This window comes from Acinetobacter calcoaceticus (assembly GCF_016508255.1).
Lineage (GTDB): Bacteria > Pseudomonadota > Gammaproteobacteria > Pseudomonadales > Moraxellaceae > Acinetobacter > Acinetobacter calcoaceticus_E.
The window spans coordinates 1-57,671 of the sequence record NZ_JADVKT010000003.1 but is presented as its reverse complement, the minus strand read 5'-3'; the positions used below and the strand labels follow the sequence as shown (position 1 = coordinate 57,671).

The window sequence follows — 57,671 nt, the reverse complement described above, 5'->3', positions numbered from 1 at the left end:
CTTATTTCGAATTATTGCCCCGTTTTTGGTGCAGTTGGTGAAGTTTCAGGCAATGTAGCTGGTGTTGGTGCAGTGGTTTGTACAGTTTTTAAACTATAAGCCTCTGTAGTTTGCTTTTTCGCAAAAACAGCCAAGGTTAAACTAGTCACAAAAAACAATGCTGTCAAAACAGCAGTAAGACGAGTAAGGAAATTAGCTGAACCCGATGCACCAAATACAGTTGCTGCTCCGCCGCCACCGAAAGAGGCACCAGCATCCGCACCTTTACCATGTTGCACTAGAATCAAGCCAATCATCAGTACCGCTAAAATAATATGTACGATCAGTACAAAAGAGTGCATACCCTATCCTCGTTATTTACTTTGTGCAAAGGCTTGTACGATTTGATAAAAAGATGCTGCATTTAACGAAGCACCTCCTACCAACGCGCCATTTATATCTGGACATGCTGCCAACTCGACTGCATTTTCAGCTTTTACACTACCGCCATATAAAATCGCAATGTCTGGACCCGCTGAGGTAATCTGACTTAAACCTTCACGGATTTTAGCATGCATTGTCTGCGCATCTTGTGGTGAAGCAGTTTTACCTGTACCAATTGCCCAGATTGGCTCATAAGCAATTACAATTTGCTTTTGCCATTGCTCTGCAGTAACTACAGGAGCTATATCACAGATTTGTTGCAATACAACCTGTTCTGCTAAATCTTGTTCACGCTGTTCGAGACTTTCACCCACACAATAAATGACAGTTAAGCCTGCATTTAAAGAATTTTGGAGTTTTGCCTTCAAAATTTCAACGTTATCACCTAATAAGTCACGGCGCTCAGAATGACCCACCAATACAAAATTAATTTGGCTATCTTTTAATAATTCTGCACTGACTTCACCAGTATAAGCACCTGTACCTGCTACACGCGATACATCTTGTGCAACTGTATATACTGTTTTTGCAGCATCTTGCAATTGTGCTTGTACCATTGCAAGTGCAATAGAAACTGGAGCAACCCCGACATGGCAGCTTTCATCTGCAATTTGGTTTTGTTGCAATAGTTGTTTAAATTCTTCTATAAGTTGTTTGGCATTGGCACGCATTGGGTTCATTTTCCAGTTGCCAACCACCCAAGGCGTAATCGTCGAACCCGACATACGGCTCACCTTTCATCAAAAATGCAGCACATTCTACACGCATTTCTGCAAATTTCAGATACTTTTCTTTAACGGGATGACTCATATCTTTTCTACTATTTGAAAACAGTAATAAAACTTTATTGAGCCAAAAGCTCCACCTTTTAAAAATTAATGAATAAAAACTTCGACTGGTTCAAGCTTTGATGAGCGGATCAAGACGAGAGCATCATTTTCTCAGGTAGTAATTTCAGATAACAAAAGTATAATTTTTTATATACCAATTATAAACATATGAGCATAGGTAGGCAGATGTCAGTCATACATACATCTCCAAAATTTTCGGGGTTTTTTCGACGATTAATCGAAGAAAAACATGTGTCGGCAGCGACCATGCAAACAGCATTAGATGCAGCAAAAAGAGCTAAACGGGATACAGTTGCGTACCTGATTGAAGAGGTTCATCTCTCCCCTTCTTTATTGGCTGAAACAATTTCTATTGAATTTGCTGAACCATATTTTGATCTGGATGTTTACGATACCAGCCAAATTCCTAAAGATTTGGTCGACCAGAAACTGATCTTAAAGCATCGGGTCTTGCCTCTCGTACAAAGAGGACAGATTTTACATGTTGCAACCAGTAACCCCAGTAACATTGAAGCCATTGATGCTATTCGCTTCAATAGTAAGCTTTTGGTTGAAGCAGTTATTGTCGAGCACCATAAACTTGAGAAAATTCTGGCGCAGCAATTTACTGAAGAAAGCAGTTTCGAGTTTAGTGATGAAGAGTTTGATCTTGATGTAGATCTTGATACTTCAACCGCTCCTGAAGAGGATGAAGAGACTCCTCAGGGTGATGAAGCACCTATTGTTAAATATATTAATAAGTTATTAATAGATGCGATTCGTATGGGGGCTTCAGACTTACATTTTGAACCTTATGAGAAATCGTATCGGGTTCGTTATCGGGTTGACGGCGTTTTGCGTCAGATTGCAAATCCGCCTTTGCAACTGGCTAATCGTTTGGCTTCACGCTTAAAAGTGATGTCTCAAATGGACATCTCCGAAAAGCGTGTCCCTCAAGATGGTCGTATCAAGCTCAAACTATCGAAATCTAAAGCAATTGATTTTCGTGTGAACTCTCTTCCAACCTTATTTGGTGAAAAACTAGTTCTACGTATTCTCGATCCTTCTAGTGCCATGCTGGGCATTGATGCTCTAGGATATGAAGAAGAGCAAAAAGCACTCTTTATGGAAGCATTAGATAAGCCACAAGGTATGCTTTTAATTACGGGCCCTACGGGTTCTGGTAAAACAGTATCTTTGTATACGGGACTCAACATTTTAAATACTGAAAGTTCCAATATTTCTACCGCCGAAGATCCAGTCGAAATTAACCTTGAAGGCATTAACCAGGTTAACGTGAACCCGAAAGTAGGTCTTACTTTTTCGGCTGCGCTTAAATCATTTTTACGTCAGGACCCTGACATTATTATGGTCGGCGAGATTCGTGATTTAGAAACAGCTGAAATTGCGATTAAGGCGGCTCAGACGGGTCATATGGTGATGTCTACACTACACACCAACAGCGCTCCTGAAACACTGACTCGTCTACGCAATATGGGAGTTCCATCTTTCAATATTGCGACATCTGTCAATTTAGTGATTGCTCAGCGTTTGGCACGTCGATTATGTCCTCAATGTAAAATACCTACTGACATTCCTAAACAAAGCCTATTAGAAATGGGTTTTACCGAACAAGATCTAACACACCACGATTTTCAAGTTTTTCAACCTGTTGGTTGTCCTGAATGTCGTGAGGGATACAAAGGTCGAGTTGGTATTTATGAAGTAATGAAAGTCACACCTGAGATTTCCAAGATTATTATGGAAGATGGCAACGCTTTAGAAATCGCTGCTGCTTCTGAAAAATTGGGGTTTAGTAATCTGCGTCGCTCAGGCTTAAAGAAAGTCATGCAAGGTGTTACTTCTTTACAAGAAGTCAACCGTGTGACCAGTGAATAAAAGACAATTTAAAATAAGGATAATGTCATGACTGTCAAAAAGGCACAATTGATGCCGACTTTTGCTTATGAAGGGGTTGACCGTAAGGGCGTAAAAATTAAGGGAGAACTTCCGGCTAAAAATATGGCTTTAGCCAAAGTCACCCTACGCAAACAAGGTGTAACTGTCCGTAATATTCGGGAAAAGCGTAAAAATATTCTTGAGGGTTTATTCAAGAAAAAAGTATCAACACTCGATATCACGATTTTTACTCGACAACTTGCAACCATGATGAAAGCAGGTGTACCACTGGTACAAGGCTTTGAAATTGTGGCTGAAGGTTTAGAAAACCCAGCTATGCGCGAGGTAGTACTTGGTATTAAAGGTGAAGTTGAAGGTGGTAGTACTTTTGCCTCAGCATTAAGAAAGTATCCTCAACACTTCGACAACTTGTTTTGTTCTCTCGTAGAGTCCGGCGAACAATCTGGTGCACTTGAAACCATGCTGGACCGTGTAGCAATTTACAAAGAAAAAAGTGAATTACTTAAGCAAAAAATCAAAAAGGCCATGAAATACCCTGCAACGGTTATTGTGGTCGCTGTAATCGTTACCATTATTTTGATGGTTAAAGTAGTTCCCGTTTTCCAAGACCTATTTTCTTCTTTTGGCGCAGATTTACCTGCATTCACGCAAATGGTCGTGAATATGTCGAAATGGATGCAGGAATACTGGTTCATTATGATTATTGTGATTGGGGCAATTATTGCCGCATTTCTAGAAGCTAAAAAACGTAGTAAAAAATTCCGTGATGGTTTAGACAAACTCACCCTGAAACTACCTATCTTTGGTGATTTGGTTTATAAGGCGATTATTGCCCGTTACAGCCGTACTTTAGCAACCACGTTTGCAGCAGGTGTTCCACTCATCGATGCGCTCGAATCAACTGCCGGTGCAACCAATAATGTCATCTATGAACAAGCTGTCATGAAAATTCGTGAAGATGTTGCAACAGGCCAACAACTTCAGTTTGCAATGCGTGTATCTAATCGTTTTCCATCTATGGCTATACAAATGGTCGCAATTGGTGAAGAATCTGGTGCTCTAGACAGCATGCTGGATAAAGTTGCCACGTACTATGAAAATGAAGTTGATAATGCCGTTGATGGCTTAACTTCAATGATGGAACCTTTAATTATGGCAATTTTAGGGGTACTTGTAGGCGGTCTGGTTATTGCTATGTATCTTCCAATTTTCCAAATGGGCTCAGTCGTATAATGCAAGAAATGATTGCTTATTTTATTCAAAACTTAACTGCACTTTATATTGTAGTTGCATTATTGAGCCTGTGTATTGGTAGCTTTCTGAATGTGGTGATTTATCGCACCCCAAAAATGATGGAACAAGATTGGCAGCAAGAATGTCAAATGCTACTAAATCCTGAACAACCCATTATTGACCATGAAAAGCTGACATTAAGTAAGCCTGCTTCCTCATGCCCTCAGTGTCATCAACCCATCCGCTGGTATCAGAATATCCCTGTCATCAGTTGGCTGGCTTTAAAAGGTAAATGTGGGCATTGTGAGCATGCAATTAGCATGCGCTACCCAGCCATCGAACTACTAACAATGACGTGTTCACTGGTTGTGGTCATGGTGTTTGGCCCAACCCTACAAATGCTTTTTGGACTAGTCCTGACTTGGGTCCTGATTGCTTTGACATTTATAGACTTTGATACTCAGCTACTACCCGACCGTTTTACCCTACCTTTGGCTGCGCTTGGTTTAGGCATTAATACCTTTAGCATCTACACCACACCCACTTCAGCCATTTGGGGTTACTTAATCGGTTTTTTATGCCTGTGGATTGTGTATTACTTGTTTAAAGTGATTACAGGTAAAGAAGGCATGGGGTATGGCGACTTTAAGTTGCTTGCTGCGTTAGGTGCATGGATGGGGCCATTGATGCTGCCATTAATTGTGTTATTGTCATCTTTACTGGGTGCAATTATAGGCATCATTTTACTAAAATTACGCAATGACAATCAGCCCTTTGCCTTTGGGCCGTATATTGCCATTGCAGGCTGGGTTGCCTTTTTATGGGGTGACCAGATTATGAAAATCTATTTGGGAGGTTAAGATGGCTTTTATTCTGGGAGTCACAGGTGGAATTGGCAGTGGAAAATCTGCTGCAACACAATGGTTTGAATCCCAAGGAATACAAGTCGTCGATGCCGACATTGTTGCTCGCGAAGTGGTTGAAAAAGGCCAACCTGCCCTTCAAAAAATCCAACAAACTTTTGGAGACTGGGTACTTCAATCCGATGGGAATCTAGACCGCCGCGCCCTACGCGAGTATATTTTTCAAAATCCACAAGCGCGCCAGTCACTTGAGCAAATTACGCATCCTGCAATTCGCCAATCAATTATTCAACAATTACAAAATCCGCGTAGCGCCTATGTGATTTTAGTTTCGCCATTGCTCTTTGAAACCAACCAGCATGAATTGGTAAATCACACATTATTAGTTGATGCGAGTGAACAAACTCAAATTCAGCGTGCAAGCCAACGCGATGGACAAAACCAAGAACAAATCCAAAAAATTATTGCAGCGCAAATGCCACGTGAGCGAAAACGAGAACTTGCAAATGACGTTGTGTTTAATGACGGATTACTCGAACATTTACACCAACAATTAGAGCCTTTACATCAAAGCTATTTGAAACGTGCAAACTAATCTGGTTTATTTTGCTGTTTAATTTTTTGTGCCAAGCTATCTGGTCGAAACCAACGCCAAGGTTGTAAGGCACCGACTCCCATTCCGACTAAGCCCACAACAATCGATGGGCTTAATGACTCGCCAAGTAAAGGCACTGCTAAAATAGCAGCGATAAATGGCGCCAAAGTCACAATACTTCCTGTTTTAAAAGCACCTAAACGCTGAATCGCTGCAACATAAGTCAAAGTTGCAATAATAACGACAAACACACCATGAAAAATGCCTTGTATGGCTAAATGAACAGGACTGACTTCCATGAAATACTTAGGTAAGAATAAAACATAGATGGGCAAATAAATAATCGCAGACCAAATCGCAACACTTGCCATTGAGTGCCATGCAGACAGTTTCCACTGTTTAAGTAACACAGTGAAAATGCCCCACCAAATCGCACTAATAAAAAGGAGTAGATCACCTATTCCAAAAGCAGAGGCATTACCTTGCAGCATTAAAGCGCTCATAAGGGCCAAAGCGCCGATCATGATTGCAAGACTAATCCATGTATGTTTATCAAATGGCTGCCGAAATAAAATGTATGCTGCAAATGCAGTACAAATTGGGATACAGCCATTTAAGAAAATTGCAGCATGCGCAGCGGGAGCATAGAGAAAAGCAGTGTAGACGGTGAGACAATAAATAACCCCACCAATCAAAGCCAAAATAACCGCATGCTTACTCCACAAAAAAGCGAGATCTTTTTTATAGATCAGAATAGGCATTAAAATTAGAAAGGCTATAGCGAAGCGCAATGCGGCAATATCCCAAGCACTGATGTGCCACTGTGCATTTAAACGGGCAAAAAGCGTAAACCCGCCCCAAATGCACATGGTCACCAATACAAAGAAATAACCTTGCTTACGGGGAGACATATCAAGATGACTTAAAAACTAGAAAGGCAGCTAAATTATACCTCAGAACGCTGGCGGCAAGCTTCGTAAAGCGCCATCCCAGTCGCCACACTAACATTTAGACTCTGTAGATTTCCTGACATAGGAATATAAACTTTATGATCGCACTGTGCCTGTGTAATAGGACGCAGACCGGTATCTTCAGCTCCCATCACAATTACAACTGGGCCAGAAAAATCGCATTTTTGAAGTGGTAATGCGCTTTCATCAAGCATGGTACCAATCACGCGGACATGTGTTGTTTCTTTAAGATGAGCCAATGTACGCGCTAAATTTGTGACCTGAATAAATTTAACTTTCTCGGCTCCACCCGCTGCAACTTTACGAGCAGTTGGCGTTAAACTTGCCGCACGATCACGAGGCACGATGACTGCTTGTACCCCCATTGCAGCGGCAGTACGGATACAAGCCCCTAAGTTATGTGGGTCTGTGACCTGATCCAATGCCAATAATAAAGCATCTGGAGTTTCACTTAAGATTTGATCAAGATCTTGCTCATTTAACACAGGATGCGGACGCACTGCTGCAACTACACCTTGATGAAATGGTAGACCTGCAAGTTTTTCAAGACTATCGCGGCTTGCTTTTTGTACACTAATTCCAAAAGGCTCGGCCAATTGCAAAATCTTTTGCAAACGGTGATCATCCCGTCCTTTTAAAGTAAACAGGGTTAGCACACGCTCTGGCTCAAGCTCTAACAATGACTCCACTGAATGAACGCCATAATAATATTCCTGTTTTGCCATGCATGACCTCTAACAATGTTTAAGCAAAAAAATAAAAATCCTGCAAAGCAAACTTCGCAGGATTTCTTTGGGCATAGTGTACCCGATTTGAACAGGAATTTCTTAGCCTTCTAAATGGCACACGTAATCGAGCACTTCATCCGTTTCGATTTTGAAAACACTATTCCCAGGTACATAAAATGATTGGCCTGCACGAAACAACTCACTTTCATTACCGTCCGCAATTTTTACACGACATTCACCTGAAATAATTTCCATACGCTCAGGAACGTGCGTTTCAAAAGTTAAAGGTTGTTCTGTCGGCAAAATAACACCTAGTGTTTTTTTCGTTCCATCTTCAAATTGCACGGTATGGCTGATACATGCTCCACCAAAATAAACGTTTGATTTTTTGATGACCGTTACATGATCAAATTGGTTTGTACTCATGCACATTCTCCAGATAATGCCGCATTTATATAAATTATGTTGAATGTAGTTTAATTGTGCCTAAATAACTAATCAATCAGTTTTCATACGGATAGACTTGTAATTTCCACCGCTCGGCCTGATTTTTTTTGGCAAAAGCATGAGGTAAGTTAATCTCAATATTTCGACTATTCGACACAATTACATCATATCTGCAAACTTCGACCTGATTTTCATCTAGGTGTACCCAATACACTCGTTGTGCTGTTAGATGAGTAACTACTCTAGCAACTATTGGTAAACCGTCATTCATTCCTACATGAAAATTTTCAGTATCATTTTGCATTAACCCCAAATCGTAAGCTGGAAAATCGATAGCATCTGAATTAAATTATTGGCTATCATGTATAAGCACACTCTGTTTTAAAGTCGGCCAAATACAATAACGTAAATAATGCTGATCAATTACCCAATTATCCAGCTATCGTTCGGTGGCAACATAATCTCTGATATGTGCTTCAATATTATGAAAAATCCCTGTATTTTCGCCCCACATTCAAGCCAGAATTAGCTCAATATAAGAATAATTATCTTGCATTAAGTGAAACCATTTATCACTTGTGAAGCATTCCTCTACAGCCGCCTTTTCACGATACGACACACTCAAGTCAGCATCACGTATAAGAAAATGCTTAACGGTTGAATCATCCCTAGAGGTGATTTCGGTAAGCTTAATGTTTTTTTCATTGTAAATATCTGCAATCTTACTGTTCTATAATTTCAGTTAGAATAATAGATCACTTGTAGCAAATTCAAAACTTCTCTATCTTTAACCCATAATTTGGCGCGTTGGATGCGTTTTTATGCTCACACATTTAACTTTAATTAATTTTGCATTAGCTGATCATTTAGCTATTGATATAGAACAGGGATTTAATGTTCTAACAGGCGAAACAGGTGCCGGAAAATCATTATTACTGGATGCACTTTCTGCCTGTCTAGGAGAGCGTACCGATACGAATTATGTCCGTTATGGTTCGGACAAAGCAGATATCACCGCCGTTTTTACCTATCAAAAGAATAGCCCCGAAGCAAAATGGCTACAAGAACACGAGCTAGATGATGATTCTGGGGAAATTCATTTACGTCGTGTTATTTTTGCAACTGGTCGTAGTAAAGCATGGGTCAATGGCCGTCCGAGCAGTTTATCTGAACTCAAAGAATTGGGCCGTTTGCTTGTTCAATTGTATAGCCAGCACAGTCAGCAGCAACTTCTTGAACCACCTTATCCAAAGCATTGGTTAGATCGTTATAACAATTTTTATGTTGAAGCGAATGATGTACGTGAAGCCTATAGCATGTGGCAGCGCACAATTCGTTTGCATCAAGCAGCCTTAGATGCTCAGGCAACACGTCTGCAACGCATTGGCACTTTAGAGCATCAAATTGAAGAACTCGAAGAGGTCATTCAAACCGACTATAAAGAAATTGAGCAAGAGTTCGATCGCCTCAGTCATCATGAACATATCATGCAAGACTGTAGCTATAGCTTAAATGTTTTAGATGAAGCAGAGCAGAATATTACTCAAGAAATATCTTCGGTTATTCGCAGATTAGAGTCTCATGCGGGGCGTAGCGAACACCTTTCTGAGATTTATAATTCTTTACTGAATGCTCAAAGTGAAATGGACGATGCAACGGCAAACTTGCGTCAATTCATTGATCGTCAGAGCTTTGACCCTGAACGAATGGAAGAACTCAATTCTAAACTTGAAGTTTTTCATCGTCTGGCACGTAAATATCGGACTCAACCTGAAACACTTAAAGAAGAATATGAAGCTTGGCAACGTGAGCTTGAACAATTGCATCAACTTGAAGACCCAGAAACTCTGGCGGAGCAAGTTGAAAAATCGCATGAAGAATTTTTAGAGAAAGCCCAACATTTAGACAATATTCGTCGCGAAGCTGCCGCGCCACTTGCCAAACAATTGACTGAACAAGTGAAACCTTTAGCGCTACCAGAGGCACACTTCGAGTTTAAGTTCGAACCATTAGAACAACCAGGTGCAGAGGGTTTAAGCTTTATCCAACTTTTATTTACTGCCAATAAAGGTATCCCTCCGCAACCATTGGCACGAGTAGCTTCGGGTGGTGAGCTTTCACGTATTGCACTCGTTATGCAAGTCATGAATGCTGAAAAAACTGAATCCGAAGTTTTAGTGTTTGATGAAATTGATGTCGGGATTAGTGGTGGCACCGCAGAAGTTGTGGGACGTTTACTTGCCGACTTAGCCCAACATGTTCAACTCTTGTGTATTACTCACCAAGCACAAGTTGCTGCACAATCTGATCAGCATTTATTAGTGAAAAAACAACAGACTGACCCAGCCAGCAGTACAATTGTGGAACTTGATGAAAATCAAATCATTTTTGAGTTGGCACGCATGTCAGGTGGTGTTGAAATTAATGAAACAACCTTGCAGCACGCCAGACAATTACGCCAACTTAAATTTCAGGCTTCTTCGAATTAATAAAGAAAATGAGAGAAAAAGATTGGCGAAATCCGATTAACTCTTGTATGTTGATAAAAAGAACCTATATAGATAAAAGGGTCGAGAGGCCCTCTAGTGACATTTTTTGAGGGAGAACCGCTTAGGTGACCAAACAATATCTGACTCACCGTTGTCTGATTGCCCCGCCAGAAATGGCAGATGACTTTTTTGCAAACACTGTAATTTATCTTGCCCGTCATGATGAAGAAGGTGCTCAAGGCATTATTATTAATCGTCCTTCCGGTATTCAAATTAAAGAATTACTCAATGATCTCGACATTGAAGCAGACAATGTAAATCCACATGCGGTTTTACAAGGTGGCCCTTTACGTCCTGAAGCTGGATTTGTTCTTCATACTGGACAACCAACATGGCATTCATCTATTGCTGTAGGTGAAAATGTTTGTATTACAACCAGTAAAGATATTCTCGATGCGATTGCCCATAACGAAGGTGTAGGCCGATACCAGATTGCATTAGGGTATGCGAGCTGGAGCAAAAATCAGTTAGAAGACGAAATTACACGTGGTGACTGGCTCATTTGTGACGCCGATATGGATCTGATTTTCAATCTGCCTTATGACGATCGTTGGGATGCAGCTTACAAAAAAATTGGTGTAGATCGCGCGTGGCTAGCATCTGAAATCGGACACGCTTAATGACCGAAACACAATCAAAATCGATTATGGCTTTTGACTTTGGCACTCAAAAAATGGGAATGGCGATTGGCCAGTCTTCAATTGAAAGTGCCAACCCTCTCCCTTTATTTGTCATGAAAGATGGTATCCCGAACTGGGATCAGCTCTTAAAAATTGTGAAAGAATGGCAACCCGATTTGTTTTTGGTTGGCCTGCCATTAAATATGGACGATAGCGAGTCAGAACTCTCTACACGTGCCCGCAAATTTGCGAGACGTTTACGCCATCAAACCAACATAGAAACGTTGATGGTAGATGAGCGCTTAACTACACGTGAAGCGAGAGAAGAACTTGGTTTTTACCAAGAACAAGGTCGAGCAAAGAAGCTCTCGGCAGATAGTTTTGCCGCTGCACTACTCATTCAGAGTTGGTATCGAAATCCAGTTGGATTAACACCATAAAACAAAAAAGCATGTAATTAAAACTACATGCTTTTTTTTAATCAAATCACTTCGAATTTATTTTTCAACGATATGTACAGTCGCAGTTCGTCCAGACACAAAAGCCAGCTGATTTTTTGGTGCTTCGTCTAATACAATTTTTACAGGCACACGCTGTGCTAAACGAACCCAGCTAAAGGTTGGATTTACATTGGCAAGAAGCTTAGAACTACTTGAACGCTCACGATCTTCAATACCCGATGCAATACCTTGTACATGGCCTTTAATTTTCTGACTATCACCCATTAACTGTACACTGGCCTGATCGCCAATATGAATGCGGTCTAATTTTGTTTCTTCAAAATATCCCACCACATAGAGCTGCTTACGGTCAAGTAATGCTGCAACAGCCTGCCCAACCTGAACATAGTTACCTGGACGCATATCAAAGTTAGATAAAGTACCATCAGCAGGAGCAATGACAGCGGCACGATGCATATTAAGCTCGGCCAAATGCAAATTACTTGTTGCAACCTCAATGAGAGCCTGTTGTTGCTTAACAGTTGCTTCAGCCTGCTGAATTGCTGCTTGGAGTTGCTCATGCTCTGCATGGGATTGATCACGTGTCGCAAACACTTGGTCTTGTTCTTGTTTAGAGATAGCGCCATCCATTAAGTTCGAGTAACGACCGGCATTTTTCTCAGCCAATTTGATATTACTGGCCGATTTAATCAAGTTCGCTTTGGCTTGTGCCAAACCAGCCTGCGCTTGAGCAAAGGCTGCATTTGCTTTTGCTAAATCCGATTTTGCCTGCTCTACATCCAAGGCACGGCGAGAAACATCAATTTTAAAGAGCACCTGACCTTTTTTCACAGTCTGGTTATCTTGAACCAATACTTCCGTGACAAGGCCAGCGACATCCGAAGATACTTGAATAACGTCACCACGCACTCGACCATCACGTGTCCACGGCGCTGCATTATAGTAGTTCCACAAATGCACAATGGTATAGACCGCCACCATTAATGCGACAATCAAAATTACTGGACGGATGACTTTTTTCAAATCCACCTGATTCATTTCACTCACCTAACTCAATCTTTAATTTCGCAATCATCTCTACGCACCGACCTCAACAAAAATTTGATGTATTACCAAGAGTAGTAAAAGGTAAAAACACAAATTGAAAATACTAGGTAATGCAATCCAACCTTGTGCAATCCACTTGTTGGTCAACCGACTTAACCCACGAAAACATATATATGCCAAGAGGGCTTGGATGAGCAAAGAAGGCACATAAATCCCATAAACATTAAACTCACCCATTTGCTGTGGCTCCTTTAAGGATGCTGTTTTCATTCATTTGGTCTGACGAAACATGACACATGCTATAAGCAATATTGTTCAGTGAAATGAGTAATCTTTGTCGCATCGTCATATCTTCAACATTTGAAGCAAGTTGTTTTAATTCAAATAACGCTTGGTGGATTCGTTCGACTAAAGCCGTCGTATCGTTTCCATCATTTTCTTTAGCTCTAAATAGCTCATCCAGATTTTGTTGCAGATTTCCGATGTGATGGGTCAATTCTGAATTTTGAGGGAACTGATTCGCCAGTTCTTGTAATCTACTTAAATCGACAATACTGCTCGACTCAATCAATGCCTGATGAATTGAGGTTTTAATCTCACTAGATTGCACGACTTTACTGTTAAGAATTCCGATTCGATCCAGCATGCTGCGTAAGTGAACTTTAAAATCAAGACCATAAGGCAAATAGATCGCCTGTCTCATTGCACGATAATGCAAAGCCAGAATACGACTTGCACTCGTGTCCGGAGACATTGCCCGAACCACGTCAATGACCACCAAAGACACTAAGACACCCAGAATCATGGCAAAAGAACCATCAAGATAAGACACAGCATCCATGCTATAAGCATTATGTAGATTTAGGCCCATCATGGTATTAATACCCAAAACCATACCCACTGGCATAAGCATCTGGTTGGCCATCATAGAAACCGCGAACAGGAACATCGGTAATAGAACCAGTCCAAGTTCCCAGAATGTGGTGACATGAGGGAAAATACCAAATGCATAAACGAAAACTAAAACTGCTGAAGCGATACTTCCCCAGATAAAAATACGTAAAACTGGAACTGGGTTATCTAAGGCCGTTAAAATACAGGCGGTTACTGCGCCCATTTGCGCCATCATAAATCCAGCTTTCCAGCCCGAAACAATCCAGACCCCAGTCACAATAAATGTAATAAGGACTGCACTAATACCGCCTCGTATCGCCACACCATGGTCACGGTGTAAACTTGGATATTTGGTGGTCATTGGCGTAATGTTGTCAGGGATTTCTTTATTGCCTTGCTGAATTCTTTGCCACAAGACTTTAACCGCTAAAACATTGCTAATGAAATGGCGTACATCCATTTTCATAGCTGCGACCAAAACTTGCTGATGTGTCGAAGCCGAGTCCATCAAACTTAAGAAATCACTTTCAAACTCATCTGGTAACTGCAAAATATTTTCATCAACAATCAGATCTTTTTGCTCTAAAAAATGTACAACATGCGCTGAAAGCTGTTGTAGTTTTTCTGAATGAGTTTCAATGAATCGAAGTTCTTGAAGTTGTTTTATACGCTCAGATAAAGCGACCAGATTAGCAACCACCATTGAGATTTGATGAAGCATTTCCTGCAATGGTTTGGTCATACCATGCAGCTCACCCTTTTCATAACTTAAATGTACTGCCAAAGCATGAATATCTGTGGTGTCTCGAGTAATGGTCGCTAAAAGTTGAGTATTGTTTTTTTGCGAATCAGCAGTTAATAAATTAGCAAACAGACTCTCTGTATCTTTAAGCGTTTTGATGACACGCTGCTTAATCGCAGAACCAATGTGCATTGGAAGAATGGTGGCAGAAACCACAGCACTTGAAATTACCCCAATCGAAATCTCTATGACTCGGGCTAAAGCAATATCAAAAATATTATATTGATCAATATAAGTAATCGAGTTGAAGACAATCATGGCTGTCGAATAACCCGCCAGCATAAAAGCATAACTGCGTGGAGTCCGATCGAGTAAAGACACATAAAGTGCAAAACCCACCCACAGCGATAGCACCACAGTAAATAACCACGGTGTATTAATCAGGTGAGGCGTTAAGGTTAAGGCAATCACTGCCCCACCAATCGTCCCAACCACACGGTAGACACACTTAGAGGAGACCATTCCTGAATATGGATTGGCAATAATCAAGACCGTACCAATCGACCACATCGGGTTAATCAGATCTAATTCAAATGAAACAAATAATGCCAGCATTCCGGCAATAAATGTTTTAATTGCAAAGATCAGATCAAGCCTACTCGGGCGAAACGCCAGTATTTGCTTTAATAACATGAACTCATCTCAAATACAGATTTGAACTGATGAGCATGCCCCTCAATGTTAAATTATCTTTCTAAAGACAACACAACTTTGCCATTTGTCGAATAAACAAATGATATGAGGAACATCCTTCAATACAATGATTTTTCCACATCCCGCATGAGTGGCCGAGATGATTTCAGATTGGGCGCTATTTAAACGGCCAAACTTCGGAAAGAAGAGATATCAAGAAAGTCAGCCAGAATAGACCAATTTCTCGATTAGATATTTTGTTTGGCAATTTTTTCAAAATAAAGCGATTTAGTCAACTAAAATATCTCTATTTGATAATTTGATGTATTTTTTAATAATCATATATGATGTATAAGCCAAGAGAAGTTTTCTCTTTGTCAGAGTAAAATAGTCAAATTAGACATTTATTTTAGAATTGAGACAAATCTTCTTTTTTTCTGTTATAAGAACTCAAATGTGACCCATTATTAAAGGATACAAACAAGACACTATGGCAATTTCAAGTTTTGGCAAAATTTTAACCGTACTGGACCTATTTTCAGTTTCGCGTCCAGTGATTAATGTCGATATTATTTGCGAAGAACTTGGCTTGTCCAAACCAACGAGTTACCGTTACCTAAAAGAATTGGTCTCTACTGATCTATTAAAACGTATTAATGGCACGTCTGGCGATTATACCTTAGGCTCAAAAATTGCAGTTCTTGACTATATATCAAGAACAACAGACCCTCTGGTTCAAATCAGCACGCCATTTATGCGAAATATTGTAGAACGTACCGAACTGTGCTGCTTGCTCACCTATTTAAATGATGACTATTGCATTGACATTCATCATGAAATATTCAAAGACACCGAATTACTGTCATATGGCCGAGGCTGCCCAAGACCTATTTACGTTGGGTCATCTCCAAAAACAATGGTTTCGCATTTAAGTAAACAACGAATGCAGGACTACTATCATCGTTATCAGCAAGAATTAAAACAATCTGGTTTTGCTGAAGATGAACCAAGCTTTATTCAACGTATGCGTAAAATTAAAAAACAAGGGTTCTATTTCTCACAAGGTGAGATTGATCCGAATGTTTCTGGCCTTGCTGTTCCAGTTCGTTTTTCGAATAAAGAAGTGCCTTTAGCTTTAACTTTAGTTGCTTCTAAAAATCGCTTTGATTTTTTAAATATTCAAAAGCTTATCGAAATTTTGCAAGAAAATGCAGGGCTTATTGAGCAACGTTTTATGGAACTATCTGAAAAAGGTGAAATCTAAAACTCCACCTTATGATAATTTAACCTTTTCTTACACTTTTATGCATTGAATATTTCATGATATTCTCATATTATGATTTTAGCTCCTATTGGTGATTCTTTTCATCAGCAGCTCATCAATAGAAGCATCCCCCTCAGAGGAATAAGCTCATGTTGCCATCATGGGCTTTTTTCTTACCCAATTTTTAATAAAACTCAGGAAAACTGAAACTGCCTGAAAGTAAGATTAATACGCGGCTGTAAAATCTTTGTTGAGCGATTTAAACGATGTTGCCAATATTGTTGCGTCTCGCCACGCATCACGATGAGTTGGCCTGGTTGTAGCCACAATTCAACTTTCTCTTTACTTTGAATGTGCCTAAAAGAAAATTTACGGGTAGCTCCAAAACTTAAAGATGCAATCGTTGTCGTTTTAGCTAAAGAAACATCCGAATCACTATGCCAAGCCATGCCTTGTGTTCCATCTTCATAAAGGTTTGCCAAACATGAGTTAAATTTTTCTGAAAGCCGCTGTTCTACCAATTGTTTTAGTTTGGCGAGTGCTTTGTCCCACGGCAAAGAATCACGTGCGACACCTGAATATTTATATTGATAGTAATCATCTCCATACCATGCAACTTTTCGAGCTGTAATAAAGTGCTTGCCATATAGCTTAGCCTCATCATGTTTCCAGGCGAGGTGCTGGTAAAGATAGTGAAAATATTGTTCAGCTTCTTCAGGGCTTAAAATACAACCATAGTCCTGAACTTCACCATCGTAGGGTAATAAATTCTCACAAGGCTCTGGAGAAAATAAATCCAAGGTCATACGGTCTCTCCATGTTGCTTTGACATCTCCCAAGCTAACAATGCCAATTTACGCCCCTTTTGCCAATGATATTCTCCGACCATTCCCGTTGCGCGGATCACTCGATGACAGGGAATCAAATATGCAATCGGGTTTTGTCCAATTGCTGTAGCAACGGCTCGAACAGCTTTAGGTTTGCCAATTTGCTCAGCAATATCTTGATAGGTTCGTAATTGACCTTCTGGAATGGTAAGTAGCGCTTCCCATACTTGCAGTTGAAATGGGGTTCCAGCCAAATTAAGCGGAAGTTTCTGCTGTAAGTGTTCTGAAAAATTTTGTTCGAACCACTGTGCAATTTGTTGATGCCATACTGGTGTGCGCTGTTGTAATTGTGCTTTTGGAAAATATTGTTTAATCACATGTTCAACATTTTCACTCGACTCTATAAAACGAATTGAACTTATTCCTTTGGTACTGCTTACAACCAACAACTCACCAAATGGACTTGTTTCAATCGAATAATTAAGTGTAACTCCTTCGCCTTGCTGCTTATATTCACCCGGAGTCATCCCTTCAAGCTGAATAAACAGATCATGTAAACGGCCAGTACCAGACAGACCCGTGTTTAAAGCGGTCTCCAATAAGCTCTGCTTTTGTAACAGATAATATTTAGCCTGTTGCAAACTCATATATTGGACAAATTTTTTCGGACTAATACCTACCCATTCCTGAAACTGACGTTGGATATAACCTGCACTTAAATCCATATGTCTCGCAACATCGTCCAGATTGGGTTGCTGATCCAGATGCTCATATAAATATTCAATTACAGTGGCAATTACAGCAAATTGCCGAGAAGAAAGCATTTGCATGTGACACCTCCTTAGCATTCATATCTTACATTAAAGTAGCTAAAGCCCTATGACGACCCGATTCTTGCACTTCCGAAAATAAAAAAGCCTTTCATTATAGAAAGGCTTAATCATTCAATCTAAAACTAAGGTTGCTTTAAATAAGGCCAAGCTGCTTTTAGGTAAATAAACATTGACCATAAAGTCAGAATGACGGCGGTATATAACAACGCATAAGCTAACATTTCTAAAGGTTGCCAATTGAATAAAAACACACTAATGGCAATCATCTGAAAAGCTGTTTTATATTTGCCTACTGTCGATACAGCCACACTGGTTCGTGCACCGAGTTCTGCCATCCACTCACGTAAAGCAGAAACTGTAATTTCTCGTGAAATAATGACAATTGCCGCAAAAGCCATTGATATGGTCGGATTCCATTGCACCAAAACAATCAGTGCTGCCGCCACCATAAGCTTATCTGCAACTGGATCTAAGAAACGGCCAAATGCTGAAGTCTGGTTTAAAGTTCGTGCCAAATAGCCATCAAACCAATCGGTAATAGCAGCAAACACAAAAATAGCAGTCAAGATAATATGACGACTCATACTTCCTGCTTGCTCACCAATACCCATTGCAGGGGGCCAATACACAATCACCAAAAATACAGGAATGAGCGCTATACGCGCCAAAGTTAGGATATTTGGGATATTCAGGATTCGCCCTGTGGTCATAAACACCGCCAATTTAGTCTTCATGCATCTTGTAACAGACAAAAATACATTCTTCAATATTGTATCTATCTGTAACAGCCACTTTATACGAAATATATGAATCGAGGAAGTAGACTGCTTAGGTAAATACCGTAACAGTTTGCCGTAAAATTGCAATTAAATGATCATTTTGGTCCCAAAGATGGGCATATTCTGTGGAATAACCTTCACCGGCATATTCAGTCACCACTTTATATTTAAACCAGTCACACAATTGATGTCGAAACGGATGGACGTAGGTAATGTGCCAAGTTAAAGAACTTGCCGGAGCAACTTGTTTAAACATCGGCAATACACCAGGTGGCCAAATATCCATCAAAACAATTAAATCTGGTAATGTCATTTGACGATTTTCATGCTTATCTGGAGAAAACCTTGACCATCCTCCAAAGTCAGGATACTGACTTCCTGTAACAGGATGATGACCTTCCGCCCAGCATACATCAAAATGTTGATAGCATTCTGGCATTTGTTTAGCAAAAGGAAGAGGTTGTAATTCTTCTGGTCGTGCATAAACTGGAACGATAGGTTCTTGCTGTACTTCAACACTCGAAGTTCGAGGTACGCCAAAGCTTGCAACCAAAATAGTTTGCACCGCACCATTTTGCCATAAACGGGTTTCAAGTGTAGTGACCGACTTTCCTTCCCTTAAAATTTCAATAGTCAATTGAGCAGCCCCCTGTTGTACAGGCCCCACAAAAGTAACACTACAACTTAATAATCTCTTATGGGGATCTTGAATATTGCTGCATGCTTTTTGCATCAGCAATCCTGCAACAAGACCGCCAAATACTGTCCGCCCTTGTAACCATCCAACGGGTATTTCAATCCATTCCTTTTGTTTTATTTCTTCAAATAATTGCAGCAAAGACATCCCTTTCCCTAAAACGAAAGTAGTATTAAGGATGATCTTTCATCATTTTGATTGGAATGTGAATGGTCAATCATCAAGTAATTGGCGAGTTATTTTGTCACTCGACCGTTAAACCTAGGCTTATTCATGCAGAATTTTATAAATCGTTCTGGCCATCATCTCACCAAAACCGGGTACAAGTGTAAGCTCTTTTTCCGATGCTTTTAACACGCCTTGAATCCCGCCAAAATGGGTTAATAAATCTCGACGGCGCTTTGGTCCCAACCCCGGAATCGCTTCTAAAACCGACGTACTACGGCGTTTATCACGTTTAGCGCGGTGCTTGGTAATGGCAAAGCGATGGGCTTCATCACGCACCTGTTGAATCAAGTGCAATGCCTTATGGTCTTCTGGTAATTGAATTTTTGTGCCATCTGTAAAATGTAGGGTCTCAAGTCCTGGTTTACGCCCTTCACCTTTAGATACCCCCACCATAAAAGCATCAAGCCCAAGCTCTTGCATGACATCCATGGCCATGTGAAGTTGACCTTTACCGCCATCAATCAACAATAGATCAGGCAATATGGCTTTTTTATAACGTCGTGTTAAGGCTTGGCGCATAGCAGCGTAATCATCGCCTGCGGTAATATCTTGAATGGCAAATTGACGATAGTCACGTTTACGAGCACCACCTTGGTCGAACACCACACACGACGCAATTGGAGCTTCACCCATGGTGTGACTAATATCAAAACATTCAATACGATCGACAGGTCTTCCCACCACTTGCTCTAATTGATGAAAACGTTCATTAAGCTCTAAATGGTTACTCAACTGCCCTTTAATCGCATGTTGAACATTCATTTCGGCTAACTCTAGCCACTCAGCACGAGTTTCTCGAACATTATTCTTAATCTGAACTTTTTTGCCAAACTGCTGTGCCAACCCTTCTTCTAACTCTTTACGGTCAGGCAATGCAGTATTCACAATAAGTTCATTTGGTACCTCATCGGCAACCTGAAAGTAGAAGTTAGCCATAAAGTCACTGAGCATTTGACCAAGATCATCACCTAGCATGTCAGGGAAATAGCTTTTTCCACCTAACATTCGCCCATTGCGTACATACATAATCTGCACACATGTGACACCAGCCTGATATGCAATTGCCAGAATATCCGCCTCACCCTTGACCTTAAAAACGGCCTGTTGGGCTTGAACTTCACGCAGTAAAGATAATCGGTCACGATAAAAAACAGCTTTTTCAAATTCGAGCTCAGCCGCCGCTTGCTCCATTTTGGCAATGAGTTCTTGATTAAGCTCCTTCGTATCACCTTGCAGAAAGCGAATACTATTATTAATGTCTTCTTTATAATCTTCTGGCGAAATCAGACCTACACAAGGTGCGGAACAACGTTTGATCTGATATTGCAAACACGGGCGCTTACGCTGTGCAAAGTAGCTATTTTCACACTGACGAACATTAAAAAGTTTTTGTAAAACCAGTAAAGTATCACGAGCGCTATAAGCACTTGGATAAGGTCCAAAGAACTTACCAATTTGATGCTTCCCTTTGCCACGGCCACTAGCAAGTCGAGGATATGGCTTATCCGCCGACACAAAAATATAGACATATGACTTATCGTCCCGCAGCATGATGTTATAAGGCGGGCGATGTTGTTTAATTAAATTTTGCTCAAGAAGTAGTGCTTCAGTTTCTGAACGAGTGACTAAAGTTTCAATATCATAAATTCTGGCAACTAAGGCCTGAGTTTTAGGATGTTCAATCGTTTTAACAAAATAACTCGATACCCGATTCTTTAGGTTTTTTGCTTTGCCGACATATAATAATTCGCCCTCTTTCCCTAGCATTTTATAAACGCCTGGAAGTTGGGTCATATGGGCTAAAATTTTTTCAATATGGGGACGAGCGTTTTGATTCACTATCGGCAGACATGGCTTAATACTGAATACCTAATGTGATGTTTTCAACCTGAGTTTTCAAGTGCTTTACTGTGCCACAAGCCAAATTTGGAAACAGATCTGGATATGGTCCGACAGACTATGTCGTACTCGCTTAAGAATCGAGGCGATAGTAGCTATATTTCACATCTTTTTCTTTATACACCGCATAGGTTTTTTGGCGAAAATCTGAGAACCAGCCATTCCCAGTATATCCCGCAATATGACCATATGTGTGGCCACTGGTACGTTCAATAATGTAGATATCGCCCTCTTGAGGACGACTAAATGCTGGCTTGATTTTCTTATAACCATTCACCTCAAGCGTATGTCCCCAGTCAGATGCAGCCACTGGATGTTTAGATACATCTGCTCCTGCTGCTTGTAAAGCAATGCGAATATTTTTGGCGCATTTCTCTTTACTATGCATGGCAGATATACTTTCAAGCTTACTTGAGAACTTATGCAAATTAATATTTTGATCTTCCGCTTTATGTCTTTTAGAAGTCGATCGGTTATGCTTTTTAGTCTCCGAAGAAGCTTTGTTTAACATCGCTTTTGTTTTTAAGTCACCCTGAGAATTTTCTTCTTTTCTCAATTTAATATGATGAACATGTGCATGAGCTGCGTGATGAGCATGAGCCATTGTAAAACCTACTTCCGCTAACCAGTCTTCGAAAAAACTGAGCAATTGTAGAATCAAAATTATGTGTTGGCTTTTAATAGTTGTAACAAATTTCCAGCACTGTGAAATGGGTCACACAATCAATTTATTACTTTTGTTTTATAAAAAAACGCCCGTCCGAGCGTATTAATCTTTGTATAAATATAGATTACACATAACATTTAACTAGTGAATCAAAGCTCTCACTTATAAAATCAGAATACTTACCTGTAATTGGTCAATCCCATCTGTTTCAACACGATTGACCAAGCATCTACATAGAATTTCAGATTAATTTAAATTATTTAAATAAACCGTACGCTCTGTCGTCTTTTGAATAAAGCACTGTGTATATTGCATCTCTTGGTTTTGCTTACGCATGTCAGCAGTCCAATAATCGGATTGTTTTTGATAGGTTTCTAAATCTTTTTCAGAAATCTCATGAACACTTTTCTGTGCAAGCACCTTACATTCAACATCACGTTTTTCAAACCAGTCCGATTGATCTTGTTTAAATTGAGTTTTTTTCTCAGCACTCAATTTATCCCAAGTCTGATTTAAACGTTCCACTTGTTTAGCTTTGTCACTATCCAATTCTTTTTTACGAACATCCATGGCTTTCTGAGCTAAAGCCGTCTGCTCTTCATTATTTTCTTCAGATATTTGTCTATTTTCTTCAATAGTTTCTTCAAGCAACTGATTTTCTTTAACATAGGCTGCATATTGCACAGCTTTGGTTACAACAAAAACCACACCTTCAATCACAGTATTTTGACTTGGCAAATTAAATACCAAACCCTCCTTATCTGTTTTCGTGATGTTATAGAAAAATTCACCTTTCAATTGGTCATTTTCAAGAGTCAAAGGTGAATCATTATCAGAAAAATGGTCATTCAACGTACCCGATTCTTCATTAGAGTGACGCTGTTCTTCAATATATGCCTTTTCCGCCCGTTGTTGTAAACCTTTCGGCAGTGAAATGACCAATTGGCTTTGACAACTTAATTGTGTATTTTTTTGGCTATCGTCTTCTAATGGTAAAGTGCGAATATTTTTAATTTCAAACTTCAAACCTTGATTAATTTTATTAAGGATATCTGCATCAACCTGATATTCACTTTGTCTTAAACTACGTTCGATTTGTTTTAGATACTCTTTCTTCAATGAAGTTTGAATCTGATTTAAATTGTCAGGGTGCGTACAGCTCCAATCTGAAATTGTCTCAACTTTGTCTGTTTTTGATTTTGGCTCTGGCTTAGATTTACCACACCCAGTCAATACTACTGCTACACTGAAAGTAGTTATTACTAAAGCTTGTTTCATCACCGTATTCATTTATTTTCCACGCGAATTTTTAAATTTATTAAGTACAATAAAGGTATATATTTACCAACCCCATTATCATCCCAATAATTAATATAAAATTCACCTAAAATTTTAAATAAAATACTACCTACGCTAATAATCATCTTTTTAAATGTGTAAAAATAAATCTAAAGTATTTAAATGATCACAATAAAAAAAGCCCTGATTGATCAGGGCCTTGCTTGTTTATAGAAATAATTTTTTAAAATTATCCCAAAAACTAGGTTTTCTATCTACACACTGTGTTGCTCTTAAATCTTGTATCACAAGTTTTTTTGATCTCCTTGTAATACAAAAATCCCTGTTATAAGCTGTTTTTACTCCTCCCAACGTTACACTGTATGGGGTATTTTCCTTTAAAGATTTAAAGCCATTAAAGTTCTTTTCATTAAGAACAACACAATTGTTTTTTGTTGGATAACTCTTGTCAAAAGAACTGTCATAACTCCAATAATCTTTACTGTTTCTTGATAAATTTAATAAAACAATACTAAATACACCTTTTTGTTCCATATCATCAATATAAAAGCATGGCGTATCATTCTTTAATTCTATATTTACTTCCCCCCCCCTATATGGATTTGAGGTTGCATAGATAGAAAGTGGTATCATTAAGAAGATTAATAATACATATTTATTCATCATCAATCTCTTTTAGGCTTATGATTGTAATAGATACTTCCATAGTTCTGTGATAGCAATTTCTTATCAGATGGATTAACCAGAAATTCACTCAAAACATTTTTTAAAGCAGGTTTTTGCATAACATTTTTATTGTGTAAGACGGGGTAGTTATGCCCTTGAACAGATAAATAATACGCATCAAAGTAATGACTAATAAGCTCTGCTTGTTGTTCAAAATTAAACTGATTAAATTGTTTACCTTGATCATCATGAGCTAGATCATAATCATAAGCTTTAGCATCACTGTAACCACCTCTTGCACCTATTTCGAGTCCTCGAAGTGCTGTATTTAATCCTAATTGATACTGCCAAACATGGGCCATTTCGTGAATAAACCACATTTTATTCGTGGCTTTTCGATCTTGTGAGAAGTCTTTGACATTATCATAATCTTCATTTGGTAAATGAATACTACCAAATGGGGTCATTGCATTTTTGCTCATGGTAGGAATTGAAAATAAACCTCCACGAATAATTTCAACTTTGGTATAGTCTATTGCTTCTTTAAACATGGTCTTAGCAAGAGTAATTTCTCCGCTTGTCAATTTTCTGCGTGTATTGACAGTTACAGTTGTTGGATTTTTCTCAACGAAATCTTTACCCTGTAATTTAGCTCTAAGGCTTACAACAGTGTTCATGATCTTTATCCTCTACTATAATTTTTAATTCGATTTCTTCATTTTCATTACCAGATATAAATTGAGTATACCCTTGCTCATCGGTCACTCCTTTTGAAAATAAACTTCCTTCTTTATGAATTTCATAATGAACATGAACTAATGGTTCTGAAGTTGACTCATCGACAACCAAAAACTTTTGTCCGAATTCTTTTATTTGACTAGGTTGGAAACTATTAGTCGGGGGCGGTGTAGATCCTGTGCCACCCCCATTGTCTTGAACAACTAAACTTTGCTTTGGTAAAAGCTTACAACCGCAAGACAAACTATCTCCGGCACGTGCTGCCAGTTTGCCTAAAATATTCATGCGTGGATCGCCAGATACGATCGTTGCCGTAACTTTATGAGTTGGACATGTTGCTTTATCGCCAACACAAGAAATTGCAATACCGTCAACGAGGAACCTGCTGTTCCCTGAAATTACTTGCCCCCCACCAGTAGTCGGGCAGCCTATCGTTATATATGGCGTTGTCATTTTAAGCCTATTATTATCATGAAGTAGCGGGATTATAACAAATAGAAAAAATATCTCTGTTATTTTTATTATATTTAAGATTAATTAGAATTTCTAAATATTATATAAAACCCATCAAAACATTAATAATAAAAACAAACTATATTTATATTAAATAAAATCATTTTTAATAATTGACGCTTTTCATTTTAACTATTATTATCTCATTGCTGGCCTACATTGCCAGACGGTTTTAGCAGACCGTAACTCGTGGCGGATTATAGTTCTACTATAAGTCGTTAGACCCTTGCGTCCCCATCTTTACGGTAGGACGGATGGGGGACGCCCCGCGCGTGCTGGTTTCTACGAGTCCAGTCTGCTAACCCCCTTTCGTTCTACCACCATAATCAATTGACGGTGACTTGGTGGTAGAGCTCCATAAATTCTAAGGAGTTGACCATGACATTTTTTAAACTCATTCCCTCTCTAGTTTAATCATTTTATTTATTTAAAGTTTAGGTTTTCTATTGCCTAATTTTTTAATTTTATAAAGTATTTTATTTTAAAATTTAAGTTATTTTATTTTCCTGACTTTACAGGAGGATTAATTATTACCTAAAAATTATTTTAAAACTCAAAGTCATTATATTTTTATTTTAGTTAAAGACATAAATAATCATGAGAATAATATGACAATTTATAAACCTCTTTTGGCTTTAAGTTTCATTCTAGTAGGCTTGGATATTTCGGGCTGTAACTTACACACCCAGCAGGAGTTTGAAAAAATTTGCCTGTCGGGTGGGCATAGCAAGTCCAGTTGTGACTGTATTTACCAGCGACTTGAACAAGTTTACTCGCCTAAGCTCATGCAGCGCCTAGAACATGTCAGTTTGCAAAGTCCTGTTCTCCCACAGGACTTTGCCCCTACTTTTTTCAGCGTCATGCAACGGTGTGACAAAAGTAGTCTGGGCTAAGCGTTTGGCTTAGCTCCTTTATCTCTGTGTTGCAATGGTTTCTTACTTTAAAAATCAGCGCAAAAGATTAAAGTCTGTTGTGACACAGAGGCCTAGAAAGCAACATCCATAAAAAAACTACATCTGAAGATGTAGTTTAGTTCAATCATGCAAAATCTTTATTTCGGGCGCTTTAATTAAAATACGTAAGGTCGAACAAAAATCAGGAAAAAAATCCCAAGCATGAGGAACCATTTCAAGAAGTAATATAACTTACGGTTTTTAGCTTTTAATGCTTTGGCTTTAATACGAATTTGATAAATATAACCAAATGCTTTATTTAAACCACCTGTTTGGTCACCTGTTTCATTTGGTGAGCTCGCAGCAGTCATGACATTACGGCCAAACCAATGATTGAAACGCGCCATCCATTTCACTTTCAATGGACGCTCAACATCTGCAAAGAAAATGATACGGTTTTGATCGGTCTTATTTTCAGCATAGTGAATATAAGTTTCATCAAACACAACGCTTTGACCATCACGCCAAGAGTATCTTTCACCGTCGACATCAATAAAACAACGGTCATCATTTGGTGTAATTAAACCTAAGTGATAACGCAGTGACCCTGCATATGGGTCACGGTGTCTAACCAAACGACTATCAGGTGCAAGTTCAGTAAACATTGCTGCTTTAATTGTCGGTAATGTTTTAAGAAGAGCTGTGGTTTTCGGGCAAAGCTCAGCAGCAGACGGATGGCTCGACTCATACCATTTGAGGTAAAAACGTTTCCAGCCTGTTTTAAAGAACGAATTAAAACCTAAGTCATTATAGGTACTCGAAGCTTTAATTCCACCTTGGTCATATAAAGCTTTCGCTTCATCTCGAATCATTTCCCAATTTTCATCCAACACTTTTAAATCTTTAAAGTGTTGAGTGTCGATATAAGGCTGATTCGGTACCTTTGAAAAGATGTACATTAAAAAGTTAATCGGTGCGAGCAAGGTTGAATGGTCAAAAAATTGACGATAAAACGAGTGACGCACTTTGCCGCGATATTGGATATACAATGCCGATATCACAAAAATCGCTAATATGATCCACTTAATCATATTGCTACTCTTTCAAAAGATTAGGGGGTAACTTCACCTTATACTCAAGGTAATAGAAACCGGAAGTTTATTTAATTGGCGCAAATTTTAACAAAATTGACTTATAAAAAGCCAATCGAAAAAAATTAAGTCAAATGATAGACCCATTTTTTATGAAAAATAAAAGAACATACAATATTTTTCCACCACTTTAAGAAGTTAAAATTTGTTGTTATTTCGATTAACTCTTTTAAGCTACAACTTGAACAATTGACTTTTTTGACAAAAAATTAACTTTTGAGTTTTCATGATTTTTATATAAAAGCTTGATCATCCCAATATTTCATAAAGAAAAATTTAAAGCAAAACAAAAGCCTTTGTTTAGAAGCTATCTTTATGATTTCTTTTATGCATTTAATAGAGATGAATTAAATAAAAAAATTGATGACCCTTGCGTCACGGCTTGATACAACTTGTCAGGTTTTTTTTAGATATAGTTATCGTAAGATTAGCGAAGCATAAATGTGTACCAAAGCTGTGCACACGCTTCATAACATCAACTTAGAAGTCCTCCAAAACCAAGGAGATCAGGCATGATCCACGCTGGCAATGCCATTACCGTCCAAATGCTTTCGGACGGAATTGCAGAATTCCGCTTTGACTTACAAGGTGAGTCGGTCAATAAATTTAACCGTGCAACAATTGAAGATTTCCAAGCTGCTATTGCTGCGGTAAAAGCAAATAATGATATTAAAGGCTTAGTTGTTACCTCTGGCAAATCAACATTTATTGTTGGGGCAGACATTACCGAGTTTGGTGAAAACTTCGCTCAAGGCGAAAAAGCGATTGTTGACTGGCTTATGCCTGTTCACGAAATCTTCAATAGCTTTGAAGATTTAGAAATTCCAAAAGTTGTTGCTATTAACGGTATGGCGTTAGGTGGCGGCTTTGAAATGTGTTTAGTGTGTGACTATCGTGTGATGTCAGAAGCTGCCCAGGTTGGCTTACCAGAAATTAAACTTGGTATCTACCCAGGTTTCGGCGGTAGCGTACGTTTAAGCCGTGTTATCGGTATCGATAACGCTGTTGAATGGATGGCAATGGCCGCTCCTAAAAAACCGGCTGCTGCACTAAAAGATGGTGCTGTAGATGCGGTTGTAGCTGCTGATAAATTACTTGAAGCTGCAACTGACTTAGTTAAGCAAGCAATTTCTGGTCGTTTGAACTGGAAAGCAAAACGTCAAGAAAAACTTGATGCTGTAAAATTGAACCCACTTGAACAAATGATGGCGTTCAACACAGCAAAAGGTGCTGTACTTGCTAAAGCGAACCCTGCTCAATACCCTGCTCCAAAATTATTACTTGATTCATTACAAGCAGGTGCAAGCCTTGCGCGTGACGAAGCATTAAAAGCTGAAGCTGAAGGTTTTGCAAAAGCTGCGATTACTCCACAAGCTGGTGCATTGATTGGTTTATTCCTCAATGACCAAGTAGTTAAGAAAACTGCTAAGAAACATGAAAAAGGTGCTCACCCTGTAAACCAAGCAGCTGTACTTGGCGCTGGTATCATGGGTGGTGGTATTGCTTATCAAGCAGCAAGCAAAGGCACGCCAATTATCATGAAAGATATTGGTAACCCACAACTTGCACTAGGTATGTCAGAAGCAAACAGCTTGTTAACTAAACAAGTTGAACGTAAGAAAATGAAACCTGCGCAAATGGGTGAAACGCTTGCACGTATCCGTCCTACTTTAAGCTACGATGAGTTTAAAGAAGTCGACATCGTGATCGAAGCAGTTACAGAAAATCCAAAAGTTAAAGAAATCGTTCTTGCAGATACTGAAAAGCATGTTCGTGAAAACACGATCATTGCGTCTAACACATCTACAATTTCAATTACGCGTTTAGCGAAAGCATTACAACGCCCTGAAAACTTCGTAGGTATGCACTTCTTCAATCCAGTTCACATGATGCCATTGGTAGAAGTGATTCGTGGTGAAAAGACTTCTGAAGAAGCGATTGCAACCACTGTCGTTCTTGCTCAAAAAATGGGTAAAACACCAATCGTTGTAAATGACTGCCCAGGGTTCTTGGTTAACCGTGTGTTGTTCCCTTACTTTGGTGCATTCGACCTTCTTGTAAAAGATGGTGCAGACTTCCAGCAAGTTGACAATGTAATGTCTAAGTTTGGCTGGCCAATGGGTCCTGCTTACCTCATCGACGTTGTTGGTATCGACACGGGTGTACATGGTGCAGAAGTCATGGCTGAAGGTTTCCCAGACCGTATGAAGCCAGACTACAAAGGTTCAATCCAAGCAATGTACGAAGCTAAACGTCTTGGTCAAAAGAATGACGTTGGTTTCTACAAATACGAACTCGATAAGAAAGGCAAGAAAGCAAAAACTGTTGATCCAACAGCGTATGAAATCATTGCTCCTTTCGTAACGGGTGAAAAACGCGAGTTTGATAACCAAGAAATCATTGACCGCATGATGCTTGCTTTCTGCAACGAAACAGTTCGTTGCTTAGAAGACAACATCGTTGCAACTGCTGCTGAAGCAGACATGGCAATGATTATGGGTGTAGGTTTCCCTCCATTCCGTGGTGGTCCATGTCGTTATATCGACCAGACAGGTGTTGCTGAATATGTTGCGCTTTGCGACAAATATGCACACTTAGGTAAGGCTTATGAAGCGCCACAAATGTTGCGTGACATGGCTGCTAACAACAAAAAATTCTACGGTTAAGGAGCAACGTGAATGGCTACTTTAAATCCACGTGACGTTGTCATCGTTGATGGCGTACGTTCTGCAATGGGTAAAACCAAAAACGGTATGTTCCGCAATGTACGTGCTGACAGCTTATCTGCTGAGTTGGTTCGTGCACTCGTTGCTCGTAACCAATTTGACACCAATGAAGTTGAAGACCTGATCTGGGGCTGTGTAAACCAGACTTTAGAACAAGGTATGAACATTGGTCGTAACATCGGCTTATTGGCTGACTTACCAAAAACTGTAGCAGGTCAAACTGTTAACCGTCTTTGTGGTTCTTCTATGCAAGCACTTCATACTGCTGCTGCACAGATTGCAACTAACCAAGGTGATATCTTCATTATTGGTGGTGTAGAGCACATGGGCCACGTAGGTATGATGCATGGCATCGATCTAAACCCAGAAGCATCTAAACACTATGCAAAAGCATCTAACATGATGGGCTTAACTGCTGAAATGTTAGGTCGCATGAACGGCATTAGCCGTGAAGAGCAAGATGCATTTGGTGTTGAATCTCACCGCCGTGCTTGGGCTGCAACACAAGAAGGTCGTTTCAAAAACGAAATCGTTGGTGTTGAAGGTCACGATGCAAATGGCTTTAAAATCCTTTGTGACATCGACGAAGTAATTCGTCCAGATGCAAATCTTGAATCATTCAAAGCACTACGTCCTGTATTCGATCCAAAAGGCGGTACGGTAACTGCTGCTACATCTTCAGCTTTGTCTGACGGTGCTTCTGCAATGTTACTTATGTCTGCTGAGCGTGCTCAAGCATTAGGTTTAAAACCACGCGCTGTGATTCGTTCTATGGCAGTTGCAGGTTGTGACGCAGCAATCATGGGTTACGGTCCAGTTCCAGCAACTCAAAAAGCGCTTAAACGTGCTGGTTTAACGATGGCTGATATTCAAACTATCGAATTAAACGAAGCATTTGCTGCTCAGGGCTTATCAGTAATGAAAGGCTTAGGCGTTTATGACAAGCAAGACATCATTAACTTAAATGGTGGTGCGATTGCTTTGGGTCACCCACTAGGCTGTTCTGGTGCACGTATCACAACAACATTGTTGAACGTAATGGAACAACAAGATACTCAAATCGGTCTTGCGACAATGTGTATCGGTCTTGGTCAAGGTATTGCAACGATTATCGAACGTGTTTAATTAACACCAAGATAAGAAATCCCCGCTCAATGCGGGGATTTTTATTTTATCGGCCTTTTAAACCATCTTGAATTTGCTGCTGTAAATTTATGAGGTCATTAATATTTACTTTCATCGTTCCATCACGATAACCACCAACATTACTTCGGTTTATGTTCAGCGGTTTTAACATTTCAAAAATACCGTTGGTTGGATCAGAAGACTGTATTCCACCCGCTACAGCCAAAATATATTGTTGTAAGAACGGAGAAAATTGAGACAAATCAGGTTGTGCCATAACTGGTTGATAATCTACTGTAGTCATGCCTTCAGGGACTAAAGCATTCTGTATATTATTATGGATTTTATATTCATGGTGTTGTAGCGCTTGACGTACATTCTTATCTTCTTGAAACGGTACAAACCCTACCTCTTCACGCAGCTCAGATTCAGCCATAACGCGAATTGTTGGTAAAGTAGCCACTTCTTCTGCCTGAACAGTCGGTAAACCCATAAAAGCAAATGCAGCGATCAAAGCTGATTGTTTTAAAAAGTTCATAACTTGCTCCCACAATCACTCATCCAATTTCAGTTAAAAGATGAAGATTCAAATAAAGGTTTCTATAAACAGGCTACAACAAACAGCATCTTGATTCAGTAAGGCTCAGATAAACGGTAAATATAATTAAAATTTTTAATGTAATAGTAAGGTTCTTTTATTTATTAAAAAACCGCAATCTCTATAAAGCACTCAATAAATTAAGCAAAAGTGTCTAGTTTATTGAGTGAGATTTATCTTATAAATTTTATTCGCTCTCCAACATCTCTTTTAAAGAATTAACTAACTGAGGAAATGTCGTATAACCTTCCCTTCCTAAAAAGTGTCCACCATTAGGTACTGTAATGTACGGCGCATCAATATCCTTAGCCAATTGAATGGTCAGTTTTGGTGGAACCAAATCATCATTATCAGACAAATACACCAGCTTTTTCTTTATGCCTTTAAAGTAATTGGTGTCGACTTTGCTTTTTGTTATATAAGCATCGAGTGGAGAAATGTCTGCAAGTGGCCCAGAAAACCCAGATACTAAAATCATTCCACCAATATTTTGATAATCATGACGTTGCAAAAAGTGCAGTAATGTAATCACCCCTAAACTGTGTGCAACAAAATAGGTATTTTCATTCACCGTAGGGATCTGTTGATCTAAAACCTTTTGCCAGGCATCTACATCTGGATGTTCCGAATCTGGAAATGGAATTAAAGTAACAGTCGTATTTTTATCTTCTATTTGATGTTTTAAGTCTAAAAACCAGTGATCATTTATAGAAGCAGAGTAACCATGAAGCACAAATATTTGACGCATGTTCTTCTCCCGAAGTTCAAGTATTTTGGCATTGGCAACAAATGGTATTAATCCAAATAACACCAATAGAATGAGTTTTCTGACCATGGAACAAGTACCATTTTGAAGTATAAAACATGCTAAACTATGACACTACTGTTAAGGTCAACCCCTATTTTATGAACCTAGCTAAAGTCGCCGAGCTTACAAAAGTCAGTCCGCGTATGCTGCGTTATTATGAAAGTTTAGGGCTTATACATCCCCATCGCGCAAGTAATAACTATCGAAGTTATACACAAAAAGATATTGAAAATATTAATAAAATTAAAATATTAAACGATGCTGGTATGACCCTAAAAGACATTCAGGTTTTATTGCCATGTTTTGATTTAGATGAAAGAGTATTTACGCTCTGCCCTATTGTTCAAGAAAAGCTACAAACAGAACTTATGCATGTAGCTGAGCAGTTAAACAAACTACAGCGCTCACATCATTTATTAAAATCCTTTTTAGATCATGGTACAGTGAAAACAACAACTTAGGAACAATAGTATGAATCGAATATTAACAACGTCTTTTTCAGTTGCACTAACGACTTTAGCTTTAACAGGCTGTGCAACTAAAACCCTAATCAATAAAGATAATAAAACCTATACACGTACCACCAAAGTTAACTTGGTTGAAGATAATGTGGTTGCCTTTGGCCGTCCCGCACAAGCAATTGCGAATTTACCGAAAGATAGCATTGTGATTGCAGGGCAAAAGAACAGTTATATCCTGACTCAAGGTGGTACTCAGTTTGTGAGCTTGATTAGCAAGCTTAATCCTAAAAATATTCAAATCACCCGAGATCTTAATTTCTATTCTGAAAAGAATGATGGACATTTCTCCGGCACATTGCCGCTTTCCTATGTGAAACTAAGAGAAGATTTAAGCAAAAAAGACCTAGAGTTTTTTATTGAAAATGGCGCAAAAGAGTGTTCAACCTCAAGTGATCAACATATGCAGGCACAACGCTTCTGTTTTGATATTAAACTGGCAGGTGTGGTTTACCCAGTAGCAAACAATCTCAGCTCATTACAAGCGTTAAGTAAACCTTACCAAGTTACGATTTACACCGATAAAGAAGAAAAGTACAAATCGAAATATGGGATGAATCCTTTGGAAAAGTTGGTGTTATTACCATTTGCCGTGGCCATAGACGTAGTGAGCTTACCTTTTCAGGCTGCAAACAAGATTTTTGACTAACATACTCTTTCTTAAATAAAAGCAATGATTTATCAGTTGAATCATTGCTTGACTTAACTAGAGTTCCTCATCCAGAACCTTAGTATTATTTTTCTTGATTTTATCTATCTTGGCATTCAGTTTTAAAACATCTTGGTAAAGCTCATTAAATTTTTTCACTTGGGCATTCTCATGAAAAAGAATCATATGGTCTTTCTTCTGCCATGAATAATTTTTTAGAAGTTTAAACATTTCTTCTGCGTCATCTAAAATTTGCAGCTCAATCATAAAAATCGTATGGTCTTGATCAACATTTTTCTGAGTTCCCAGTTTCATTTCAAGAAGTTGTCTCATATCTGCATCAACAGATAGTTCCTGAATTTTGGCTAAAAAGGTTTTATGGATTTTTTCATATTCAGCTTGATACTGATCTGAAGCTGTACGGACATCAGCTAACATCTTTTCTGTTTCGGCATATTTTTGTTTTTTATCGAGGTCTAAACGATCAACATTTAAAAAGGTATCCCATTTTGCTGCTTTTAGTTTTCTTAAATATTCATTACGTGCATTTACGTTTTGAACCCAGTAGCTTAAAAGAAACTCTGAAATTTGCTTATAGTGACCTGCCAACCGTTTATCGTGAATATCAAGCTGTACGGGTTTAGACCAGTCTTGTGCTTGTTCATAAAGCTGGTTCATTTTTTCAGTCATGACCACATCAAACATTTGACTGCTGTCTTTGGCCTGTTGCTGTTTAATATGTTGATAGCTGAAAAAAATAATACTCGTGATAACAACCAGACTTGCAATTGCAATCAAAACTCGGCGCATACACACCTCCTATTTCCCTTCTTATAGTTTTGCTCTTTATAGTTATGAAATAGAGCTTGTATCTTCTTTATATGCCATTTATTTCACAATACGCAACACTCTATTCGCTATTCAAAGCTTTAAATCCTTGTGCATCATCCCTATTATGATGGGTAATTAAAGTTTATGAGATTCTCCCATGCGTGTTGATGTCTGGTCTGATGTAGTTTGCCCTTTCTGTTATATCGGCAAAAAACGCCTTGAGCATGTAGCTGCAGAAGCAGGTATTGAGCTTGAAATTCACTGGCATAGTTTTGAATTAGATCCTGATGCGCCAGCAAAACATGACACATCAAATACTGAACGTTTGGCTAAAAAATATGGCCGTACTTATGAAGAGATGGAAGAAATGGAACGCAATATTGCGGCCATGGCTGCCTCTGAAGGTATTGATTTCCAATGGCAAAAGGCGAATTCGGGTAATAGTTTTAATGCACACCGCATTATTCACCTTGCTCAAAGCAAAGGCCTAGGAAACCAAGCTAAAGAAGCTTTTTTCCACGCTTATATGACCGAAGGTCTGGCAATTGGTGAGCGTGAAGTTGTAGAAGAAATTGCTTCTCGTATTGGCCTTGATAATGCCGAAGTTGAATTTGTATTAGATACAAATGAACTATCTGACTTTGTTCGTCATGACGAAAAGATTGCTCAAGAACAGTTAAATGTTACTGGCGTGCCATTTTTTGTATTTGATCAAAGAATTGCACTCGCAGGTGCTCAGCCACGTGAAGTCTTTTTAAAAGTCTTAGAGCAAGCACAGCTCAAAGCAAATGCTGAAGAGGTTGAGCAGGATGATGCAGCTGTTTGTAATGATGAATCATGTGATATTCCACAGAAATAAATCAACACAGTTGAAAATGTGATTAAATCGTATGTTTTATCACCATTTTAGCAATAGAGCGTTCTAAAAAAAGAACTATCTAATTGTTTAAAATCAGTTTATCATTGCCGCTTAGAATATTCGCGCTGTAATGTTCTGTTTTTTATGTGTTTAATGATCGGAATTTGAAATTTCCTTGATCTATCATCCCCCTTAATTGGGGGATTTTTTTGCTTAAAAATAATCGCTACTAGCTTAAACTTTTTAATTTATTTCAAATATGTAAAAAAAGTTAAATTTACTTAACTTTTGTGTCGTCCTCTTGATTTTATTAGAAAAATCAACAAAAGTGGAAACAACAACAAAACATAAAGATAGATATGAAAACATTTCACGTCATGCCTTATCGGCAGCTTTTTGCACTTTTAACTCTTGGATTTGGTTCAGTGTGCATCACTCATGCAGAGGCCACCTCTTCTTCAAACCAGCAAGTAGGAGGAGGTACATCATCTGGAGTACAAACCGAAGGTTCAACAGATGAGAATCTGTTAGATCAAATTCCGCGTTGGATAGACACGACGCCAACTATTTTTCCAGAGCAGTCTAATCAACCCATTGTTCCACCTACCGAACAGACAGAAGATCAAACTTGGGTTGACCGTAAGCAAAAGAAAATTCGTAATTGGGCCGATCGTACTTCTGAAAAAATTGATAACTGGTTTGGTGAAGTCGATCCACAGAAACCTGCTACAGCAACCATTCGCGTAATGGTGGACAACTATTGGAATGAATATGATAACTTTGAAATTAAGCCCAGAATTCGCGGTAAGATCAAACTTCCTACACTAGAGAAGCGTTTAAGCTTAGTCTTTGGTGATGACTCTTTAGATAATGAATTTAATAATAATATCGCCAATATCAACCAGAACCCAAATCAAGATTCAAACAAAAAAATCGATGCTAAACGCACACGTGATGACAATAGTTCAATTGCGTTACGTTGGTCAAATTTCTCAAAAAAACTACCTTTTGAAACCGATGCTGACTTAGGTATACGCTCAGGAGACGATGTTTATGCCCGTTTAAAAGCATCTAGAAATTGGCAACTGCGTAATGATTTTAAGTTTTATGCAGAAGAAATTTATCGATATGGAATCCATAGCGAAAATTATTTACGTACCAACCTTGAACTCACTCATGCTCGTCCGAATCAACCGATTTTATCAAATCAGTTCAGCTTAACTTACGCCGATGATCAAGATGATGATTTAACTTGGGAAAACCGACTTTTCCGCGAACATAGTTTCTTTGCAAACAACCGCTTTAACTATGGTATCTACACAGGAGGTTACTACAACAATAATGACTTACGTTTAAACAGTTGGGGACCATTTGTATCATGGCGCCAACCTGTATTACGTGAATGGTTCTTTGTGCAAGGTGACGTCAATTACTTCAATGACCACCGTGAAGACCGCAATCATTATGTAAGTACTTTCTTGCGTTTAGAAGCACTTTTCTAATTCCTAAAAACCACCTTGAAGACCTTCTTCAAGGTGGTGAATCATAAAAAATTTAAATAAAAATTTAAGCTTTTTCTTTTACAATGTTGAGCTAACTTTTGATTCCTGATCTTCAGTAAAATGAATCAATTCTCTTCTTGCTCATTCGAATATAAATCTACTGCCTTACTTTGTATTTATAGTTTAGGTATGCTGGTTTTAATCCCTCATACGCAGTTTTTCTCTACCTCTGTAAAACACCAACGCTCTACAAGGCGCTCTCCCCATTCTTCTACTCTACTTGTCAAAACCAAAAGACAGTATCGACCCTTTTCGCATTTAACTTGTGAGGTAGAAACAGATAATGATTCAACAGATGCCACACTTATTCAGGATCTGATGGCAGTGTTTGGAAATGATACGTTATGGAAGCGTGCAACCCAGCCCGAACATACTTATAAATCTTTAGGTAAGAAAAAAAAGAAGGCTTCATCACCTCATATTGCAGTGAGTAATCCACTGAGTGCAGGTTGGGATACTATTTCGACATGGATGCCTTTTGAAAATAATCTTGATTTAGGTTCAAACTCTGAAAATGATGTCTATGTACAATTTCTAGCAAAGAAAAAATGGAATTTGAGACATAATATGAGCTTAGATACAGAACAACTATTCCGCTATGGCTCTACCAGTCGAAACTACACTGAAACGACGCTAAACCTGACACAAAAGATGCAAGACAATACGCTTTTCGCTAATAAATTTAATGTGAACAAGAGTGAAAATGAGAATTACAACTGGGGCAATTGGACTTTTCAACAGTTTGAGTTTGTAAAAGATAATAGTCTAACTTATGGTGTTTATAGTGGTGGCGTCTATACCAATAATGACATTCGCGTAAGTAGTTGGGGACCCTATATTTCATGGCGCCAACCTGTATGGCGAGATTGGCTTTTTATGCAAAATGACCTTAATTTCTTTAATCATATTAATGATGATCCTAAACATCAACTCAGTGTTCAAATGAATCTAGAAGCTAATTTTTAGTCAGAAATCACCAAATTGTGGATAACTCTTTCTTTATCCACAAAAAAGCCCCTGAAGATTCAGGGGCTTTTTTTCGCTAAATTATTTCAGCAATAAGCTATTAATACGCTTCACATAAGCTGCTGGATCTTCTGGTAAACCACCTTCCGCAATAACAGCCTGATCAAAAATTACGTTGGCTAAGTCATCAAACTGCTCTGAACCTTCAAGTTTTTTCACTAAAGGATGCTCAGGGTTAATTTCTAAGATTGGTTTGATTTCAGGTACTTCTTGTCCTGCTTGTTTTAGCATTCGGATAAGTTGAGGTGATAACTCACCTTCGCTTGTTACTAAACATGCAGGAGAATCAACTAGACGCGTAGTTACACGTACTTCTTTAGTTTTAGCTTTCAATGAGTCACTTAGTTTATCAACTACAGGTTTGAACTGTTCAGCTGCTTGCTCAAGTGCCTTTTTCTCTTCTGCATCTTGCAAATCACCTAAATCAACCGCACCTTTAGACACATTCTTTAATGGCGTACCGTCAAACTCTTGAACAAAATTCATTGCCCATTCGTCAACACGCTCTGCCATTAATAATACTTCAATGCCTTTTTTCTTGAACAACTCAAGCTGTGGTGAGTTTTTCGCTGCAGCTAAACTGTCAGCAGTCACATAATAGATGGCTTTTTGGCCTTCTTTCATACGTGCTTTATAGTCAGCAAAAGAAGTTGTTACATCATCATTTGTTGAAGTTGCATAACGTAATAATTTTAAAATACGTTCGCGGTTTCCAAAGTCTTCGCCCAAGCCTTCTTTTAGCACTGAACCAAATTCAGTGTAGAACGTCTTGAATTTTTCTTGGTCTTTTTCATCTTCTGACTTAGCCAAGCCATCGAGCATGGTTAATATGCGGCGTGCGTTACCTTCACGAATTGTTTTGACATCACGGCTTTCTTGCAACAGTTCACGGCTTACATTCAGTGGCAAATCAGCACTATCTACAACACCTTGCACAAAGCGCAGATAGTTTGGAATTAAATTATCCGCATCATCCATAATGAACACACGTTTTACATATAACTTAATTCCTGCTTTTGCTTCACGTGTGAAAATATCATGTGGAGCTTTACTTGGAATATAGAGTAGCTGCGTATATTCGGTACTGCCTTCTACACGGTTATGTGCCCAGGCAAGCGGAGCCTCAAAGTCATGTGTTAAGTTTTTATAGAACTCAACGTACTGCTCTTCAGTTACTTCGCTCTTGTTACGTGTCCATAAAGCACTTGCCGAGTTAATCGCTTCCCACTCGCCAGTTTTGACCATTTGACCGCCTTTAGACTCTTCGCCTTCAGCCGCCTCTTCCTCTTGCCAAACTTCTTTTTGCATTTCAATTGGCAAGCTAATGTGGTCAGAATATTTATTAATAATCTGCTTAACTTTATAAGATTCTAAATAATCAAGCGCATCATCACGCAAGTGAAGAATAATGTCGGTACCACGTGAAGCCTTATCAATTTGCTGAACTTCAAACTCGCCTGTACCACCACTAATCCAACGAACCCCTTCAGATGCCTCTACACCTGCACGGCGAGATTCCACTGTAATTTTATCGGCAACAATAAAACCTGAGTAAAAACCAACACCAAATTGACCAATCAACTGAGCATCTGCTTTTTGATCACCAGTCAATTTCGACATAAAATCTTTAGTGCCCGATTTCGCAATCGTACCCAAGTTATCAATTGCTTCTTGTTGACTTAAACCAATACCGTTATCAGAAATCGTTAAAGTTTTGTCGTCTTTATTTAAAATAACCCGTACATGTAAATCTGGATCATTTTCATAATATTCAGGATGATTAATTCCTTCAAAGCGCAACTTATCACATGCATCCGATGCATTAGAGATCAGCTCGCGTAAGAAAATCTCAGGGTTAGAATAGAGAGAATGCGTCACTAAATGTAAAAGCTGTGCAACTTCCGCTTGGAAACTATAATTTTGTGATGCTTGTTCACTCATAAATCACTCCTTAAATTTTGAAGTCTGTTTGTTTTCGAATGCTTTATGAATGGAGGACTTCTAGAATTTTTCAATCCTGAATATTAAAAAATTTTTCTAATTAGAACGGTCCATGACTTAATACTCTATCTTGCAATATCGTATCTAACTGTTTTTGGCGTTGTTGATAGACCTTAGAAATACAACTTACGCTAGCACCGCAGGCATTTCTTTGTTTCAACCATTGCTGCTGAGCATCTTTCTGACTATCACGCCCACCCATCGGCAATGCGTGCAAAACAATTTGATAGGTTGTTGCCATTTTCACATCTGCATCATTTAAGGAAAGATTTTTACAAATACTTTTTTCCGTTTTCGTTTTTGCGGCATTACAAGAAAAACTTGCTGCTTGTAAATTCTGTGTAAAAGCAATACCACTAAAAAGCGCTAAGCAAATCGCTAATTTGTTATTCATGATTTTATTCCCATGTTTGTAATGAATAAAAATTAGTTTAGAAAAAAATATGCATAAGGTGTGTAGAAAACTGTCTGTTTTATGCTTTTTTAATGCAAATAAAACTCATAAAAAAACCTCACATAAATTATATGTGAGGTGCCTGAGTCTAGGTTTATTATTATATTGTTCTATTTATTATTATGCTTAAAATTTATAGCTATAACCTAAAGTGTAAACAAACGGATTAATATCTAAATCAAATTTATAGTTAGCAACTGATGGATCAATTGTTACTTCAGGACTAATATCCATGTAACGAACATCTACAAATACACCCCAGTTTTTAGCATCCGCAGGTTGGAAATTAAAACCAACTTGTCCTGCCACACCAAAGTCTTCTTTAACTTTTACTGCTACTCCTTGTTCATCCCAAGGGATAAATGCTGTCGCACCAACACCAATATATGGTGTGAAACGAGTTGAGTTTTTAAAATGATATTTTGCTGTAATCGTTGGAGGTAACTGTTTAATACGCGCTACTTTATTTCCATCCAACAAAACATCATGATTAACAGGTGCTGCTAATAACAATTCTGCTGAAAATGGAGACTGCCCAAAAAAATATTCAATTGATGGCGTAAAAGCATATTCATGATCTGCCTTTACCACACCCAAAGGAGTTGTTGTGTCTTCTGATGGAGCAATAACACTTCCACCAAATTTAACTTGCCAGTTACCAGCAAAAGTAAAAGAAGACATCCCCATTAATGCAACAACCAAAACTTTTTTGAACACTTTAATATCTCCAAACTTATTTATATTTATAATAAACATGTATTTTAAAATCATGCAATACACATTATAAAATTAATTTATCATTTATTTTTAAATAACTGTTTTAAATAAAATTATATATTAACCAACTATTTTAATTGGTTTTTATTCCAACCTTATTAATCAAGATTATTTTTATATTACCAACTATTTTAATATACTTTCTAATTCTGAGTATTTTAATATAATTTATTTTAAATATACCTTTAATTTAGCTAATAAAAAACCTTCTTAATGTTGATCCAAAAATCATTATTAAGAAGGTTTTTTATTCAATATTTTATAACACCATTGCTGCGATCCAACCAAAAATTAATAGCGGGATATTAAAATGAATGAATGTAGGAATAACTGTATCCCAAATATGATCATGTTGCCCATCTACACCCAAACCAGCCGTTGGTCCTAACGTTGAATCAGAGGCTGGTGAACCAGCATCACCTAAGGCTGCTGCTGTCCCAATAAGGGCAATGGTCGCTAGAGGTGAGAATCCGAACTGTACACATAAAGGTACATAAATAACGGCTAATACAGGAACACTAGAGAAGGATGAACCAATACCAATCGTGACAAATAAACCAATACAAAGCATTAAGAAAGCTGCTAATGCACGGTTATCCCCAATAATCTCTACTACGCCTTTGACTAACTGGTTGATGTCGCCCGTATGCGTCATAACTGAGGCAAAACCAGCAGCGGAAATCATGATAAAACCCACTAATGCCATCATCCGCATGCCTTGCACGAAGACGTCATCTGCCTCTTGCCACTTAAAAATTCCGGCAGTAGATAGAACAGCAAAACCGACTAAACCACCCAAAATCATTGAACCTGAATAGAGCTGTGCAACGAGTGTTAGACCAATTGCAAGCAATGCCATATAGATCGTTTTCTTTGCAATCACGGGCGCTTGCTCTGCCTCATGCTTTAACTCTTCTGCATCTGCTTTTAAGTCAGCTGTTTCAACTTGAGTCGTTGCACGAAGAGGTTTATCTAAATCAATTGTTGTAGTTGGTGTAATCGCACGATCGGCATAGATTCTTGGTTTACGATAGCTAATAAATACAGCGACTAATGTGCCTAAAACCATTCCTAGAACTGGAATTGCCATGCCAATTGACATCATGCCACGCTCTACATGCAAGCCATACGCCGCACCAACCTTGTTGATATTTCCCATCAAAATTTGTTCAAGAAAAATTGCGCCAAATCCAACCGGAAGAAAAATATAAGTTCCGACTAAACCTAGAGTAAGCACACAGGCTGCTGCTCTGCGGTCTAACCTTAAATGGTTCATTACCCGTAATAATGGCGGAACGAGTACAGGAATAAAGGCAATATGAACTGGAATAAGGTTCTGAGAGAAAATAGCAGCAATCAGTAAAATACCTAACAGTAGATATTTCACTTTAGTTTCGCGGCTTTTTCCAGCTTCCATTCCCAACAAACCAATAAGTTTATGGGCAAGTAAATCAGGTAAACCAGATTTTGAAAGTGCCAGAGCGAAAGCCCCTAGCACTGCATAGGCAAGTGCAACTTCAGCACCATCACCAAGACCAGCATTAAAGGCGTCAACAGTTTGAGAAAGGCTTAAACCTGCTACGAGGCCGCCTACAATGGCAGAAACCACTAAAGTCAGTACGACAGAAACGCGTGCCAGTGATAATAAAAACATCACTGCAATCGCAATAACGACAGCATTCATGAATAAATTCAGAGCAAAACAAAAGGCGACATTCTATCAGATTCATATCTATGAAGCCGAAAATGTCACCGAATTAACAGTTTTGTGCTGTCACTTATAACCAATTAGGTTTGGGCATTAATAAACTGACGAATATGACTTGCAACCTGCTCTGCTTTACTGAGAATCGCCCAGTGATTTGCTTCAAGTTCCACATATTCAAACTTTTCTACCCATTTTGGCATTGCTTCAGTAATATATTCCGGACTTACAAAAGCATCATATTTTAAAATAATCGCTTTGACAGGACACTGCGCATAACGTTGACGTGGACTTGTTAAACGAGGAATGAAATTTGCCCGATATAAATTAATGCCATATTTACCATCTGCATTAATATTATTATTTAAAGGTAAATTACTTTGTCTTTCCAACTGAGTGAGTATTTTTCCCCATTTTTCAGGACTAAAAAGAGACCATACGGTTGGGGCAAGTATTGGAAGATGAAAAGCACCGATATACCACGACTTAGTTAAAATTTTTAAAACGTGGCTGGGCGCAGATTTAAATTTATCGCGTAGGAATAAAGCTGCGTGGTCAAGACATGGGCCTGAAATTGTTGTGTATGACAATAAGCGACCTTTGAGTTTTGGCTCCGTTGCCGACTCCCAAGACTGAATTGATCCCCAATCATGGGCAGCCATATGGAATTGGCGATTTGGTAATAGTTGATCAACAACTTCTTGTAAATCTAAAGATAAACGCTCTAAACGATAATCGCGTATTCGTTTTGGTATAGATGATAAACCCGCTCCACGTACATCATACGTGACAATGTAAAAGTCATTAATCAAATATTCAATGACCGATTCCCATACTTCTTGATTGTCTGGATAACCATGTACCAAGACCAACGGTGTATTTTTTTCATCGCCCCATGTTTTAACACAAAGCGTTTGCTGATCACTTGTTGTTACTGTATGAACTTTTGGCTGCATAATCATTTCCTATTTTGTTTTTCAATTGATCATGTCGTTAGTCGGATAGAGCATTGCCATCAATATAAAAAAGATGATACTTATCTAGTATGAATACTGTTTCAATAAAAAAAATTGACTATTATGGCTATTTTAAAACGACTTCAGAACAATCCTACGATTTCAAAGTTTCTATTTAATCACTATCCTCCTTATCGAGGCGCAGGGATTTATATTGAAATCATGAATTTAGAACTTTGCCATGTCCGCGTAAAGATGCCTTTGACTTGGAAAAACCAAAATTTAGTCGGAACACATTTTGGTGGAAGTCTTTATTCAATGGTTGACCCATTTTATATGATGATTCTTATGCATCATCTCGGATCAAAATATATTGTTTGGGATAAATCTGCCGAAATTAATTTTCTTTCCCCAGGTCGAAACACTGTACATGCAGATATTCGAGTCGACTTAGCTGAAATTGAGCAAATTCGTGAACTTGCCGAAAATTACGCCCCTGTTCTAAGAACTTATCATTTAAATATTTTTGATGAGTCTGGAATAAGAATTGCAGAAGTACAAAAAACGCTTTATATCAGACGTAAAAAGGCTAAGCCCTTCCACCAATAAAATAAGCGCAGAAACGCGCTTATTTTATGAAATCTATGGATTTTATCTTTTCTCTTCAATAGCGGCGCCAGCACCACCACCTAGTGCACCACCAATCGCAGCGCCTGAGTCGCCACCAATGAGTGCTTTACCTATAACAGAACCGAGACCAGCACCAATCGCGCTCTTGGTTGTTGTTTGCTTACTACCACCTTGAGTATTAGAACCGACTCCCGCACCGACAGCCGCACCTAAACCTGCCCCAACGCCACCACCAACGTGGTTACCTAAGCCACCACCTAATGCTCCACCTGCTGCAGCCGCACCAATCCGTTGTTCAGATGGGCTCATACTTTGACAGCCTGTGAACATAAGTGTAGACAACATTAAAGCAGACACCAATCCAATTGTTTTTTTCATAACCGTACTCACTACTATTTGTTCTAATAAAAATCATAATCCTCTTTTATGAGAAATTTGATCATATTCTGTTAACACAATGTCCTAATAGATTAATGTTTTGTAAAGAACCTCTATTTATTTTTATATATTCAATGTAAGGCTATAAAAATAAATAAAAAAAGGCACCCTTAGGTGCCTTTTTTAGTGCCAATCTAAACTTAGAATTGTTCTGAGTTTAATGCTTGGCTGAATGCTTGGTCTACTTCGCTGAAGTCATTGTGAAGCTCATGTTCAGCAGCTTCAGCTTCTTGACGACGACGTTCTAGGTGATATGCAAGACCAGTACCAGCTGGAATTAAGCGACCCACTACAACGTTTTCTTTCAAGCCACGTAAATCATCTTCTTTACCTGTTACAGCCGCTTCAGTTAACACACGAGTTGTTTCCTGGAACGATGCAGCAGAGATGAACGAGTCTGTAGAAAGCGATGCTTTAGTAATACCCATCAATTGACGTTCAAACTTCGCAGGGAACTTGTTCTGAGCCAAGACAGCTTGGTTCTCTTGAACAACGCGGATGTAATCCACTTGCTCACCTTTAATGAAGCTTGTATCGCCGCCATCAGTGATATCAACTTTACGCAACATTTGACGTACGATAACTTCAATATGTTTGTCGTTGATTTTTACACCTTGGAGACGGTATACGTCTTGAACTTCGTTTACGATGTAGTTAGTTAATGCAACTTCACCTTTCAAACGTAAGATGTCATGCGGGTTTTGTGGACCATCAGAAACAGTTTCACCACGGTTCACATGCTCGCCTTCGAACACGTTGATTTGACGCCATTTTGGAATCAACTCTTCGTAGATCTCAGAACCATCATCAGGGCTAATTACCAAACGGTTTTTACCCTTAGTCTCTTTACCGAAGCTTACAACACCTGAAACTTCAGCAAGAATTGCATGTTCTTTCGGCTTACGTGCTTCAAACAAGTCAGCTACACGCGGAAGACCACCGGTAATATCACGAGTACGTGATGTTTCTTGCGGTACACGACCAATAACGTCACCAACACCAATCGTTTCGCCATCGCGAACAGTTACGATTGTGTTTTGTGGCAAGAAGTAGAACTGTTCGCCGCCATCTGTTGTATCCAACACGATTGCAGGACGCAAATCTTTACCAGAAGCAGGACGAGCTGTTACAGGTAAGATTTCAACAGTAGTCATACCAGTTGCATCATCAGTTTTTGATGTTGCAGTTACGCCATCAGCGATTTGGCTGAAACGTGCTTTACCAGCAACTTCTGTTACCAATGGATGTGTATGCGGATCCCAAGTCGCCACAATACCGCCAGCTTCTACAGATTCACCATCTTTCAACAAGATGCTTGCACCGTAAGGAAGTTTATAGCGTTCGCGTTCACGACCTAAATCATCGGCAATACCAATTTCACCTGAACGAGAAACTGAAACCAAGTGACCTTTTGCATGTTGTACAGTTTTCACGTTATGGAAACGTACAGTACCTTTGTTACGTACTTGAACACTGTTTGCAGCAGAAGTTCGGCTCGCAGCACCACCAACGTGGAACGTACGCATCGTTAACTGTGTACCTGGCTCACCAATAGACTGTGCTGCCATTACACCGACTGATTCACCTGGGTTAACCAAGTGACCACGTGCAAGGTCACGGCCATAACAACGAGCACATACACCAAAAGCAGATTCACAAGCAATTACTGAACGTACTTTGACTTCATCCACACCTGCTTCTTCAAGATGAGCTGCGATTTTTTCGTCAATTAACGTACCACGAGGTAATACAACTTCATCATCAGACGCACGACGAACATCTTCAGCCGTTACACGACCCAATACGCGATCACGTAATGGTTCGATAACATCACCACCTTGAATGAACGGAGTCATTACAAGACCACCCGCTGTACCACAGTCAGGCTCGGTAATTACCAAATCTTGCGCTACGTCTACAAGACGACGTGTCAAGTAACCAGAGTTCGCAGTTTTTAATGCTGTATCGGCCAAACCTTTACGCGCACCGTGTGTTGAAATGAAGTACTGAAGTACTGTCAAACCTTCACGGAAGTTCGCTTTAATCGGAGTTTCGATAATCGAACCGTCCGGTTTTGCCATCAAACCACGCATACCAGCAAGCTGACGAATCTGTGCCGCACTACCACGGGCACCAGAGTCAGACATCATATAGATGCTGTTGAATGATTTCTGCTTCTCGTCTTCACCTTGTTTGTTTTTCACAACGGTATAAGACAAGTTATCCATCATTGCTTTAGCAACTTGGTCGTTTGTACGCGCCCAAATATCGACAACTTTGTTATAACGCTCACCAGCAGTTACGAAACCTTGTTCGAACTGTTGTTCGATTTCACGAACTTCTGTTTCTGCTTTATCAATAATTGTGTACTTAGTAGGTGGAATTAACATGTCTTCCATACCTACAGATACACCTGAACGAGTCGCTTGACGGAAGCCCAAGTACATCAATTGGTCAGCAAAGATAACTGTATCTTTCAAACCAAGTTTACGGTAACAAGAGTTGATTAACTTCGAGATATTCTTTTTAGTCATCTCAAGGTTGATCATGTCAAAGCTTAAGCCTTGTGGAACAACTTCCCAAAGCAAACAGCGACCAGGTGTCGTCTCAACAATAATAGTTCCGTGTTCACGTTCACCATCTTCATTGATAACAGTTTGATGCACACGTACTTTAACACGAGCATGGATCGCAACCTGACCAGTTGCAAGTGCACGGTTTACTTCGTGAGTATCAGCAAACACCATGCCTTCGCCTTTAGCATTTACTGCATCACGTGTGATGTAGTAAAGACCCAAGACAACGTCCTGAGAAGGAACGATGATCGGCTCACCATTTGCTGGTGACAAGATGTTGTTTGTTGACATCATCAATGCACGAGCTTCTAACTGTGCTTCAAGTGTCAATGGAACGTGTACCGCCATTTGGTCACCGTCGAAGTCGGCGTTAAACGCAGCACAAACGAGTGGGTGAAGACGGATTGCCTTACCTTCAATAAGAATAGGTTCAAATGCTTGAAGACCTAAACGGTGAAGTGTTGGCGCACGGTTCAACATAACTGGATGTTGACGAATTACAGAAGCAAGAACGTCCCAAACTTCTGGAGTCTCACGCTCAACCATTTTCTTCGCAGCTTTAATGGTTGTTGCCTGACCTGAAGCTTGTAGTTTCGCGAAAATGAATGGCTTGAATAATTCAAGTGCCATTTTCTTCGGAAGACCACATTGGTGAAGGCGTAAAGTAGGACCTACAGTAATTACCGAACGACCAGAATAGTCAACACGCTTACCAAGTAAGTTCTGACGGAAACGACCTTGTTTACCTTTGATCATGTCTGCCAAAGATTTTAATGGACGTTTGTTAGAACCAGTAATTGCACGACCACGACGACCGTTATCAAGCAATGCATCTACAGACTCTTGTAACATACGTTTTTCGTTACGTACGATAATGTCTGGTGCTGCAAGATCAAGAAGACGCTTCAAACGGTTGTTACGGTTAATGACACGACGATATAAATCGTTCAAGTCAGAAGTCGCGAAACGACCACCTTCAAGTGGAACTAATGGACGTAAATCAGGTGGAAGTACAGGAAGTACATTCATCACCATCCATTCTGGCTTGTTGTTTGAATCGTTGAATGCTTCCATCAATTTCAAGCGCTTAGACGCTTTTTTCAACTTCGTTTCAGAAGTTGTTTGAGGGATTTCTTCACGTAAACGTGCGATTTCAGCTTCAAGATCGATATCTTTTAACAAGTCCTGAATCGCTTCTGCACCCATTTTCGCAGTGAATTCATCACCGTGCTCTTCAAGTGCATTGAAGTATTCTTCGTCTGTTAAAAGTTGATACTTTTCAAACGGAGTCATACCAGGATCAGTTACAACATATGATTCGAAATACAATACGCGTTCGATATCACGAAGCGTCATATCAAGTAATAAACCGATACGAGATGGTAACGATTTTAAGAACCAGATATGTGCAACTGGAGAAGCGAGTTCAATGTGACCCATACGTTCACGACGAACTTTCGCTGTAGTTACTTCAACGCCACATTTTTCACAAATGACGCCTTTGTATTTCATACGCTTGTATTTACCACACAAGCATTCGTAATCTTTTACTGGACCAAAAATTTTGGCACAGAACAAACCGTCACGTTCTGGTTTAAAAGTACGGTAGTTAATTGTCTCAGGTTTTTTAACTTCACCATGAGACCATGACTTAATCATTTCTGGTGACGCAAGACCAATACGGATACGGTCAAACTCAATTGGTGCATGACCATCTGAGTCCGTTTTCTTACGCATGATATCGAGCAAGTCTTTCAATTTTTTTCTCCGTGTGTCGGGAAGCAACGCTTACCCGACTGGGTCACAAATATTGTTTTTTCCTAAAAAATCGTGAGTCTTACGACTTAGTCACCATTTTTCAGTTCAATGTTGATACCTAAAGAACGGATCTCTTTGGTCAATACGTTGAACGATTCAGGCATACCCGGATCCATATAATGGTTACCATCTACAATATTCTTATAGATGCGTGTACGACCTTCAACGTCATCCGACTTAACAGTTAACATCTCTTGAAGAGTATATGCTGCACCGTAAGCTTCAAGTGCCCAGACCTCCATCTCACCGAAACGCTGACCACCGAACTGTGCTTTACCACCAAGCGGTTGTTGTGTAACAAGTGAGTAAGAACCAGTTGAACGCGCATGCATTTTGTCATCAACCAAGTGGTTCAATTTGAGCATGTACATGTAACCTACAGTTACAGGACGATCAAACTGTTCACCCGTACGACCATCAAACAATACTGTTTGACCAGTACGTGAAATGTCAGCTAATTCAAGTAAGTCTTTAATTTGGCTTTCTTCAGCACCATCAAATACAGGAGTAGCTAAAGGCACACCAGCACGTAAGTTGCCAGAAAGAGCTAAAACTTCAGCATCAGTTAAGCTATCAAGATCTTCTTGCTCGCCACCAACTTTGTTATAAATCTTGTCTAAGAATTCGCGAAGTTCTAAAACTGTACGCTGTTCTTTCAACATTTTTTCGATTTTATCGCCAAGCCCTTTAGCCGCCATACCTAAGTGAGTCTCAAGAATCTGACCCACGTTCATACGAGATGGTACACCCAATGGGTTCAATACGATATCTACCGGTACACCGTTAGCATCGTGTGGCATGTCTTCAACAGGTAAAATGTTAGATACAACACCTTTGTTACCGTGACGACCAGCCATTTTATCACCAGGCTGAATGCGACGTTTAACTGCTAGGTAAACTTTAACAACTTTCAGAACACCTGTTGTTAACTCATCACCAGTCGAAAGCTTACGTTTCTTCTCTGCAAACTTCTCATCAATTTCTGCGCTCTTCTCTTTCAAGAACACTTGAATTTGAGATAAACGTTCAGCAATTGCTTCGTCTGTAGGTTGGATTTCAAGTAAGTCAACAAGTTCTAAACCAGACAGCATATCTTCAACGAGCTTGTCGCCACGTTTAGTTGAACCACCACCGTTAGACTCTTGGCCTTTAAGCAAACGAATTACACGTTCACGAGCTGCTTCTTCAAAGATCTTGTATTCTTCTTTCAAGTCTTTACGGTAAGAGTCAAGCTGTGCTTTTTCAATTGCCAACGCACGGTCATCTTTCTCTAAGCCATCACGAGTGAAGACTTGAACATCGATAACTGTACCTTTAGTACCAGATGGAACACGTAAAGATGAGTCTTTAACGTCAGCTGCTTTCTCACCGAAGATTGCACGAAGCAATTTTTCTTCAGGAGTTAACTGAGTTTCACCTTTAGGCGTTACTTTACCAACAAGGATGTCACCAGCAGTAACTTCAGCACCGATATAAACGATACCCGATTCATCAAGTTTAGAAAGTGCAGCTTCACCTACGTTAGGGATATCGGCAGTAATTTCTTCTGCACCTAACTTAGTATCACGTGCTACACATGATAATTCTTGAATATGAATAGAAGTTAAACGGTCTTCTTGAAGTACACGCTCAGATAACAAGATCGAGTCTTCGTAGTTGTAACCATTCCACGTCATGAACGCTACACGCATGTTTTGACCAAGCGCAAGCTCACCCATATCTGTTGACGGACCGTCTGCCAAGATATCACCGCGAGCAACTTTGTCGCCCAAATTCACGATAATATTTTGGTTGATACAAGTGTTTTGGTTAGAACGTGTATATTTAATGAGGTTGTAAATATCTACACCAGCCTCACCTGCAATCATTTCATCTTCGTTTACACGAATAACGATACGAGAAGCATCTACATATTCAATCGCACCACCACGGTTTGCGATCACACATACACCCGAGTCACGTGCAACGTTCGCTTCCATACCTGTACCTACAAGCGGTTTATCCGCACGTAGAGTAGGAACCGCCTGACGTTGCATGTTTGAACCCATCAATGCACGGTTTGCGTCATCGTGTTCAAGGAACGGAATAAGCGATGCAGCTACAGATACAACCTGCTGTGCAGATACATCCATATGCGTCACTTTTTCAGGTGGGATACGTACAAATTCACCTTGATGACGAACAGAAACAAACTCTTCTGTTAAGTTACCATCTTTATCTATCGCAGAATCGGCCTGTGCAATAACAGTACCCACTTCTTCAATAGCAGAAAGGTATTCAACAGCATCAGTTACTCGGCCATCTACCACTTTACGGTAAGGTGTTTCCAAGAAACCAAAATCATTTGCTTTTGCATAAACAGAAAGCGAGTTGATCAAACCAATGTTTGGACCTTCCGGCGTTTCAATTGGACATACACGACCATAGTGAGTTTGATGTACGTCACGTACTTCAAAGCCCGCACGTTCACGCGTTAAACCACCAGGTCCAAGCGCTGAAACACGACGTTTATGTGTAATCTCAGATAATGGGTTGTTTTGATCCATAAACTGAGACAATTGGCTTGAACCAAAGAATTCTTTGATTGCAGCTGCAACTGGTTTTGCGTTGATTAGATCTTGCGGAGATAAATTATCTGTTTCTGCTTGACTTAAACGCTCTTTAACAGCACGTTCAACACGAACCAAACCAACACGGAATTGGTTTTCAGTCATTTCACCAACAGAACGTACACGACGGTTACCCAAGTGATCGATATCATCGACTTCACCTTTACCGTTACGGATTTCAACTAATGTACGTAATACATCGATGATATCTTCGTGCGATAAAATACCTTCTACTTCACGTGACTTCTGATCAGTACCAACTTCGTATGGGCGACCCAAACGACGGTTAAACTTCATACGACCTACTGGAGATAAGTCATAACGTTCAGAAGAGAAGAATAAGTTATTAAATAAGTTTTCAGCAGCTTCTTTTGTTGGTGGCTCGCCTGGACGCATTACTTTATAGATTTCAACTAATGCTTCTTCACGACCAGATGTTGTGTCAGCACGTAATGAGTCAGCAACAAATGAACCACGGTCAATATCGTTCGTAAACAAGATATTGAACTGTTTAACACCGCCTTCTGCAAGTTTCACCATAACTTCATGGCTTAACAATGTATTTGCAGGAATCACATCACCATTACGTAAAGTAATATCTTCGGCAGTGATACGCTCGTACAGGTACTCATCAGGAACTGATAGCTTAGCTAAACCAGAAGCTTCCATTTGACGTACGTGACGTGCATTAATACGTTTACCTTGCTCAACAATGATTTTACCGTCATTATCTGCAATATCAAATTGCGCCATTTCGCCACGCAGACGATCTGGAACAAGGTCAATTTGATAGCTACCCATATCAAGATATACAGGTACTTTTTCATAGAACAAATTCAAGATTTGTTCATTGTTGTAACCCAATGCACGCAATACAACAGTTGCTAATAATTTACGACGACGGTCAATACGCACATAAACTAAATCTTTTGCATCAAATTCGAAATCTAACCATGAACCACGGTAAGGAATAATACGTGCAGAATAAAGTACTTTACCACTTGAATGTGTTTTGCCTTTATCGTGATCAAAGAATACACCAGGTGAACGGTGTAATTGAGATACGATTACACGCTCAGTACCATTGATCACAAAGGTACCATTGTCTGTCATGAGTGGCATTTCACCCATGTAGACTTCTTGTTCACGTACGTCTTTAATAGATTTAGTTTCGCGATCTTTAATAATCAAACGAATTTTTACGCGCATTGGTGCCGCATAAGTCGAACCACGTAAAATACATTCACGCACATCAAACTCAGGCTTACCAAGGCTATACTCAACAAATTCTAAAGCAGCATTGCCAGAATAACTTTCTATAGGAAAAACTGAACGAAATGCGGCTTGGAGACCGATATCTTCGCGGTTTTTTGGAGATTTGCCACCTTGCAAGAACGTTCTATACGAATCGACCTGAATCGAAAGTAAGTACGGTGCTTCCATTACTTGGGGCAATTTACCAAAATTCTTACGGATCCGTTTCTTTTCGGTATATGAGTATGCCATCTGGAGTCCTCGGAAAGTAAACCAAGCCCGCCTGCAGAACGGGCTCAGAAGGAATTACACAGGCCGATATGGCCACCACTGTTTACAAATGCTGCAATTTTTAGTGGTATTAAAACGCTTAACAATATTTTTTAAAAAGAAAAATATTGGTAAGCATTTGAAATTACTTTGATTATTCTGAAAAATAACAGTTATTGTACAGAACAAACAAAAATCGAGCCGATTATTGTAACGCAAAAAGGCTGATGACCCAAGAGCCATCAGCCATTTTATGGAGCCGATTTAAAAACCGACTCCTTTTACAATTACTTAAGTGTAACTGTAGCACCAGCTTCTTCAAGTTTCTTCTTAAGTTCTTCGCCTTCTTCTTTAGAAATGCCTTCTTTAAGAACTTGTGGAGCACCTTCAACTAGGTCTTTAGCTTCTTTAAGACCAAGGCCAGTTGCTTCACGAACTGCTTTAATTACAGCTACTTTGTTAGCACCAAAAGAAGTCAACTCAACGTTGAATTCAGTTTGTTCTTCAGCAGCAGCAGCGCCTGCAGCAGGAGCAGCTACAGCTACAGCAGCAGCAGATACGTTGAATTTCTCTTCAAAAGCAGAAATAAGTTCAACAAGTTCAAGAACAGTTTTTTCAGCAACTGCGTTTAGGATTTCTTCGTTTGTTAAAGCCATGAGATTAACTCCAAATGGGTATTGAATGGTGTGGAAGTAGATTTAAGCTTAAGCAGCTTCTGACTCGTTTTTCTCTTGAAGCGCTGTAAGTAAGCGACCCAATTTCGAAATAGGAGCTTGAAGAACAGATGCGAGCATAGTAAGCGCTTTTTCTTGGTTTGGAAGGTTTGCGATAACGCTAACTTCAGCACCTTGATAAAGTTTGCCGTCAAATGCAGCAGCTTTTAATTCAAATGCTTTGTTAGTTTTAGCAAATTCTTCAAACAAGCGTGCAGCTGCACCCATATCGTCTTCAGAAGTTGAGAATGCTAAGATTGTTGGGCCAACAAGGTTGTCATTCAAGATTGCAAATTGCGTATCTTGAAGAGCACGTTTAGCCAAAGTGTTACGCACAACGCGTGTAGCAACACCTAGTTTACGAGCTTCAACACGAAGAGTAGTTAATTGCTCAACGGTTAAACCTTGATAGTCAGCAACAACGGCAGCGAACGCTGTAGAAGCAGTTTGAGCCACTTCAGCAACGATCTGTTTTTTGCTTTCAATAAGAAGAGCCATTGTAAAACCTCCTAACGGTGATTTATGTACTCAAAAAAGTACACTCCCAATTCGCAAGTCAACAAGGATTTGACTTGCACGCGGAGGAGGAATAAATCACACCACCGCGTCTACGCAGGCTGGGCTATTAAGAAGATATTCAAAAGAAGTCTCTTCGCCTGTGGTCTTTGACGCTGATAAATTTACATTTATCAATTCAAAGTCCGCCTGATGAGTGAGGAAACAAAGCATTACTTTGAATGAGTGTAAAAAATCTATGATTCTTTACACCCTGCCCTCAATCAGGACTTTAAAATTCTTGACCAAGTTTTAAACTTAGTTAGAAACGTTGCTTACATCAACAGTAAGACCAGGACCCATAGTTGAGCTCAAAGTGATCTTTTTGATGTATACACCTTTAGAAGTTGCAGGTTTTAACTTTTTCAAGTCAGCAACTAAGGTTTCAACGTTTTGACGGATAGCAGCAGCATCAAAGCCTAACTGACCGATCGCAGCATGGATAATACCCGCTTTGTCTACACGGTAACGAGCCTGACCAGATTTAGCGTTTTTAACAGCATTCGCTACATCAGGAGTTACAGTACCAACTTTAGGGTTTGGCATTAAACCACGTGGACCAAGAATTGTACCGAGCTTACCAACAACGCGCATAGCGTCAGGAGCAGCGATTACAACATCAAAGTTAAGGTTTCCACCTTGGATGCTTTCAGCAAGGTCATCAAAACCTACGATGTCTGCACCAGCTTCTTTAGCAGCTTCTGCTTGCGCGCCTTGAGCAAATACCGCTACACGTACAGTTTTACCAGTACCAGCAGGTAATGTAGTCGCACCACGAACAACCTGGTCAGATTTACGTGGGTCAACACCAAGATTTACAGCTACATCTAAAGATTCTTTGAACTTCGCAGCAGGTAAGCTGTTAAGAACTTGTACCGCTTCTTCCAAAGTGTAAACTTTGTTTGCTTCAACAGCAGCAGCAATGGCTTTTTGACGTTTAGTTAACTTTGCCATGTCTTATAGCTCCACTTCCAAGCCCATAGAACGCGCAGAACCAGCAATGGTACGTACACGTGCGTCTAAATCAGCACCAGTTAAATCCGGTTCTTTAGTAGTCGCAATTTCTTCTAACTGAGCACGAGTCAACTTACCAACTTTAGTTTTGTTTGGTACAGCTGAACCCTTTTGGATACCAGCAGCTTTCTTAAGAAGAATAGACGCTGGTGGAGTTTTCATGATGAATGTGAACGACTTATCGTTGTACACAGTAATCACTACAGGAATTGGAAGACCTGGTTCAACTTTTTGTGTAGCAGCATTGAATTCTTTACAGAATGCCATGATGTTTACACCACGTTGACCTAATGCAGGACCAATTGGTGGAGATGGATTTGCTTTACCAGCTGGAACTTGCAGCTTGATATAGCCGTCAATCTTCTTAGCCATTTTAAAATACCTCTGGGTACGAACGCCGCTAGGCTCCCCAATCTTTACGCAACACTACTGTTACAACAACAATGCCCGATAAAATCGGGCGCTTTTCAACCAATTAAGATTAAATCGTTTTTTCGACTTGGCGAAATTCGAGTTCAACCTGAGTTGGTCGATTAAATACGTTAATTGTCAACGTTAAACGTGACTTCTCGTATTGAACTTCTTCCACCACACCTTTAAAGTCTGTGAATGGACCGTCAATAACAAGTAATTCTTCACCAGGCTCAAACATCGTCTTAGGACGTGGTGCTTCACCTGTATTACGTACACGCGCAAGAATCGCATCTGCTTCACGCTGAGTGATTGGTGCTGGCTTCTCAGGTGTACCACCGATAAAACCTAGAACCTTTGGACATTCTTTAACGATATGCCAAGTATCATCATTCATTTCCATTTCGACTAACACATAGCCTGGAAAAAATTTGCGCTCAGATTTACGTTTCTTACCATCCTTCATTTCTACCACTTCTTCGGTAGGAACAAGGACATCACCAAAGCTATCAGCAACAGCGCTACGCTGGATTCGTTCTGTAAGTGAACGCAACACTTGTTTTTCATAGCCAGAGTAGGCATGAATAATGTACCAACGTTTCATAGCTCTTTTACCCGATAATCAACTTAATTAACCAACCCAAACCATAGTCAAAGCACCATAAAACCAATGATGCAACAACTACAACCAATAGAACCTGCCACGACGTAGTGACTGTTTCTTGTTTTGTTGGCCAAGTTACTCGACGCAATTCGACTCGTGCATCTTTTAGCAAACGAACGAAGCCTTTACCTTGATGGGTGGCGTATAATAAACCCAAAGCAACAACGATACAAGCAAAAATTGCCCCAACGCGCACCCAAATATTGTTTGCAGGCGCCCAATACGCTGGTAAATGTTGATTCGCCGTAATAGCTAAAACCAATAATGCAATTGCAATCACCCATAGAACAATATCTAGAGGCGAACCAGAACGAACAACTTCAGCAGAATTATTTCTTTGGGGAATTGGCGCGTCGCTCAATGCGTCACGCGATTTATCATTCGACATTTTTGTACTCGTCGTAGAACTCGCGACTTATTATATGAACAACTAAGCCAGCATCAAGCTTTTTATTTCAAAATATGGCAGGCCAGGAGGGACTCGAACCCCCAACATTCGGTTTTGGAGACCGACGCTCTACCAATTGAACTACTGACCTATAATGCAGGTTGAGAGCCAAAGCCCTCAACCTGAGACGTAATTCGTCACTATATTATGCTTATGCAGTTACTTTCGCAACAACACCAGCACCTACAGTACGACCACCTTCACGA

The 57,671-nt window shown here is 39.4% G+C and carries 54 protein-coding genes, 1 tRNA gene and 2 pseudogenes; 17 read left to right on the top strand and 40 right to left on the bottom strand.

The window, feature by feature from the left end; genetic code table 11:
* Positions 1 to 11 precede the first annotated feature (11 nt).
* Positions 12 to 341 carry a preprotein translocase subunit SecG gene (gene secG / locus I5515_RS07930; protein WP_199965582.1) on the bottom strand — a complete coding sequence of 110 codons (330 nt, stop codon included), beginning with the start codon at positions 339 to 341 and terminating at the stop codon, positions 12 to 14.
* A gap of 12 nt (positions 342 to 353) precedes the next feature.
* Complete coding sequence (tpiA, locus tag I5515_RS07925; protein WP_199965580.1) at positions 354 to 1,148, bottom strand: triose-phosphate isomerase; 795 nt, start codon at positions 1,146 to 1,148, stop codon at positions 354 to 356.
* Positions 1,149 to 1,439: 291 nt separating this feature from the next.
* Here tpiA and pilB point away from each other — a divergent pair, with 291 nt between their 5' ends.
* From pilB to coaE, 4 genes are read left to right on the top strand one after another with little or no spacing between them, the layout of a single operon-like run.
* A complete protein-coding gene (gene pilB, locus I5515_RS07920; protein ID WP_199965578.1) occupies positions 1,440 to 3,152 on the top strand; it encodes a type IV-A pilus assembly ATPase PilB in 1,713 nt (570 codons plus the stop codon).
* Positions 3,153 to 3,179: 27 nt separating this feature from the next.
* Positions 3,180 to 4,406, top strand: a complete 1,227-nt coding sequence (locus I5515_RS07915) for a type II secretion system F family protein (RefSeq protein ID WP_199965576.1) — start codon at positions 3,180 to 3,182, stop codon at positions 4,404 to 4,406.
* Positions 4,406 to 5,266, top strand: coding sequence for a prepilin peptidase (locus tag I5515_RS17590; protein ID WP_199965574.1), 861 nt, complete (start codon positions 4,406 to 4,408; stop codon positions 5,264 to 5,266). Before I5515_RS07915 ends, I5515_RS17590 begins: the two co-directional genes overlap by 1 nt.
* A gap of 1 nt (position 5,267) precedes the next feature.
* Entirely contained in the window at positions 5,268 to 5,864 is a 597-nt protein-coding gene (gene coaE / locus I5515_RS07905; RefSeq protein ID WP_199965572.1) for a dephospho-CoA kinase, read from the top strand.
* On the opposite strand, the gene I5515_RS07900 is transcribed toward coaE, so the two are convergent.
* The 4 genes and pseudogenes from I5515_RS07900 to I5515_RS07885 form a co-directional block, all read right to left on the bottom strand.
* Positions 5,861 to 6,775, bottom strand: a complete 915-nt coding sequence (locus I5515_RS07900) for a DMT family transporter (protein ID WP_199965570.1) — start codon at positions 6,773 to 6,775, stop codon at positions 5,861 to 5,863. The genes coaE and I5515_RS07900 overlap by 4 nt on opposite strands.
* 35 nt (positions 6,776 to 6,810) lie before the next feature.
* On the bottom strand, positions 6,811 to 7,560 hold the full coding sequence (gene rlmB, locus I5515_RS07895) for a 23S rRNA (guanosine(2251)-2'-O)-methyltransferase RlmB (RefSeq protein WP_199965568.1): 750 nt from the start codon (positions 7,558 to 7,560) through the stop codon (positions 6,811 to 6,813).
* A 102-nt stretch (positions 7,561 to 7,662) separates the two neighbouring features.
* Complete coding sequence (locus I5515_RS07890; protein ID WP_199965566.1) at positions 7,663 to 7,989, bottom strand: pyrimidine/purine nucleoside phosphorylase; 327 nt, start codon at positions 7,987 to 7,989, stop codon at positions 7,663 to 7,665.
* Positions 7,990 to 8,065: 76 nt separating this feature from the next.
* Positions 8,066 to 8,677: pseudogene (locus I5515_RS07885) on the bottom strand (tetratricopeptide repeat protein); the annotation flags it as partial.
* A 154-nt stretch (positions 8,678 to 8,831) separates the two neighbouring features.
* Here I5515_RS07885 and recN point away from each other — a divergent pair.
* The 3 genes from recN (at position 8,832) to ruvX (ending at position 11,619) form a co-directional block, all read left to right on the top strand.
* On the top strand, positions 8,832 to 10,499 hold the full coding sequence (gene recN / locus I5515_RS07880; RefSeq protein WP_199965564.1) for a DNA repair protein RecN: 1,668 nt from the start codon (positions 8,832 to 8,834) through the stop codon (positions 10,497 to 10,499).
* A 125-nt stretch (positions 10,500 to 10,624) separates the two neighbouring features.
* On the top strand, positions 10,625 to 11,179 hold the full coding sequence (locus I5515_RS07875; protein ID WP_003654562.1) for a YqgE/AlgH family protein: 555 nt from the start codon (positions 10,625 to 10,627) through the stop codon (positions 11,177 to 11,179).
* Positions 11,179 to 11,619, top strand: coding sequence for a Holliday junction resolvase RuvX (ruvX, locus tag I5515_RS07870; protein WP_002115066.1), 441 nt, complete (start codon positions 11,179 to 11,181; stop codon positions 11,617 to 11,619). The genes I5515_RS07875 and ruvX overlap by 1 nt, the downstream gene beginning before the upstream one ends.
* A 57-nt stretch (positions 11,620 to 11,676) precedes the next feature.
* Here the strand turns inward: ruvX and I5515_RS07865 are convergent, their stop codons facing one another.
* From I5515_RS07865 to I5515_RS07850, 4 genes and pseudogenes are all read right to left on the bottom strand, one after another.
* Positions 11,677 to 12,678 (bottom strand): HlyD family secretion protein, encoded by a 1,002-nt coding sequence (locus I5515_RS07865; protein ID WP_199965563.1) that lies wholly within the window; start codon positions 12,676 to 12,678, stop codon positions 11,677 to 11,679.
* Between the two features lie 39 nt (positions 12,679 to 12,717).
* Positions 12,718 to 12,924 carry a DUF1656 domain-containing protein gene (locus I5515_RS07860; protein WP_199965562.1) on the bottom strand — a complete coding sequence of 69 codons (207 nt, stop codon included), beginning with the start codon at positions 12,922 to 12,924 and terminating at the stop codon, positions 12,718 to 12,720.
* Entirely contained in the window at positions 12,917 to 15,016 is a 2,100-nt protein-coding gene (locus tag I5515_RS07855) for an FUSC family protein (protein ID WP_199965561.1), read from the bottom strand. Before I5515_RS07855 ends, I5515_RS07860 begins: the two co-directional genes overlap by 8 nt.
* Positions 15,007 to 15,139: pseudogene (locus I5515_RS07850) on the bottom strand (hypothetical protein). The gene I5515_RS07855 and the pseudogene I5515_RS07850 overlap by 10 nt, the downstream one beginning before the upstream one ends.
* 367 nt (positions 15,140 to 15,506) lie before the next feature.
* Between I5515_RS07850 and I5515_RS07845 the strand changes: the two are divergent.
* The gene (locus tag I5515_RS07845; protein WP_199965560.1) at positions 15,507 to 16,280 is read left to right on the top strand and encodes an IclR family transcriptional regulator; all 774 of its coding nucleotides are present in this window, start codon (positions 15,507 to 15,509) and stop codon (positions 16,278 to 16,280) included.
* Between the two features lie 194 nt (positions 16,281 to 16,474).
* Here I5515_RS07845 and I5515_RS07840 read toward each other — a convergent pair whose 3' ends face one another.
* From I5515_RS07840 to I5515_RS07790, 11 genes are all read right to left on the bottom strand, one after another.
* Positions 16,475 to 17,086, bottom strand: coding sequence for an alpha-ketoglutarate-dependent dioxygenase AlkB family protein (locus tag I5515_RS07840; protein WP_199965559.1), 612 nt, complete (start codon positions 17,084 to 17,086; stop codon positions 16,475 to 16,477).
* Positions 17,083 to 17,937 carry a methylated-DNA--[protein]-cysteine S-methyltransferase gene (locus I5515_RS07835; protein ID WP_199965558.1) on the bottom strand — a complete coding sequence of 285 codons (855 nt, stop codon included), beginning with the start codon at positions 17,935 to 17,937 and terminating at the stop codon, positions 17,083 to 17,085. Before I5515_RS07835 ends, I5515_RS07840 begins: the two co-directional genes overlap by 4 nt.
* Before the next feature lie 125 nt (positions 17,938 to 18,062).
* Positions 18,063 to 18,650: a CDP-diacylglycerol--glycerol-3-phosphate 3-phosphatidyltransferase gene (pgsA, locus tag I5515_RS07830; protein WP_199965557.1), complete on the bottom strand. Its 588-nt coding sequence runs from the start codon at positions 18,648 to 18,650 to the stop codon at positions 18,063 to 18,065.
* A 118-nt stretch (positions 18,651 to 18,768) separates the two neighbouring features.
* Positions 18,769 to 19,563 carry a thioesterase family protein gene (locus tag I5515_RS07825; protein WP_199965556.1) on the bottom strand — a complete coding sequence of 265 codons (795 nt, stop codon included), beginning with the start codon at positions 19,561 to 19,563 and terminating at the stop codon, positions 18,769 to 18,771.
* 120 nt (positions 19,564 to 19,683) lie between these two features.
* Positions 19,684 to 21,483: an excinuclease ABC subunit UvrC gene (gene uvrC / locus I5515_RS07820; protein WP_199965555.1), complete on the bottom strand. Its 1,800-nt coding sequence runs from the start codon at positions 21,481 to 21,483 to the stop codon at positions 19,684 to 19,686.
* 133 nt (positions 21,484 to 21,616) lie between these two features.
* Complete coding sequence (locus I5515_RS07815) at positions 21,617 to 22,147, bottom strand: CHAP domain-containing protein (protein WP_199965554.1); 531 nt, start codon at positions 22,145 to 22,147, stop codon at positions 21,617 to 21,619.
* 309 nt (positions 22,148 to 22,456) lie between these two features.
* Positions 22,457 to 23,500: a lysozyme inhibitor LprI family protein gene (locus I5515_RS07810; RefSeq protein WP_199965553.1), complete on the bottom strand. Its 1,044-nt coding sequence runs from the start codon at positions 23,498 to 23,500 to the stop codon at positions 22,457 to 22,459.
* Complete coding sequence (locus I5515_RS07805; RefSeq protein ID WP_199965552.1) at positions 23,497 to 23,634, bottom strand: hypothetical protein; 138 nt, start codon at positions 23,632 to 23,634, stop codon at positions 23,497 to 23,499. The genes I5515_RS07810 and I5515_RS07805 overlap by 4 nt, the downstream gene beginning before the upstream one ends.
* 82 nt (positions 23,635 to 23,716) lie before the next feature.
* Positions 23,717 to 24,172, bottom strand: a complete 456-nt coding sequence (locus I5515_RS07800) for an NF045616 family extracytoplasmic (lipo)protein (protein WP_227562666.1) — start codon at positions 24,170 to 24,172, stop codon at positions 23,717 to 23,719.
* A 2-nt stretch (positions 24,173 to 24,174) separates the two neighbouring features.
* Positions 24,175 to 24,852: a zinc protease gene (locus I5515_RS07795; protein WP_199965550.1), complete on the bottom strand. Its 678-nt coding sequence runs from the start codon at positions 24,850 to 24,852 to the stop codon at positions 24,175 to 24,177.
* Entirely contained in the window at positions 24,830 to 25,366 is a 537-nt protein-coding gene (locus tag I5515_RS07790; RefSeq protein WP_199965549.1) for a PAAR domain-containing protein, read from the bottom strand. Before I5515_RS07790 ends, I5515_RS07795 begins: the two co-directional genes overlap by 23 nt.
* Before the next feature lie 668 nt (positions 25,367 to 26,034).
* Here I5515_RS07790 and I5515_RS07785 point away from each other — a divergent pair.
* The gene (locus I5515_RS07785; RefSeq protein ID WP_199965548.1) at positions 26,035 to 26,319 is read left to right on the top strand and encodes a hypothetical protein; all 285 of its coding nucleotides are present in this window, start codon (positions 26,035 to 26,037) and stop codon (positions 26,317 to 26,319) included.
* 176 nt (positions 26,320 to 26,495) lie between these two features.
* Here I5515_RS07785 and lpxO read toward each other — a convergent pair whose 3' ends face one another.
* Entirely contained in the window at positions 26,496 to 27,410 is a 915-nt protein-coding gene (gene lpxO, locus I5515_RS07780) for a lipid A hydroxylase LpxO (protein WP_199965547.1), read from the bottom strand.
* 572 nt (positions 27,411 to 27,982) lie between these two features.
* Here lpxO and fadB point away from each other — a divergent pair.
* Both fadB and fadA read left to right on the top strand, forming a co-directional pair.
* The gene (fadB, locus tag I5515_RS07775; protein ID WP_009393257.1) at positions 27,983 to 30,136 is read left to right on the top strand and encodes a fatty acid oxidation complex subunit alpha FadB; all 2,154 of its coding nucleotides are present in this window, start codon (positions 27,983 to 27,985) and stop codon (positions 30,134 to 30,136) included.
* Positions 30,137 to 30,148: 12 nt separating this feature from the next.
* Positions 30,149 to 31,321 carry an acetyl-CoA C-acyltransferase FadA gene (fadA, locus tag I5515_RS07770; protein ID WP_004640802.1) on the top strand — a complete coding sequence of 391 codons (1,173 nt, stop codon included), beginning with the start codon at positions 30,149 to 30,151 and terminating at the stop codon, positions 31,319 to 31,321.
* Between the two features lie 46 nt (positions 31,322 to 31,367).
* Here the strand turns inward: fadA and I5515_RS07765 are convergent, their stop codons facing one another.
* Both I5515_RS07765 and I5515_RS07760 read right to left on the bottom strand, forming a co-directional pair.
* The gene (locus I5515_RS07765; protein WP_199965546.1) at positions 31,368 to 31,859 is read right to left on the bottom strand and encodes a hypothetical protein; all 492 of its coding nucleotides are present in this window, start codon (positions 31,857 to 31,859) and stop codon (positions 31,368 to 31,370) included.
* A gap of 247 nt (positions 31,860 to 32,106) precedes the next feature.
* On the bottom strand, positions 32,107 to 32,754 hold the full coding sequence (locus I5515_RS07760; protein ID WP_199965545.1) for an RBBP9/YdeN family alpha/beta hydrolase: 648 nt from the start codon (positions 32,752 to 32,754) through the stop codon (positions 32,107 to 32,109).
* Positions 32,755 to 32,825: 71 nt separating this feature from the next.
* On the opposite strand from I5515_RS07760, the gene I5515_RS07755 reads away from it, so the two are divergent.
* Both I5515_RS07755 and I5515_RS07750 read left to right on the top strand, forming a co-directional pair.
* Entirely contained in the window at positions 32,826 to 33,188 is a 363-nt protein-coding gene (locus tag I5515_RS07755; RefSeq protein WP_199965544.1) for a MerR family transcriptional regulator, read from the top strand.
* Positions 33,189 to 33,198: 10 nt separating this feature from the next.
* A complete protein-coding gene (locus tag I5515_RS07750) occupies positions 33,199 to 33,894 on the top strand; it encodes a hypothetical protein (RefSeq protein WP_199965543.1) in 696 nt (231 codons plus the stop codon).
* Between the two features lie 57 nt (positions 33,895 to 33,951).
* Here I5515_RS07750 and I5515_RS07745 read toward each other — a convergent pair whose 3' ends face one another.
* On the bottom strand, positions 33,952 to 34,704 hold the full coding sequence (locus I5515_RS07745) for a hypothetical protein (protein WP_199965542.1): 753 nt from the start codon (positions 34,702 to 34,704) through the stop codon (positions 33,952 to 33,954).
* 178 nt (positions 34,705 to 34,882) lie between these two features.
* Here I5515_RS07745 and I5515_RS07740 point away from each other — a divergent pair, with 178 nt between their 5' ends.
* The 3 genes from I5515_RS07740 to I5515_RS07730 all read left to right on the top strand — a co-directional run bounded on the left by I5515_RS07740 (position 34,883) and on the right by I5515_RS07730 (position 38,112).
* A complete protein-coding gene (locus tag I5515_RS07740) occupies positions 34,883 to 35,584 on the top strand; it encodes a DsbA family oxidoreductase (protein WP_199965541.1) in 702 nt (233 codons plus the stop codon).
* Between the two features lie 359 nt (positions 35,585 to 35,943).
* Positions 35,944 to 37,086, top strand: coding sequence for a hypothetical protein (locus I5515_RS07735; RefSeq protein WP_199965540.1), 1,143 nt, complete (start codon positions 35,944 to 35,946; stop codon positions 37,084 to 37,086).
* Positions 37,087 to 37,206: 120 nt separating this feature from the next.
* Positions 37,207 to 38,112, top strand: a complete 906-nt coding sequence (locus tag I5515_RS07730; protein WP_199965539.1) for a selenocysteine synthase — start codon at positions 37,207 to 37,209, stop codon at positions 38,110 to 38,112.
* An 81-nt stretch (positions 38,113 to 38,193) separates the two neighbouring features.
* On the opposite strand, the gene htpG is transcribed toward I5515_RS07730, so the two are convergent.
* From htpG to I5515_RS07705, 5 genes are all read right to left on the bottom strand, one after another.
* Positions 38,194 to 40,113, bottom strand: a complete 1,920-nt coding sequence (gene htpG, locus I5515_RS07725) for a molecular chaperone HtpG (RefSeq protein WP_199965538.1) — start codon at positions 40,111 to 40,113, stop codon at positions 38,194 to 38,196.
* Between the two features lie 100 nt (positions 40,114 to 40,213).
* Positions 40,214 to 40,567, bottom strand: coding sequence for a lysozyme inhibitor LprI family protein (locus I5515_RS07720; protein WP_199965537.1), 354 nt, complete (start codon positions 40,565 to 40,567; stop codon positions 40,214 to 40,216).
* Positions 40,568 to 40,753: 186 nt separating this feature from the next.
* Positions 40,754 to 41,344, bottom strand: coding sequence for an OmpW/AlkL family protein (locus I5515_RS07715; RefSeq protein ID WP_199965536.1), 591 nt, complete (start codon positions 41,342 to 41,344; stop codon positions 40,754 to 40,756).
* Between the two features lie 319 nt (positions 41,345 to 41,663).
* A complete protein-coding gene (locus I5515_RS07710) occupies positions 41,664 to 43,088 on the bottom strand; it encodes a Na+/H+ antiporter family protein (protein ID WP_199965535.1) in 1,425 nt (474 codons plus the stop codon).
* Positions 43,089 to 43,192: 104 nt separating this feature from the next.
* A complete protein-coding gene (locus tag I5515_RS07705; RefSeq protein ID WP_199965534.1) occupies positions 43,193 to 44,071 on the bottom strand; it encodes an alpha/beta fold hydrolase in 879 nt (292 codons plus the stop codon).
* A gap of 117 nt (positions 44,072 to 44,188) precedes the next feature.
* Between I5515_RS07705 and I5515_RS07700 the strand changes: the two genes are divergently transcribed.
* The gene (locus I5515_RS07700; RefSeq protein WP_199965533.1) at positions 44,189 to 44,674 is read left to right on the top strand and encodes a DUF4442 domain-containing protein; all 486 of its coding nucleotides are present in this window, start codon (positions 44,189 to 44,191) and stop codon (positions 44,672 to 44,674) included.
* 42 nt (positions 44,675 to 44,716) lie between these two features.
* Here the strand turns inward: I5515_RS07700 and I5515_RS07695 are convergent, their stop codons facing one another.
* The 10 genes from I5515_RS07695 to I5515_RS07650 form a co-directional block, all read right to left on the bottom strand.
* A complete protein-coding gene (locus tag I5515_RS07695) occupies positions 44,717 to 45,073 on the bottom strand; it encodes a DNA transfer protein p32 (protein WP_199965532.1) in 357 nt (118 codons plus the stop codon).
* Between the two features lie 200 nt (positions 45,074 to 45,273).
* Positions 45,274 to 49,467, bottom strand: a complete 4,194-nt coding sequence (gene rpoC / locus I5515_RS07690) for a DNA-directed RNA polymerase subunit beta' (protein WP_199965531.1) — start codon at positions 49,465 to 49,467, stop codon at positions 45,274 to 45,276.
* Between the two features lie 86 nt (positions 49,468 to 49,553).
* The gene (gene rpoB / locus I5515_RS07685; RefSeq protein ID WP_199965530.1) at positions 49,554 to 53,642 is read right to left on the bottom strand and encodes a DNA-directed RNA polymerase subunit beta; all 4,089 of its coding nucleotides are present in this window, start codon (positions 53,640 to 53,642) and stop codon (positions 49,554 to 49,556) included.
* A gap of 305 nt (positions 53,643 to 53,947) precedes the next feature.
* Positions 53,948 to 54,316, bottom strand: a complete 369-nt coding sequence (gene rplL, locus I5515_RS07680) for a 50S ribosomal protein L7/L12 (protein WP_009393209.1) — start codon at positions 54,314 to 54,316, stop codon at positions 53,948 to 53,950.
* A 48-nt stretch (positions 54,317 to 54,364) separates the two neighbouring features.
* Complete coding sequence (rplJ, locus tag I5515_RS07675; RefSeq protein ID WP_016139479.1) at positions 54,365 to 54,871, bottom strand: 50S ribosomal protein L10; 507 nt, start codon at positions 54,869 to 54,871, stop codon at positions 54,365 to 54,367.
* A 315-nt stretch (positions 54,872 to 55,186) separates the two neighbouring features.
* Positions 55,187 to 55,882, bottom strand: coding sequence for a 50S ribosomal protein L1 (gene rplA, locus I5515_RS07670; protein ID WP_003654501.1), 696 nt, complete (start codon positions 55,880 to 55,882; stop codon positions 55,187 to 55,189).
* Positions 55,883 to 55,885: 3 nt separating this feature from the next.
* Complete coding sequence (rplK, locus tag I5515_RS07665) at positions 55,886 to 56,314, bottom strand: 50S ribosomal protein L11 (protein ID WP_195768848.1); 429 nt, start codon at positions 56,312 to 56,314, stop codon at positions 55,886 to 55,888.
* 109 nt (positions 56,315 to 56,423) lie between these two features.
* Positions 56,424 to 56,957 carry a transcription termination/antitermination protein NusG gene (nusG, locus tag I5515_RS07660; protein ID WP_003654499.1) on the bottom strand — a complete coding sequence of 178 codons (534 nt, stop codon included), beginning with the start codon at positions 56,955 to 56,957 and terminating at the stop codon, positions 56,424 to 56,426.
* Positions 56,958 to 56,964: 7 nt separating this feature from the next.
* Positions 56,965 to 57,405 carry a preprotein translocase subunit SecE gene (gene secE / locus I5515_RS07655; protein WP_199965529.1) on the bottom strand — a complete coding sequence of 147 codons (441 nt, stop codon included), beginning with the start codon at positions 57,403 to 57,405 and terminating at the stop codon, positions 56,965 to 56,967.
* 75 nt (positions 57,406 to 57,480) lie between these two features.
* Positions 57,481 to 57,556, bottom strand: a tRNA-Trp gene (locus I5515_RS07650).
* Positions 57,557 to 57,671: the final 115 nt, after the last annotated feature.

What these genes read in the sequence shown, in the direction of transcription:
- I5515_RS07760 (WP_199965545.1), bottom strand. Translation starts at nt 32,754, where the DNA reads ATGGTCAGAAAACTCATTCTATTGGTGTTATTTGGATTAATACCATTT.
- I5515_RS07695 (WP_199965532.1), bottom strand. Translation starts at nt 45,073, where the DNA reads ATGAAAAAAACAATTGGATTGGTGTCTGCTTTAATGTTGTCTACACTT.
- rplA (WP_003654501.1), bottom strand. Translation starts at nt 55,882, where the DNA reads ATGGCAAAGTTAACTAAACGTCAAAAAGCCATTGCTGCTGCTGTTGAA.
- ruvX (WP_002115066.1), top strand. Translation starts at nt 11,179, where the DNA reads ATGACCGAAACACAATCAAAATCGATTATGGCTTTTGACTTTGGCACT.
- recN (WP_199965564.1), top strand. Translation starts at nt 8,832, where the DNA reads ATGCTCACACATTTAACTTTAATTAATTTTGCATTAGCTGATCATTTA.
- rplK (WP_195768848.1), bottom strand. Translation starts at nt 56,314, where the DNA reads ATGGCTAAGAAGATTGACGGCTATATCAAGCTGCAAGTTCCAGCTGGT.
- I5515_RS07730 (WP_199965539.1), top strand. Translation starts at nt 37,207, where the DNA reads ATGAATCAATTCTCTTCTTGCTCATTCGAATATAAATCTACTGCCTTA.
- fadB (WP_009393257.1), top strand. Translation starts at nt 27,983, where the DNA reads ATGATCCACGCTGGCAATGCCATTACCGTCCAAATGCTTTCGGACGGA.
- I5515_RS07865 (WP_199965563.1), bottom strand. Translation starts at nt 12,678, where the DNA reads ATGAATCAGGTGGATTTGAAAAAAGTCATCCGTCCAGTAATTTTGATT.
- I5515_RS07900 (WP_199965570.1), bottom strand. Translation starts at nt 6,775, where the DNA reads ATGTCTCCCCGTAAGCAAGGTTATTTCTTTGTATTGGTGACCATGTGC.
- pgsA (WP_199965557.1), bottom strand. Translation starts at nt 18,650, where the DNA reads ATGACCACAGGGCGAATCCTGAATATCCCAAATATCCTAACTTTGGCG.
- I5515_RS07810 (WP_199965553.1), bottom strand. Translation starts at nt 23,500, where the DNA reads ATGAATACGGTGATGAAACAAGCTTTAGTAATAACTACTTTCAGTGTA.
- I5515_RS07750 (WP_199965543.1), top strand. Translation starts at nt 33,199, where the DNA reads ATGAATCGAATATTAACAACGTCTTTTTCAGTTGCACTAACGACTTTA.
- I5515_RS07915 (WP_199965576.1), top strand. Translation starts at nt 3,180, where the DNA reads ATGACTGTCAAAAAGGCACAATTGATGCCGACTTTTGCTTATGAAGGG.
- I5515_RS07790 (WP_199965549.1), bottom strand. Translation starts at nt 25,366, where the DNA reads ATGACAACGCCATATATAACGATAGGCTGCCCGACTACTGGTGGGGGG.
- I5515_RS07825 (WP_199965556.1), bottom strand. Translation starts at nt 19,563, where the DNA reads ATGTCTTTGCTGCAATTATTTGAAGAAATAAAACAAAAGGAATGGATT.
- fadA (WP_004640802.1), top strand. Translation starts at nt 30,149, where the DNA reads ATGGCTACTTTAAATCCACGTGACGTTGTCATCGTTGATGGCGTACGT.
- I5515_RS07755 (WP_199965544.1), top strand. Translation starts at nt 32,826, where the DNA reads ATGAACCTAGCTAAAGTCGCCGAGCTTACAAAAGTCAGTCCGCGTATG.
- I5515_RS07805 (WP_199965552.1), bottom strand. Translation starts at nt 23,634, where the DNA reads ATGATTATTAGCGTAGGTAGTATTTTATTTAAAATTTTAGGTGAATTT.
- I5515_RS07745 (WP_199965542.1), bottom strand. Translation starts at nt 34,704, where the DNA reads ATGCGCCGAGTTTTGATTGCAATTGCAAGTCTGGTTGTTATCACGAGT.
- rlmB (WP_199965568.1), bottom strand. Translation starts at nt 7,560, where the DNA reads ATGGCAAAACAGGAATATTATTATGGCGTTCATTCAGTGGAGTCATTG.
- nusG (WP_003654499.1), bottom strand. Translation starts at nt 56,957, where the DNA reads ATGAAACGTTGGTACATTATTCATGCCTACTCTGGCTATGAAAAACAA.
- I5515_RS07795 (WP_199965550.1), bottom strand. Translation starts at nt 24,852, where the DNA reads ATGAACACTGTTGTAAGCCTTAGAGCTAAATTACAGGGTAAAGATTTC.
- I5515_RS07845 (WP_199965560.1), top strand. Translation starts at nt 15,507, where the DNA reads ATGGCAATTTCAAGTTTTGGCAAAATTTTAACCGTACTGGACCTATTT.
- I5515_RS07740 (WP_199965541.1), top strand. Translation starts at nt 34,883, where the DNA reads ATGCGTGTTGATGTCTGGTCTGATGTAGTTTGCCCTTTCTGTTATATC.
- coaE (WP_199965572.1), top strand. Translation starts at nt 5,268, where the DNA reads ATGGCTTTTATTCTGGGAGTCACAGGTGGAATTGGCAGTGGAAAATCT.
- secE (WP_199965529.1), bottom strand. Translation starts at nt 57,405, where the DNA reads ATGTCGAATGATAAATCGCGTGACGCATTGAGCGACGCGCCAATTCCC.
- I5515_RS07735 (WP_199965540.1), top strand. Translation starts at nt 35,944, where the DNA reads ATGAAAACATTTCACGTCATGCCTTATCGGCAGCTTTTTGCACTTTTA.
- I5515_RS07720 (WP_199965537.1), bottom strand. Translation starts at nt 40,567, where the DNA reads ATGAATAACAAATTAGCGATTTGCTTAGCGCTTTTTAGTGGTATTGCT.
- I5515_RS07710 (WP_199965535.1), bottom strand. Translation starts at nt 43,088, where the DNA reads ATGAATGCTGTCGTTATTGCGATTGCAGTGATGTTTTTATTATCACTG.
- rplJ (WP_016139479.1), bottom strand. Translation starts at nt 54,871, where the DNA reads ATGGCTCTTCTTATTGAAAGCAAAAAACAGATCGTTGCTGAAGTGGCT.
- I5515_RS07800 (WP_227562666.1), bottom strand. Translation starts at nt 24,172, where the DNA reads ATGAATAAATATGTATTATTAATCTTCTTAATGATACCACTTTCTATC.
- rpoB (WP_199965530.1), bottom strand. Translation starts at nt 53,642, where the DNA reads ATGGCATACTCATATACCGAAAAGAAACGGATCCGTAAGAATTTTGGT.
- rplL (WP_009393209.1), bottom strand. Translation starts at nt 54,316, where the DNA reads ATGGCTTTAACAAACGAAGAAATCCTAAACGCAGTTGCTGAAAAAACT.
- I5515_RS07705 (WP_199965534.1), bottom strand. Translation starts at nt 44,071, where the DNA reads ATGATTATGCAGCCAAAAGTTCATACAGTAACAACAAGTGATCAGCAA.
- tpiA (WP_199965580.1), bottom strand. Translation starts at nt 1,148, where the DNA reads ATGTCGGGTTCGACGATTACGCCTTGGGTGGTTGGCAACTGGAAAATG.
- secG (WP_199965582.1), bottom strand. Translation starts at nt 341, where the DNA reads ATGCACTCTTTTGTACTGATCGTACATATTATTTTAGCGGTACTGATG.
- htpG (WP_199965538.1), bottom strand. Translation starts at nt 40,113, where the DNA reads ATGAGTGAACAAGCATCACAAAATTATAGTTTCCAAGCGGAAGTTGCA.
- I5515_RS07815 (WP_199965554.1), bottom strand. Translation starts at nt 22,147, where the DNA reads ATGGCTCATGCTCATCACGCAGCTCATGCACATGTTCATCATATTAAA.
- pilB (WP_199965578.1), top strand. Translation starts at nt 1,440, where the DNA reads ATGTCAGTCATACATACATCTCCAAAATTTTCGGGGTTTTTTCGACGA.
- I5515_RS07840 (WP_199965559.1), bottom strand. Translation starts at nt 17,086, where the DNA reads ATGACCTTGGATTTATTTTCTCCAGAGCCTTGTGAGAATTTATTACCC.
- I5515_RS07785 (WP_199965548.1), top strand. Translation starts at nt 26,035, where the DNA reads ATGACAATTTATAAACCTCTTTTGGCTTTAAGTTTCATTCTAGTAGGC.
- I5515_RS07765 (WP_199965546.1), bottom strand. Translation starts at nt 31,859, where the DNA reads ATGAACTTTTTAAAACAATCAGCTTTGATCGCTGCATTTGCTTTTATG.
- I5515_RS17590 (WP_199965574.1), top strand. Translation starts at nt 4,406, where the DNA reads ATGCAAGAAATGATTGCTTATTTTATTCAAAACTTAACTGCACTTTAT.
- I5515_RS07700 (WP_199965533.1), top strand. Translation starts at nt 44,189, where the DNA reads ATGGCTATTTTAAAACGACTTCAGAACAATCCTACGATTTCAAAGTTT.
- I5515_RS07860 (WP_199965562.1), bottom strand. Translation starts at nt 12,924, where the DNA reads ATGGGTGAGTTTAATGTTTATGGGATTTATGTGCCTTCTTTGCTCATC.
- I5515_RS07835 (WP_199965558.1), bottom strand. Translation starts at nt 17,937, where the DNA reads ATGCAAATGCTTTCTTCTCGGCAATTTGCTGTAATTGCCACTGTAATT.
- I5515_RS07855 (WP_199965561.1), bottom strand. Translation starts at nt 15,016, where the DNA reads ATGTTATTAAAGCAAATACTGGCGTTTCGCCCGAGTAGGCTTGATCTG.
- lpxO (WP_199965547.1), bottom strand. Translation starts at nt 27,410, where the DNA reads ATGATTAAGTGGATCATATTAGCGATTTTTGTGATATCGGCATTGTAT.
- I5515_RS07890 (WP_199965566.1), bottom strand. Translation starts at nt 7,989, where the DNA reads ATGAGTACAAACCAATTTGATCATGTAACGGTCATCAAAAAATCAAAC.